The sequence below is a fragment of the Amycolatopsis sp. NPDC051903 genome (assembly GCF_044452505.1).
In the GTDB taxonomy this organism is placed as follows: Bacteria; Actinomycetota; Actinomycetes; order Mycobacteriales; family Pseudonocardiaceae; genus Amycolatopsis.
In genome coordinates this window covers 167,931-217,712 of sequence record NZ_JBITBT010000014.1, presented here as the reverse complement: position 1 = coordinate 217,712, position 49,782 = coordinate 167,931, and the positions used below count along the sequence as shown (strand labels likewise).

Sequence of the window (49,782 nt, the reverse complement as noted above, 5' to 3'; positions counted from 1 at the left end):
CGCGTCACGCCACGACGTCTATACCATCACCAGCACGAACACCCGAAAATCCCAGCACGGCAAGAACACCAAGTCGAGCAACCCACGACCCCGCCAAACAGGTTAAAACTCAAGCTAGGTGCTGTCCGGTAAGTCAGCGGAGCCAGATCGTTCCGGGCTGATGAACCTGATCCGCCGGCTCTGCATCGCCTCGCGGGTCGAGGGATGCGAGTAGGCCTTGTCCGCGATCACCGTCTCCGGCCGGCACCGTCGTTGGCGACACGGATGCCGTCCAGCAGCGGCAGCACCCACGGGGCGCCGGTGCGGAGTTTCGACAGGATCGCGTTGATGCCGTGACGGTGATCCCGCCACTGCCGGCCACCGCCCTGCCGCGGCGGCAACGGCTCAATCGCCGCCCACGCCTTGTCCGTCAGCTCACCGCGACCAACCACCGCGCATGGCTACCAGAAACCCAGGTCAACCACTTACCGGACACGCGCTAGGCGCCCGCCAGGGCCAGCACCGCGCGAGCGCGCTCGACCATCGCGACGTCGAGGAACGTCCCGTCGGTCAGGGCGATCGCGCCGACGCCGGCGGCGGTGGCGTCGGCGACGCGGGCGAGGACCTCGCTCGCGCGCGCCACCTCCTCCGGGCTCGGCAGGAACGCCGCGCGGATCGTCGCGAGCTGGGCGGGGTGGATCGCCGTGCGGCCGCGGAAGCCGAGCGCCCGCCCGGCCCGGCACGACGCTGCGAGCCCGTCCAGGTCGCGGACGTTGGGGTACGCCGACATCGCGGGCGGCACCAGCCGCGCGGCCCGCGCCGCGACGATCACGCGGCTGCGGGCCCACGTCAGGCCGGCCTCGTCGTCGATGCCCAGGTCGGAGCGCAGGTCGGCCTCACCGAGGCCGATCGACGCGACCTGCGGTGACGCGGTCGCGATCTCCAGCGCCCGTTCGACGCCGAGCGCCGACTCGATCAGCGGGTGCAGGTCGCGCCCGGGTACCGCGGCGGCCAGCGCCAGGACCTCCGCGGGCGACTCGACCTTCGGCACCCGGACCCCCACCGGCAACGGCAGCCCTGCGAGCGCCGCGACGTCCGCCGCGTGCCACGGCGTGCTCGGGTGGTTGATCCGCACCTGCACCGCGCGGTCCCCGGCCTCCTCGCCCAGCAGCCGCACGACGTTCGCGCGCGCCGCGTCCTTGTGCGCGGGCGCGACGGCGTCTTCGAGGTCGACGAGCACGACGTCGGCCTCCGACGCGAGGGCCTTCCCGACGCGCTCGGGCCGGTCGGCCGGCACGTAGAGCAGCGTCAGCGCCGGCGTTTTCATACGGCCCCCTCCTCGCGCAGCGAGGCGATCCGCTCGGCGGAAAACCCGAGTTCCTTCAACACACCGTCGGTGTCGGCGCCGTGCGCGCGGCCGGTGAAGCCGATGACGCCGGCGTTGTCCGACAGCCGGAACAGCGGGCCCTGCATGAGCATCGGGCCCAGCTCGGGGTCGTCGATCTCGTGGATCGTGCCCAGCGCCCGGAACTGCGGGTCCTCGACGATGTCGGCGGCGTCGTAGATCGACGCCACCGCCGCCTGCGCTTCCTCGAACGCGGCGACGACTTCCTCGCGCGTGCGCTGCGCGATCCAGCCGCCCACGGCTTCGTCGAGCTCGTCCGCGTGCTGCGCGCGATCGGCGCCCCGGGCGAACCACGGCTGCTCGACCAGGTCCGGGCGCCCGACGAGCCGCACCACGCGTTCGGCCACCGACTGGGCCGAAGTCGACACGGCGACCCACTGCCCGTCGGCGGTGCGGTAGGTGTTGCGCGGCGCGTTGTTGATGGACCGGTTCCCCGTGCGCGGCTGGACGGTGCGCAGCTGGTCCCACCGCGTGATCTGCGGTCCGAGCATCGCGAGGATCGGCTCGATGATCGCCGTGTCCACGACCTGGCCGCGCCCGCTCGTCACCCGCGCGGACAGCGCGACCATGATCGCGTACGCGGTGGCCAGCGACGCGATGCCGTCGGCGAGCCCGAACGGTGGCAGCGTCGGCGGGCCGTCCGGTTCCCCGGTCGTGGCCGCGAACCCGCTCATCGCCTCGGCGAGCGTGCCGAAGCCGGGCCGCGACCGGTACGGGCCGAACTGGCCGAAGCCGGTGACGCGCGCGAGCACGAGCCGCGGGTTGCGCGCGGAGAGCTCGGCGTAGCCCAGCCCCCATCGTTCCAGCGTGCCGGGGCGGAAGTTCTCGATCACCACGTCGGCCTGCTCGGCCAGCGCGAGGAACACCTCACGCCCGCCTTCGCTGCCGAGGTCGGCGGTGACGGTGCGCTTGTTGCGCCCCAGAGTTTTCCACCACAGGTTCACGCCGTCCTTCGCGACACCGTGGCCGCGCGAGGGATCGGGCCGGCGCGGGTGCTCGACCTTGATCACGTCGGCGCCCATGTCGCCCAGGTGCATCGCGGCCATCGGGCCCGCGAACAGCGTCGACGCGTCCACCACGCGCAGACCGGCCAGCGCGCCGTCGGCGGCGTCCCGGGTCGTCGTCACGCCCGCACCTCCCCGTCCCACGCGCACCGGAACCCGACCGTCGCGCCGCGCGCGAGACCGAGACCGGGCAGCAGGAGTTTCACGCTGACGTCGGGCGCGTGGCGGCCGCCTTCGACGTACCACTCGGAGCCCTCGGCCCGGTAATCGCTGCCGCCCTTGAGCAGCACGAACCGCGTGCGTCCGTCGGAGTGCTCGCTCTCGGTCCAGTTCCACACGGCGGGTTCGCCGCGGCGCACTCCGCCGGTCTCCCCCGCGAGCTGCCATTCGTCCTCGGTGGGCAGCCGGCCGCCGCGCCACGCGCAGTACGCGCGGGCGTCGTCGAGATCCACATACGTCACCGGCTCGCCGGGCCGGGCCGGGCCACCGCCGGTCCAGTGCGCGAGGAACCGGTGCGGCTGCGCGGGCCGGTACCCCGTGGCGGCGAGGAACTCCGCGAACTGCGCGTTGGTCACCTCGGTGGCGGCGACCGACACGGCGCCGGCCAGCGAACCGGAACGCTGGAGCGTGCGCGCGTCGTGCAGCCGCGGCGGCAACGGCTTCCACTCGTCCACGTACGGCGCGCCCTGGTACATGCCGGTCTCGCGGGCGCGGTAGCGGACGGTCAGCACGTACGGTCCGGCGGGGACCACGACGGCGCCCGCCTCGGGCACCCCCGATGTCCGTTGTGGACGGACGCGTTCGGCTAGGCGGTGCGGGAACCGGGCCTCGGGGTCGTGCGGCGCGGCGCGCAGCGCCTCGCGCAGTTCCGGCAGCCACGCGGGTTCCGGTGTGCCGTCGGCGAGGTGCAGCACGGCGCCGATCCCGCGACCGGGCACGCCGCCCAGCAAGTCGAGCACCTTGCCGGGCCCGGCGGGCAGCACGTCGCCGGTGAAGTCCTGCGTGCCCCGGTTGACGAGCGTCCACAGAGTCACGCCGTCGCGCTGCCAGCTGGCCGCGTACACCCCGGCGGCGTCGGCTTCGGGTGTCAGCTCGGCCAGCGGCGTCCACTCGCCGCCCAGCAGCAGGTCGCCGGCGGCGCGCTGGACGGTCACCACGCGCCGCACGGTCGCGGCGTCGCGGCGGGACCAGCCGACCCACACGCCGAACACGACCTCCCACACCATCACGCCGGCGCCGTTGAGCCACGCCGACTGCAGTTCTTCGGAGTGGTCGCGGTGCCAGCGGCGCACGTGGTGCTGCATGTGCCGCCGTTCGTACCAGTGCGCGCGCAGCACGCCGGGCACGGCCGAATCGGCGAAGAACTGCGCCCACGACGCCGTGTGGTCGGCGATCCGCTCGACCGGCAGCTTCGACTCGCCTTCCAGCACCAGGCCGGGCCGGGCGGCTTCGAGCCGTTCGACGAAACCCGGTTCGGCCTTCTTGAGGGTGTCGAGGAAAACGCCGTCCGCCTCGAAGTCCGCGACGAGCGCCGCGAGCTCCGTCAGGTCGTCCTCGCCGCGGCGGGTGCCGACGTCCCACGGGTTGTAGTCCACGAACACGTGCAGTCCGGCGTCGTGCAACGCGGTGATGAGCTCCCGCAGGCCGGGGACGTCGCGGTAGAAGTCCCACTGGTTGCGGTCGTCGAGCCCGATCACCGGGTAGGCGTGCCACAGCACGACCGCGTCCAGGCCACCGAAGCGTTCGCGCGCGTCGGCGAGGAAGCGTCCGGGGGTGAACTCGCCATCCGCGAAGGAGTACAGCAGCTCGTCCCACAGCCAGACCTGCGCGACGGTGTGGCAGCGCGCGGCCCACGCGGCGCCGGGCCGGTCGTAGGCCTCGCCGGTGTAGCCGTGGCGGCGGCGCGAGTCCTCGCGCCACTCGCGCAGGCGGGCGCGCCACGCGGGCCGGTCGGCGGGATCGTCCGGCGCGGCGAAGATCTTGGCTTCGTCCAGCGCTTCGAGCTGCTCGGCGGTGAGCGGCCCGAGGGGAACGTCGGCGGGCCGGTCGATCGGACGCGGCACGAGGGGGTCGAACGGGGCGGTCATCACACCTTTTCTCCGGCCGCGAGAGCCGCGACCTCTTCGGCGGTGGGAACGGCGGCCTGCGCGCCGGGCCGCGTGACGGCGAGCGCGCCGGCCACGCAGGCCAGCCGGGCGGCGGCGGCCAGCGGCCGGCCCTGGGCGAGCCCGGCGGCGAGCACGCCGCAGAACGTGTCGCCGGCGCCGGTGGTGTCCACTGTGGTCACCCGGATCCCGGGCACCCGCACCGGTTCCCGGCCGCGTTCGGCGACGAGACAGCCGTCGCCGCCCAGCGTGACCACGACGGCCGGCACCCGCTTCAGCAGTTCTTCGGCGCTACCACCGAGGTCCGCGGCTTCGTGCTCGTTGACCACGAGCACGTCGAGCGCCGCCCAGACGTCGTCCGGCAGCACCCGCGAGGGCGCGGCGTTGAGCACCAGCAGCGCGCCGGGGTTGCGGGCGGCCGCGGCGGCGCGCACCACGTCGAGGGGGATCTCCAGCTGCGCCAGCACCACGTCGGCCGCCGCGATCCGCGCGGCTTCCGCCTCGCCGATGCGCACGTGCTCGTTCGCGCCCGGCGCCACGACGATCGCGTTCTCGCCGTCGGGGGACACGGTCACGAACGCCGTGCCGGTCGGCGTTTTCGTGCGGGCAACGAGGTCGGTCCGCACACCCGTGCCGCCGAGCGACAGCAGGATCAGGTCCGCGGCCTCGTCCTCCCCGAGGGCGCCGATGAACGTCGTGTGCGCTCCCCCGGCCAGCGCGGCTCCCACAGCCTGGTTCGCGCCCTTGCCGCCGGGACTGCGCCGCAGTCGCCCGCCGAGGATCGTCTCCCCGGCCCGCGGCGGCCGCGGCACGTCGACGACCAGGTCGGCGTTGGCCGACCCGACCACGACCACGGTTCCGGTCACGACACGCGCTCCGGCGCGGCGAGCGCGATCGTGCGCGCCGCGAGGTCGGCGATCTTCTGCTCGCCGCCGGGCAGCGACGTCGCGATCCGGCCCTCCAGCGGAGCCACCCACTGCTCGCCGATGCCCTCGACCCCGCGCAGGGCACCGACGACCCCGCCGACGGTCGCGGCCGCGGAGTCGGTGTCCCAGCCCGCCGTGACGGCGATCGAGACGCTCGGCCCGAACTCGCCGCCGCCCTTGGCCAGGGCGTAGGCGATCACCGCGGCGTTGCCGAGCACGTGGACCCAGTGCAGGTCGCCGTAGGCCGCGTGGAGCCGGTCGAGTCCGGCGCGCACGTCGCCTTCACGAGCCGCCGCCCGGCCGAGGCGCACGGCTTCGGCGAGCCGGCTGCCCGGCGGGAGCACCGTGGCCGCCGCGTCGAGCACCTCGTCGACGGTGGCGCACACCATCGCGGCCGAAGCCAGCGCGGCGGCCCACATCGCGCCGTAGCCGCCGTTGCGCGTGTGGCTCAGCCGCGCGTCGGTCCACGCGAGCCGCGCCGCGCCGCGCACTTCACCCGGCGACACCCAGCCGAACACGTCGGTGCGGATCAGCGCGCCGATCCACTCGCGGAACGGGTTGAGGTACGTGGCGGTCTCGGGCACCGGCCGCGCGTCGAGGATGTTGCGGTAGGCCGCCCGCTCGGCCGTGAACACGCGCCCGGCCGGGAGGTTGTCGAGCCACAGCTGCGCGACGTCGTCGGTGGTGAACCCGCGGCCGTGCGTCTCCAGCAGGGTCAGCGCCAGCATCGGGTAGTTGAGGTCGTCGTCCTCGGGCATCCCGTGGATGTTCTCCTCGAGCGAGGTCTTCGCCGAGCGCCGGTTCCACGGCCAGCGCGCCGCGACGTCGGCGGGCAGCCCGACCGCCGTGAACCACCGCTCGAGCGGCCAGCGGCCGGTCGCGCGCAGGATCTCCTCGATGCCCTCGCGCGGGATCTTCTCCACGGGCTTGCCGAGCAGGCAGCCCGCGGCCCGGCCCGTCCACGCGCCGAGCACCCGACCGTCACGCAGTCCTCTCGGCAGTTCCGGGGCGGCCGGGAGCAGGGCTTCGATCGCGGCCCACTCGTCCGGCTCGGCCGGCGACAGTGCGGCCGGCAGTTGCGCCAGCTCGGCGAGCAGCGTGCGCGCGAGCTCCCGCAGGGCGGGCGGCGCCGGGACCGGCCCGGCGCCGCTCACGGCGGGGACGGGATCGCCGCCCGCCGCCACCCAGCGTTCGCGCACCACCGAAACGTCCTTGCCCTCCGCGGCGGCCTGGACGAACTCGTGCGCCAGCAGGTCCTCGGGCTGGGCCCAGGTGAGCCTCACGAGCCCTCCACCGTGCTCACTGTGCCCGCGGTGCCCGTACTGTCCACAAGAGACATCGGAGCGGCGTCCAGCCCGTCGAGCGATTTGAGCCGGGCCTGCGCCCGCTCGCGGTCGGCCCGCACGATGTCGGCCGCGGCCGCCGCCAGCAGGTGCCCGGTCTCGGCGACGTCCATGCGGCTGGCCTCGCTGATCGGGTCGAGCCACTCGGCCGGCACCACGGCCGCGCCGCCCAGGCCCGCGCAGATCGCCCCGGCCATGGCGGCGATCGAGTCCGCGTCGCGGCCGTAGTTCACGGCCGCGAGCACGGCGCCGCGGAAGTCGCCGCGGTGCGCGAGCACGAACGCCAGCGCCGCCGGCAGCTCCTCGATCGACTTGGTCCGCGACGGGCGCCGCGCGTCGAGCGACATCTGCCGGTACTCCGGGCCGACCGAATCGAACGGCTCCACCACTTCCCGGACCTTCCAGGCCAGCGCGCGTTCCTCCGCGTCGCTGGCCGGCGCCGCCGCGGTGCCGCCGAACGCGTCGACCACGGTCCGGATCGCCGCCGCGGTGCCGTCGTGCGCGAGCTCAAGCGCCGCCGCTGTGACGTCGTCGAGCGTCGCGCCCGGGGCGACCGCGGCCGCGACCATCGCGGCCAGCACCCCGGCGGCCTCCCGGCCGTAGCTGGACTGGTGCGCACCGGTGAGGTCGATCGCCTCGGCGTAGGCACCACGGGGATCACCCGGGTTCACCACACCGACCGGCGCGACGTACATCGCCGCACCGCAGTTGACGACGTTGCCGACCCCGGCCTCCCGCGGGTCGACGTGCCCGTAGTGCAGCCGCGCCACGATCCACTTCTCCGCGAGGAACACGCGCTGCAGCAGCAGCGCCGTCGACTCCAGCTCCGGCACCCACCGCGGTTCGCCGATCATCAGCGGCACGAGGTCCTCGGCCACCGCGAACGCGTCGAGGTGCTCCCGGCGCTTCGCGTACACCTCGACGATCGCCCGCGTCATGAGGGTGTCGTCGGTGATGTGCCCGTCGCCCTTGTGGTACGGCGCGATGGGCCGCGCGTCACGCCAGTTCGGGTACCAGGGTCCGACGATGCCGGTCACGCGGCCGCCGTGGCGCTCCTCGATCTGCTCGGGGGTCCACCCTTCGACGGCTCCGCCGAGGGCGTCGCCCACGGCCGCGCCGGTGATCACCGCGACGGCCCGGTCTTCCAGCCAGGTCAAGAGAATCCGCTCCAGTCCCAGTTCGTTGTGTGAGGGGTCAGTTGGTGGTGACGCTCTTCCAGCCGTTCTGCAGCTGGGTGGCGAGGCCGCCGGCGTCGGTCTTCTGGGCCAGGAACTGCTGGTACGCCGGCGTGGCGACGGTGTCCTTCCACTGCGGGTACTTGCTGGCGAACAGGTACGGCGCGGACGTGATGTACTGCCCCGACGCGAGGATCTGGTCCCAGCCGGTCTTGCCGGCGAGCTTCGCCGACAGCACCTGGCGAGCCGAGTTCGTGGGCGGGATCAGCGCGTCGGCCTCGTTCATCGCGGCCAGGTTCTCGGTGCTGGTGAAGTAGTCGATGAACTCGGCGGACTCCTTGACGTGCTGGGAATCCTTGTTCACCGACAGCGTCTGCGGGCTCGCGGCCTGCGCCGGACCGGCCGGGCCCGCCAGCGGGGGCAGCACGACCCAGTCGAAGCCCTTCGGCGCGTCCTTGGCGATGTTCGCGGCCTGGTAGGAACCCTGCACGGTCATCGCGATCTGACCGGCGTAGAACGGCGCGAGCGCCTTCGAACCCGACTGCGTGAGCGTCACCGGCAGCACCGAGTGGTCCTGGTACGCCATCTGGTCGACGAGCTTCGGCAGCGCCATCTCGCCCTCGCCCACCGTCAGGTTCGCCTGGTCACCGGTGCCCTGGAAGTACTTGCCGCCGAAGCCGGGAGCCAGCGCGACGAACGCGGCCGTCGGGCTCGACAGGCCCCAGCCGAGGCCGTACTTGCCGCCCTTCGTGGTGGCCTTGGCGATCTGGCGCAGCTGGTCCCAGGTCATCGTCTTGCCGGTGGGCACGGCGACGCCGGCCTGCTTCAGCAGGGTCTTGTTCGCGAAGACCACGTAGGACTGCACCTCGGTCGGGAACGCGACGACCTTGCCGCCGAACGTCACCGAGTCCAGCACGCCCTTCTGGAAGTCGGCGCGCTTCTCCGGAGTGAGGTACGGCGTGAGGTCGGCGAGGTAGTCGTCGGCCGCGAACGGCTCGATGCCCGCCGCCTCGTAGTGGACGATGTCCGGCGCGGTGCCGGCGTTGAACTGGGTGATCAGCTTGTCGTAGACGCTGTCCCAGCCCGCCTGCACGATCTTGACCTGGACGTCCTTGTGCGAGGAGTTCCAGGCGCCCACGATCTTCTGCGTCTCGGCGATCGCCGCGGGCTGGTCGGACAGGGACTGGAAGGTGAGGGTGACGGGACCGCTCGCGTCCCCAGTGCCGCTGCCGCACGCGGCGAGCAGCAGACCGGAGACCATCAAGCTGGCGGCGACCAGCGCGCGTCGTGTCTTCATCGACCGACCTTTCGGGGTTTTCTTCGGGGGTATGGGGGTTTCAGCGGGCCGGCGGTGCGGGGTCATCCCTTCACCGCTCCGGCCATGAGCCCGCTGGTGAGCTTCTTCCGCAGGATGCTGAAGAAGACGATGCTGGGGATCGCGGCGAGCACGGCCCCGGCGGCGAGCGGCCCGAGGGCCGTCTTGCCCTCGCCGCCCACGAACATGTTCAAGGTGATGGGCAGGGTGTAGTTCTCCGGCGACTGCAGCAGCACCAGCGCGAAGAAGAACTCGTTCCACGACGAGACGAAGCTGAACATCGCCGTCGCCACCACACCGGGCGCCAGCAACGGGAAGACGATGGTGCGCAGCACGGTGAACCGGCCGGCGCCGTCCATCGCCCCCGCTTCCTCGAGTTCCGTGGGGATCGCGGCCACGTAACCCTGCAGCATCCACAACGCGAACGGCAGCATGTACGTGGTGTGCACGAGCGTGAGCCCGACGAGGTTGTCGGCCAGCCCGAGCGTCCGCAGGATCAGGAACAGCGGCAGGATGATCAGCACCACCGGGAAGACCTGGCTCACCAGGATCCAGCCGACCCCCGCGATGCGGACCTTGCCCTTCAGCCGCGCCAGCACGTAGGACGCGGGCACGGAGATCACGATCGACAGCACCGTGGACGCGAGCGCGACCAGCAGGCTGTTCCACGCCGAGTGCAGAAGTCCTTGGCGCGTCAGGGCTTCGGTGTAGTTCTCCCAGTGCCACTCGTGCGGCAGCAGGCTCACCGTGAGCGAGTTGAGCTCCCCCGAGGACTTCACCGACGCCGAGATCAGCCACAGCAACGGGAAGCCGAGGAACAGGATGTACAGCGCCAGCGCCACGTACTGGGCCGGACGAACGAGCAAGCGCACGGCTCAGCGCCCCTTTCCCGCGCCGGCGGCGCCGTCTTCCGAGCGGAACTGCGACCGCAGGTACACGGCGAGGATCAGCACGACCACCACCACGACGACGAGCCCCATCGCCGCCGCGTAGCCGATCTCGCGGTTCTTGAAGGCCTCCAGGTAGATGAACAGCACCGGGACCATCGTCTTGCCACCCGGTCCGCCCGCGGTGAGCACGTAGACCAGCGAGAAGGAGTTGAAGTTCCAGATGAAGTTCAGCGAGGTGATCGACGTGACGATCGGGCGCAGCGCGGGCCACGTCACGGCCGTGAACCGCCGCCACGCGCCGGCCCCGTCCACTTCGGCCGCTTCGATCAGCTCGCCGGGGATCTGCTGCAGCCCGGCCAGCAGCGTCACCGTGGTCTGCGGCATCCCGACCCACACGCCGACGACGATCACCGCCGGCAGCGCGGTCGAGAAGTCACCGAGCCAGTTGGTGTCACTCGGCAGCCCCACCGCGCCGAGGAACGCGTTGAGCGGGCCGCCGTTGGCGGAGTAGATCATCTGCCACATGATCGCCACGACCACCGGTGGCATCGCCCACGGCACGAGCGCGAGCACGCGCGTCAGGCCTTGCAGGCGCAGTCCCGAATTCAGCAGCAGCGCCAGGCCCATCGCGGCGGCGAGCTGGAGCAGCGTGACGCCGACCGTCCAGATCAGACCGATGCGCAGCGAATCCCAGAACAGCGCGTTGCCGCCGAGGCGGGCGAAGTTGTCGACGCCGGCGAAGCTGTAGTCGGGGTGGCGCACCAGGCGCGCGTGGGTGAACGCGAGCACGATGCCGATCACGAGCGGCGCCACGCTGAGCACGAGGATCGGGATCAGCGAAGGCAGCACCAGGGCGATCGCCTCGCGCCGGCGCGTGCGCGCCAGCGCCGAGGCGCGCTTGCGCGGACTCGGAGCCGGGGCCGGCGCGCCTGTGCGGTCCCGTTCGGTCAGGGACGGGGTCGTCATCGCGCACCTCGCTCGGTTTTCGGCGCCGCCGGTTCGGGGCGCGGCGGCTCGGCCGGGCCGGCGGGCCGCGGCCGGCGCGGGCGGGTCGGGGACAGCCGCACGGTCATCGCGCACCTCCCGCGGGCACGCTCGTCGATTCGCGGATCACCAGTTCCGGGCCCACGGAGATCTGCTGCGCGGCCTGGCCCGGGTCGTCGGCGAGCTGCAGCATGATGCGCGCGGCGGCGCGGCCGCGTTCAGTCGTGCCCAGGGACACGCTGGTGAGGCTCGGCTGGAAAACCCGGCCGATCTCGGTGTCGTCCATGCCGGTCACGGCGACGTCCTCCGGTACCGACAGGCCCAGCTCCCGCACCGCGCGGATGGCGCCGATGGCGAGCAGGTCGTTGGCCGCGACCAGGGCGTCGAGCCGGTCTTCCGGCGATCGCGCGAGCAGCCGCCGGGCGGCTTCGAGACCGGCGCTCACGGTGAAGTCGGCGGCGACCTCGCGCTCGATGCGCTCCGCCGCGATCTCCCCCGCCACCGCGTCGAACCCGCGCTGGCGCGAGGCGCCCGGCGTCGTGTCGACGGGCCCGTTGAGGAACCCGATGCGCCGGCGGCCGATGGCGTGCAGGTGGCGCACCGCCTCGCCGATCCCGCCGGCGGAGTCGGTGGACACGGAGCTGATGCCGCGGTCGTCCATCGCGCGCCCGATCACCACGACGGGCACGGGCGCCTGCTGGATCTCGGTGATCAGCGCGTCGTCGGTGCGCAGGGGGCTCACGATCATGCCGTCCACGAAGCCGCTGCCGAGGCTGCGCACCAACTCGACCGTCGACGTGGACGTGTCGCCCGTCGACATCACGACCACGCGGTAGCCGTGCGGCTCCAGGACCTCGTGGATCGCCCGCATCATCTCGACGTAGACCGGGTTGCCGATGTCCGCCACCGCGAACGCGACCTGGAACGTCTTCTTCATCCGCAGCGACCGGCCGATCGCGTCGGGGCTGTACCCGAGCTCCTCCGCGGCGGCCCGGACGCGCTCGACCATCGCCTTGCTCGCGCCCGCCCCGTGCAGTGCACGGGAGGTCGAGGCCAGTGACACCCCGGCGCGCTCGGCCACCTGCATGAGCGTGGCCCGTGTTGACGTCATCGTCGCTCGTACCTCGGTTGTGGTCCCGCCACCGCTTGGAAACGTTTCCAAGTGGTGGCGATCGGGCGTTGGAAACGTTTCCAACGGGATTGATTCGATACTGCACCCCGACGGGGCGCCGTGTCAACCAGCGGTACACCACACCGCGGCGGGCAGGGTCTGGGCACTGCACTGCCCCGGGACGAAAGAAGGGGGCGGGGACCGCGGTCCCCGCCCCCTTCCGGAGGTCTTCGCCGAGCTCAGGCTCCCGATCGAGCTCAGACCAGGTCGTACCGGTCCAGCATCATGACCTTGTCCCACGCGGCGACGAAGTCGTGCACGAACTTCTCCTTGGCGTCGTCCGAGGCGTAGACCTCGGCGACGGCGCGCAGCTCCGAGTTGGACCCGAAGACGAGGTCCGCGCGGCTGCCGGTCCACTTGACCGCGCCGGTGGCGCGGTCGCGGGCCTCGAAGGACTCGGCGTACTCGTCAGACCCGTCGGCCGGCTTCCACTCGATGTCCATGTCGAGCAGGTTGACGAAGAAGTCGTTCGTCAGGGTGCCCGGGGCGTCGGTGAGCACGCCCTGCTTCGACTGCTGGTAGGTGGCGCCCAGCACGCGCAGGCCGCCGACCAGCACGGTCATCTCCGGCGCGGACAGGTTCAGCAGGTTCGCACGGTCGATGAGCAGGTACTCGCTCGGGAGGCGGTTGCCCTTGCCGCGGTAGTTGCGGAAGCCGTCGGCCTTCGGCTCGAGCGGCACGAACGACTCGACGTCGGTCTGGGCCTCCGTGGCGTCGGTGCGGCCCGGGGTGAACGGCACCGTCACCGTGACCCCCGCGTCCTTCGCGGCCTTCTCGACACCCGCCACACCGGCGAGCACGATCAGGTCGGCCAGCGAGATCTTCTTGCCGCCGGACTGGGCGCTGTTGAAGGCCTCCTGCACACCCTCGAGCGTGCCCAGCACCTGCGCGAGCTCGTCGGGGTTGTTGACCTCCCAGCCGCGCTGCGGCTCGAGGCGCAGGCGGGCACCGTTGGCGCCACCGCGCTTGTCACCGCTGCGGAACGTCGAGGCCGACGCCCACGCGGTGGAGACCAGCTGGCCCACGGTCAGGCCCGACTCGAGGACCTTCGCCTTGAGGTCCGCGACGTCGGAGGCGTCGACCAGTTCGTGGTCCACGGCCGGCACGCGGTCCTGCCAGATGAGCGCCTCGTCCGGCACCAGCGCGCCGAGGTAGCGCTGGTGCGGGCCCATGTCGCGGTGGGTCAGCTTGTACCAGGCGCGCGCGAACGCGTCGGCGAACTCCTGCGGGTTCTCGTAGAAGCGGCGCGAGATCGGCTCGTAGACCGGGTCGAAGCGCAGCGCGAGGTCCGTGGTCAGCATGCCCGGCGCGCGGTTGAGCTCACCCGACTCGGGGTCCGGCACGGTGTTCGCGGCCGCGTTGTTCTTCGGCTTCCACTGGTTGGCACCACCGGGGCCGGTTTCCAGCTCCCAGTCGTAGGTGAACAGGTTGTGGAAGAACCAGTTGCTCCACTTGACCGGGGTCGGGGTCCAGGTGATCTCGATGCCGCTGGTGATCGCGTCGCGGCCCTTGCCCGAGCCGAAGCTGTTCTTCCAGCCCAGGCCCTGCTCCTCGAGCGAAGCGCCCTCGGGCTCGGCACCGACGTACACGTCGGCGTCGGCGGCACCGTGGGTCTTGCCGAAGGTGTGGCCACCGGCGATCAGCGCGACGGTCTCCTCGTCGTTCATCGCCATGCGGCGGAACGTCTCGCGGATGTCGCGGCCCGCGGCCAGCGGGTCCGGGTTGCCGTTCGGGCCCTCGGGGTTGACGTAGATCAGGCCCATCTGCACGGCGGCCAGCGGCTCTTCGAGCTGGCGGTCACCGGTGTAGCGCTCGTCGCCGAGCCACGTGCGCTCGGGGCCCCAGTACACGTCCTGGTCGGGCTCGTACACGTCGACGCGGCCACCGGCGAAGCCGAAGGTCTTGAAGCCCATGGTCTCCAGGGCGCGGTTGCCCGTGAAGATCATGAGGTCGGCCCACGAGATCTTCTTGCCGTACTTCTTCTTCACCGGCCACAGCAGGCGGCGCGCCTTGTCCAGGTTGCCGTTGTCCGGCCAGCTGTTCAGCGGCGCGAAGCGCTGCATGCCCGCGCCCGCTCCCCCGCGGCCGTCGTCGATGCGGTAGGTACCGGCGCTGTGCCACGCCATGCGGATCATGAAGCCGCCGTAGTGACCGAAGTCGGCGGGCCACCAGTCCTGCGAGGTGGTCAGGACCGCGTCGACGTCGCGCGCCAGCTCGCCGAGGTCGACGGTCTGGAACTCCTTGGCGTAGTCGAAGTCCTCGTCCATGGGGTTGGCCACGGCCGAGTGCTTCCGGAGGATCGAGAGGTTGAGCTGGTTCGGCCACCAGTCACGGTTGCTGCCGCCCTCGGTCGGGTGCGCGAAGCGGCCCGTGTGGACGGGGCACCCGCCCGCGCTCTCCACGTTCATCTCGCCGACTTCGGCGTTGGGGGTGTCAGACACGGGAATCCTTCCGGGAATCGGTGTGGGTAGCGGTGGTGCAGTCGGGGCACAGGCCCCAGTAGATGACCTCGGCCTCGTCGATGACGAACCCGTGGTCGTCGGACGCGGTCAGGCAGGGCGCGGCGCCGACGGCGCAATCGACGTCGGCGATGGCCCCGCACGAGCGGCAGACGACGTGGTGGTGGTTGTCCCCCACCCGCGCCTCGTACCGCGCGACCGAACCCTCGGGTTCGATGCGCCGCACCAGCCCCGCGGAGGTCAGTGCGTTGAGGACGTCGTACACGGCCTGGTGGGACACCTCGCCGAGATCTGCTCGCACGACCCCGATGAGCGAAGCGGTGTCGGCGTGCGGGTGGTCGTGCACCGCGGACAGCACAGCCACCCGAGGACGCGTCACCCGCAGAGCCGCTCCGCGCAGCACGCGCTCGAAGTCCGCAGTCGTTGGCACGCGTGGCAGTGTGCCGCAGATTCTGGAACGAATCAAGAATCACTCACTGTTGTGAACCATCCGGGTCACCCGCCTGAACCGTGACACGCTGCGGGCCCGGAGTAAACTTACAGTCACGGAAATTTCGGCAGAACCCCGGGTGAGCAACGGGGTTTCGGCCGTTCGCGGCCACTCTGGACGATCAAGTCCCGAAAGGTGCGCGGCGCGTGGTCCGTGCCGGTCTGGACGACGGAGCGTCGTCGTCACCCGGTCTTTTCCCTGGTCCGCACCTGCGGCGGGAACGTCGCGAGCCCGGCCTCGAGCAGCCGCGCGGCGCGCAGCACGTCGGTGGTCACCGCGCCCCGGATCCGCGCCGGGGTGCGGCCGGCGTCGACGTGGCGGGCGAGGCTGCGGAACTGCACCTGCCACAACCCGAGCAGCGCGGTCGCGGCGATCTGCGGCTCGGGATCGGCCGCGTCCCGGCCCGAGCGCTCGGCGAGCACCAGCGTGGCCTGGTCCACGAGCTCGTCGACCAGGTCCCGCTGGTACGCGGCCAGCGCCGGCGTCGAACGGATCAGCGCACCGTAGCGGCGGAAGGCGGCGCCGGCGGCGCGGCGGTCGCGTTCGTGGTCGAGCCAGGCCGTGAACGCGGCGAGCTCGCCGGCGAGGATCCGCAGCACCGCCTCGACCGGGGCGCGCGCCGGGTCGCCGAGTTCCGCGCGCAGGGCGGCCAGCGTCGCGTCGGGGCGGTCGAGGATGAGGGATTCCTTGGTCGGGAAGTAGTTGAAGACGGTTTTCTCCGAGACACCGCACGCTCGCGCGACGTCGGCGACGCGCACGGCGTCGAAGCCGCGGGCGAGGAACAGCTCGGTGGCGGTGTTCGTCAGCAGGCGGCGCGTCTCGCGTTTCTTGCGCTCGCGCAGGCCCGCCGCGGGCGCCTCGTCCCGCGGGGCCCGCAACGCCGCCCAGTCGACCGTCCGCCCGCCCACGGACCCGAGGATAACGGCGGAACCGGCGGAAAAACCGGTCAGCGGCGGGCGACGCTGCCCCGCACCGCCCACGCCCGGGCCGTCAGGGTGATCGAGCCGTCGGCCGCGATCGGCAGCCGCGCGTGCAGCAGGTCGCGCAGCGCGCGCAGGTGGTCTTCCGGCAGGCGGGCGGCGTAGCCGGGCGCGGGACCTTGCCCGCCGAGGAACGGGGACCAGTAGTCGTCGAAACCGGCGAACGCCGTGGGCACCTGGATCGCCCGCACCACCACCCCCGTCAGCCCGGCGTCCGTCCACAAGTGACTCAGCGGATCGGGACGGCAGAGCGGGAAGCGGCGACCTTCGTCGAGTTCGGCCACCGCCGGGTCGAGCACCGCGGCGGCGTCCCAGAACCAGCGCATCAGCTCCATGCCGTCGGCGTAGTCCCACACGTACGCGGCCACCACCGCCCCCGGCTTCGCCGCGCGCCGCCACTCGGCCACGGCCCGCGCGGGCTCCGGCACGAAGTTGAGCGCCAGCCCGCTCACGACGGCGTCGAACCGGCGGTCGGCCACCGGCAGCGCCCGCGCGTCGGCGACCGCGAACGTCGCCCGCGGGTCGGCCACGCGCCGGCGGGCGTACGCGACGAACGGGGCCGCCGCGTCGACGCCCACGACCGCGGCGGGTTCGTCCACGGCCAGCACCGCCGCGGTCAGCGCGCCGGTGCCGCACCCGACGTCGAGCCAGCGCGCGCCCGGCGGCACCACCGTCGAGTCCACGAACGCGGCCGCGACCCGCCGGCTCCACCGGCCGACGTACCGCTCGTAGGCGGCTCCGGCCGACCACTCGTCCATCACCCGACGGTACGCCGGCCGGCAACCCTCCACAGTGGACCGGACCCGGCCGGGTGACTTTACATTCGGTTACCTCTTGTCAAGTTCGATGTACATCGCTTACCGTTTTGTCAATCACGCCGACAGCGTCGTTGACGGAGGAGGACGAGATGAGCCAAGTCGCCGGCACCGTGCCCGCCGGGTCGACCGAGTCGTGGACGGATCGCAAGCGGTACCTGTGGCTGATCGGGCTCGTGGTGCCCTCGCTCGCGTTCCTGGCGATCGGCCTGCACGCCGCCACGGGCTGGGGTGTGTGGTTCTGGCTCGGGCCGATCGTGATCCTCGTGGTCGTGCCGCTGATCGACCTGGTCGCCGGGCTCGATCGCAGCAACCCGCCCGACGACGTCCTCGAACGGCTCGAGAACGACCGCTACTACCGCTGGATCACCTACCTGTTCCTGCCGATCCAGTACGTCGGCTTCCTCGCCGCGTGCTGGCTGATCAGCCGGGGCGAGCTGAGCGTCGCGGACAAGATCGGGCTTGCCGTGTCGATCGGGTGCATCGGCGGCATCGGCATCAACACCGCCCACGAACTGGGCCACAAGAAGGAGAGCCACGAGCGCTGGCTGTCGAAGATCGCGCTGGCGCAGAGCTTCTACGGCCACTTCTACATCGAGCACAACCGCGGCCACCACGTGCGCGTCGCGACGCCGGAGGACCCCGCGTCCAGCCGCGTCGGCGAGAGCTTCTACCGGTTCTGGCCGCGCACGGTCGGCGGTTCGCTGGCCTCGGCGTGGCGGCTGGAGCGCAAGCGCTACGCCCGCCGCGGCAAGCACCCCTTCCGCCTCGGCAACGACGTGCTCAACGCCTGGCTGATGTCCGCGGTGCTGTGGGCCGCGATGCTGGCGTGGCTGGGCGTCGGCATCCTGCCGTACCTGCTGATCCAGGCCGTGGTCGGCTTCTCGCTGCTGGAGATCGTGAACTACCTGGAGCACTACGGGATGCTGCGGCAGCGGGTCGGGCCGCCCGAGCGGCGCCGCTACGAGCGCGTGGACCCGAGCCACAGCTGGAACTCCAACAACATCGCCACCAACGTGCTGCTGTACCACCTGCAGCGCCACAGCGACCACCACGCCAACCCGACGCGGCGCTACCAGACGCTGCGCGACTTCGCCGAATCGCCGGTGCTGCCCACCGGGTACGCCGGGATGATCGTGCTCGCGCTGATTCCTCCGGTGTGGCGGCGCGTGATGGATCCGCGCGTGCTGGCCCACTTCGACGGCGACCTCTCGCGCGCCAACCTCCAGCCGCGCAAGCGCGCGAAGGTCCTGGCGCGGTCCGGAACCCGCGTCACCGCCACCCACGAGGTCGTCGCCGACCCGCACGGCGATGCCCGCGAAGGCGGCAGGTGCCCGGGGTGCGGCTACGTCTACGACGAGCAGCGCGGCGACCCGCGCGAGGGATTCCCGGCGGGCACGCCGTGGTCGGCGATCCCGGATTCGTGGTGCTGCCCGGACTGCGGTGTGCGCGAGAAGGTCGACTTCGTGGCTCCCGGAAAGGTCGGCGCGTGATGCGGATCGAAGCGGATCGGGCGTTGTGCGACGGGCTCGGCATGTGCGAGGCGATGGCTCCGGACTTCTTCGAGGTGGGCGACGACGGCACCGTCGTGGTGCTCGACGAGTCGCCGGGCGAGGAGCACCGGGCCGGCCTCACGGCCGCGGCCGACGCGTGCCCGGTGCTGGCGCTGAAGGTGCGGGACTGACGATGACGCTGGTGGTGGCCGGCGCGTCGCTCGCAGGCCTGCGCGCGGTCGAATCGGCGCGGCGGACCGGGTACCGCGGCCGGATCGTGCTGATCGGCGCGGAAGAACACCTGCCCTACGACCGCCCGCCGCTGTCGAAGGCGTTCCTCGACGTGGCGGGGCCCGCCCGGGTCGAGCCGTTCCGCAGCGAGGCGTCGCTGCGGGACGAACTCGGTGTCGAGCTGCGGCTCGGGACGCCGGCGCGCGGGCTGGACACCGGCGCGCGGGAAGTGCTGCTCGACGACCGGCCGGTCCCCTACGACGGACTGGTCATCGCGACCGGCGCGACGGCTCGGCCGTTCCCCGGCCCCGTGCCCGGCGTGCACACGCTGCGCACGGCCGAGGACGCGATGGCCGTGCGGGCCGCGCTCGACCGGGGCGCGCGGGCCGTGGTGATCGGGGCCGGGTTCATCGGGGCGGAGGTCGCGTCGGCGACGCGCAAGCGCGGGCTGCCCGTGACGATCGTCGAGGCGCTGGACGTGCCGCTCGCGCGGTCCGTGGGCGCTTCGGCCGGGGCGGCGCTCGCCGGTCTGCACCGGGAGGCGGGCACGGAACTGCGGCTCGGCGCCACGGTGACCGGGTTCGAGACGCGCGGTGGGACGGTGAGCGGGGTCGTGGTGGCGGGCGAGGTGCTGCCGGCCGACCTCGTCGTGGCGGGCATCGGTGCGGCGCCGGCCACGGGCTGGCTGCGGGACAGCGGCGTGCGCCTGCACGAGCGCGACGGCGGCGTGGTGTGCGACGCGACGCTCGCCGCCGGACCGCCCGGGGTGTACGCGGCGGGCGACGTGGCGCACGTCGTCAACCCGCTCTTCGACGACGGGCCGATGCGGGCCGAGCACTGGACGAACGCCGCCGAGCAGGGAGCGGCAGCGGCGCGCCACGCGCTCGAGCCCGCATCGGCCCGTCCCCTTCCGTCGGTGCCGTACTTCTGGTCGGACTGGTACGGGCACCGGATCCAGTTCGTCGGCTCACCGCGCGCGGACGAGGTCGTGGTGGCCGTGCCGGCCGAGGCCGGGCTGACCGCGCTGTACCGGCGCGGGGACCGGCTCACGGGTGCGCTCACCGTCGACCGGCCGAAGGAGATCATGAAGTACCGCAGGCGGATCGCCGTCGCGGCGCCGTGGGGCGAGGCGGTGGAGTTCGCCGGGACCACACGGAGGGCCGCCTAGAATGCCGATCATGAGCGGGGCACTCCGGGCCGCACCGCCCGGGGGCGGCCAGCACCGGCAGCCGATCGTCGCCGCGGCCATCGAGCTCACCGCGCGCGACGGCTGGGCGGCGGTGACGATGGCGCGGCTGGCCGAGGCCGCGGGCGTGAGCCGGCAGACCGTGTACAACGAGATCGGGTCCAAGGCGGCGCTCGCCGAGGTGATGATCTCCCACGAGCTGGGCCGGTTCCTCGCCGTGGTGCGCACCGCGTTCGACCGGCACCCCGGCGACCTCGTCGAAGCGATCTACGAGGCGATCCGCGCCGTGCTCGACCTGGCCGAGGACAACATCCTGCTGCGCGCCATCGCGTCGGCCACGCACGGTACGGACACCGAGCTGCTGCCGCTGCTGACCACACGCGCGGGCTCGTTGCTCACCGAGGCGAAGGCGATGCTGGGCGAGCGCGTGCGCTCGTACGAGCCGCCGCTGGACGACGAGCAGATCGCCGTGATGATCGACCTCGTGGTGCGCACCGTGCTGAGCCACGTGATGCAGCCGTCGGACACGCCCGAACGCACCGCGGACGCCCTCGCGTGGGTCGCCGGGCGGGTGCTGGGCACGTCGGCGGCCCGCCCGATGCGCCACCGCACCCGCTGACCCTCCTGGGCGGTCTTCGTGGATCCGCGCCATGATGGAGGGCGTGGAATCGACCCGGGTGGACCGCTGGCTGTGGGCCGTGCGGCTGGCGAAAACGCGTTCCGACGCCGCGGCGGCGTGCCGCGGCGGCCACGTGCGCGTGAACGACCGCCCGGCGAAACCCGCCACCACCGTCGTCCCCGGCGACCGCGTCCGCGCCCGCATCGGCACCAACACCCGCGTCGTCGAAGTCGTGCGGGTGATCGAAAAGCGCGTCGGCGCGCCGGAGGCCGCCAAGTGCCTCATCGACCACACGCCGAAGCCGCCGCCCGAAGCGGTGGTCCCGGTCGCCCACCGCGAACGCGGCGCCGGCCGCCCCACGAAACGGGACCGCCGGGTGCTCGACGAGTTCCGGTCCCGCTGGGGCTGAACTCAGCCTCGCCGGAGCACGGACACGACGTACGACGCCGCCTCGGCGATCAGCGGGTAGCGGGGCGCGTCGGCGTACGACTGGCGGTCGGAAAGGACCGCGAGGACGAGGGGCGCCGCGCCGGGCGGACGCAGGACGGCGACGTCGTTGACGCGGCCGTAGTCGCCGTGGCCGGTTTTGCCGATCACCCGCCAGGTCGCGGGGACACCGGCTGTGATGGCCTGCCCGCCGGTGGTGCTGCGGCTCAGCCAGTCCTCGACGAGCGCGCGGCGATCGGCCGGCAAGGCGTCGCCGAGCACGACCCGCTGGTGATCGGCGGCCAGTGCGCGCGGGGTCGTGGTGTCGCGCGGATCGCCGGGACGGGCGCGGTTGAGCTCCGGCTCGTACTGGTCCATGCGGCTCACGTCGTCGCCGAGGGTGCGCAGGTAGGCGGTGAGCCCGGCCGGGCCGCCGGCTTCGCGCATGAGCAGGTTGCCCGCGGTGCCGTCGCTGTAGCGGATGGCCGCGTCGCACAGCCCGCGGACGGTCATGCTCGTGCGGTGTTCGGTGATGGGCGAGAAGGAATTGACGTCGGCTTTCGTGTACGTGATCGTGCTGTCCAAGTAGGACAGTGGCCGGTCGCGCACGACAGCGGCCACGGCGAACGTCTTGAACGTCGAGCAGAACGCGAACCGCTCATCCGCCCGGTACTCCAGCACGGCGCCGCTGCCGGTCTCCAGAGCGTGAACCCCGAGGCGGGCGCCGTACTTGCGCTCGAGAGCTTCGAGCGGCGCCGTACTCGGCGGCGCGGCGGCGCTCCTGGTCGTGCCCGACGGCGCCGCCGGCCGCACCGTGACCGGCGGCTCGTTCGCACACCCGGCCAACGGCAGCGCCACAACCCCGGCGAGCAAAACCCGGCGGCTGACTCGCGGGTTCACAGCTGATCCCCTCCCTGTTCGACTTCGGCCAGGCAACTACCCGGACGGCACCGGTCGCCGGCGACCCCGGTGCGGGCTGGCCCGCTCACGACTCGACGTCGGCCAGACAACCGCTCAACCGCGGTGACCACAGCCGAATCTCCACTACCACCCGCTCACGAATTCGGCGTCGCACCCAGGCAACCCTTCAAGCGCAGCAACCACAGGCACCGGCCACTGAATCCCCGTGCGGGTCAGTCCACTCACGATCCAGCCTCGCCAGACAACCGCCCAACCGCGACGACCACAGCCGCCGAATCTCCAGTACCACGGGATCCGCTCACGAATCCGCGTCGCACCCAGGCAACCCCTCTAGCACAGCAACCACAGGCACCGGCCACTGAATCCTCGTGCGGATCGGTCCACTCACGATCCAGCCTCGCCAAACAACCGCCCAACCACGGCGAGCGCAGCCGCCGAATCTCCACTATCACCCGCTCACGAATCCGCGTCGCACCCAGGCAACCCCTCTAGCACAGCAACCACAGGAACCAGCCACTGAATCCGCGTGCGAGTCCGGTCCACTCACGATCCAGCCTCGCCAAACAACCGCCCAACCACGGCGACCTCAGCCGCCGAATCTCCACTACCACCCGCTCACGAATCCGCGTCGCACCCAGGCAACCCCTCAAGCGCAGCAACCACAGGAACCAGCCACTGAATCCCCGTGCGGATCGGTCCACTCACGATCCAGCCTCGCCAGACAACCGCCCAACCACGGCGAGCGCAGCCGCCGAATCTCCAGTACCACCCGATCCGCTCACGACTCGGCGTCGGCGAGGCAGCTGCCCGGATGCGGCAGCCGCGGCGGGCGGCCTTCGGGGTGGTGCTCGAAGTGCCACCACTCGTTGTCGTAGACGCGGTAGAGCCGGTGCCGGCCTCCGTGGGCCTCCAGCCACCGCGCCCCCTCGCGCGGGCGCACGTCGACCGCCCGGCCGCGCACGTGCCACGACTCCCCCGGCGGCAACGTCCGGCGCCGCGCCGCGGCGGCCGAGCCCGCGCGCCGGACCTCGGCGGCGAAGAGCCGTTCCTGCTCGCCGGCGTCGCGGTGCCCGGAGGTGAGCCCGAGCAGCACGCCGTCCCGCCACAGCGCCGTCGCGCGCGCGGCAGCGAACGCGGCCCGCGTCCCGGCGCTGAGCCCGGTGAGGTCCTCTGCGGGGAACCGGATCGCGAGCGCCCACTGGCACGCGAGGTGCTGCCCGCGCCCCGGCCGCACGACCACCGCCACCGGCCACAGCGCGAACGCCAGCAGCCGCGTCACCACCCGGTACCCCCGATCCCGCCGCCGCACCCGCTCCCCCGGCGGCGAACGCCGGCGAGCACCGCGGCCGCGCCAGGACCCCCGTTCCTGCGAACGACGCCCGCGTAGCCCGAGCGCGAATCCCCACCAGTACGCGACAAAACGCAGGCGGCCGGGCCAAGGCAGCCGGCGGTGCGCCCGCAGGCCGCGCCCCGGCGATCCGGCGCAGCACAAGCGCCGGTCCCGCTGCGGCGCGCGGAATCCCAGCAGTCCGCCCGGCCGAACCGGTTCGGCCGGGCGCGCCCGCGCGCCAGACCAAGCTCCTCCCCCGGAAAACCGTTTCATCCCAAGGCCTTCACCGCGGCGGTCGTGGCGCGGGCGATCAGCTTGTCGTCCGTGGGGGCGTCCGGGGCGGGGTGGTCGGAGAGCACCACGAGGACGATCGGGGCGCGGCCGGGGGGCCAGGTGATGGCGATGTCGTCGCGGGTGCCGTGGTCGGCGGTGCCGGTTTTGTCGGCGACCTGCCAGCCCGCGGGGACGCCGGCGCGGATGGTGGCCGCGCCGGTGGTGTTGGCACGCATGGTGTCGGTGAGGAAGGTGCGGGCGTCCGGCGGCAGCACCGAACCGAGGGTCACCGCGCGCAGGTCGCGCGCCCACGTGCGCGGCGTGGTCGTGTCGCGCACGTCGCCGGGGGCGGTTTCGTTGAGGGTGGTTTCGGTGCGGTCGACGTGGGTGACCGGGTCGCCGATCGAGCGGAGCCACGAGCCCAGCGCCGCGGGGCCGCCGAGTTCGCGGAAGAGCAGGTTGGCGCCGGTGTTGTCGCTGTAGCGCAGCGCGGCATCCATGACCGCGCGCAGCGCCATGCCGTCCCCGACGTGCTGCGAGGTGATCGGCGAGCCGGCGACGACGTCGGCCTGCGGGTACTTCACCACGCGGTCGATGCCACCCACACCGAGCTTCTTCAGCACCGCCGCGGAGCTGAACACCTTGTGCGTCGAGGCGTAGGCGAAGCGCTCGTCCGCGCGGTAAGCGACCTCGCGGCCCGAACCGGTGTCCAGGGCGTAGACGCCGAGGCGGGCGCCGAACGTCCGCTCCAGGTCCGCGAAGTCGTGACTCGAAACAGCCGCCGACGACGGGGGCGGAGGCGGCGCGAGCTGCGGAGACGCCGGTGCGGCGCACCCCGCCAGCAGCGCCAGGGCCACCAGCGGCACAGTCTTGCGAAGCAACGAGATCCCCCTTCGGAAGTGATCGACATCCGCAGTCTCGCGAAACCGGCTCATGCTGTCGAAGACAGAAGTGGGCACTTCCATGCCGAACGGGCATACAGTGTGCTCGTGGACCTGATCGGCAGCTGCCGCGCGTTCGTCGGCGTGAGCGAGACCGGGAGCTTCACCGCGGGGGCCGCGGTGGCGGGCATCCCGCAGCCCGTGGCGAGCCGCCGGATCGCGGCGCTCGAGCGCCACCTCGGCGAGCGCCTGTTCGACCGCGCGACGCGCCGGGCGCAGCTCACGCCGTTCGGCCGCGACGTGCTGCCGTCCGCGCGGCGGCTGGTGCGCCTGGCCGACGCGATGGAACACGACGCCAAGCGCGCCAAGCTCCGGCCCCTGCGCCTCGCCGTGCCGGACACCTGCACCACCCGTGACCTGGCCGAGCTCGACGCCGAGGCCCGCACGCTCGGCGTTTTCCTCGAGTTCCGGCCCGCGCCGCCCGGGGAACGCGCGGAGCTCGTGCGCACGCACGAGGTCCGGGCCGCCGTCGTCGCCGTACCCACCGGCGATGCCGTGTGGACGGTCCCGCTCGGGGTCGCGGGCACGGAACGCCGGCCGCTCCCGCCCGTCGTGCACCTCGAGACGCTGCGGGCCGGGCGCGGCGCGAAGGCCGACCGCCGTCGCGTGTGGATCCAGCCCGAGGACGACGTGCCCGCCATCCGCGACCGGGTGTTCCGCGTGCGCGACGCCGTCGGCCTGCAGCCCGCGCAGGTCGCCGTCGCCGATTCGCTCACGGCCGCCGCGGCCACCGTCTACTCTTCGGCCGACGTGCTGGTGTGCTCCGCCGCGCAAGCGGCCGAGCTGGGGCTCGGCTGGCGCCCCATCGGGGAGCTCGACCTGGCCCGCGGCTTCGACGTCGCGGCCGCGCTCGGCGAAGACGCCCAGCACCTGCGCACACGGCTGCGGGCCGGCCTCGCCCGCTGCCTCGGCGCGACCGACGAGGAGGACGGGTGAGCACCGAAGCACTGTTGCGCACGCTGCGCACCGAACTCGACGACGGCGGGCTGCGCGGCTCGTTCCTGGTGCGCGACCTGCGCACCAGGCGCGAGCTCGGCATCGACCCCGACCTGGAGTTCCCGAGCGCATCGCTGGTCAAGGTCCCGCTCGCCGCCGCGACGCTCGAACGCGTCCGGCTCGGCGAACTCGACGGCGCCACCCCGATCGACGTCCGGCCGGGCCGGGTCACCACCCCCGGCCCCACCGGTCTGACCCGCTTCCGCCACCCCGCGCGCGTCGCGATCGACGACCTGCTCTACCTGATCATGGCGATCAGCGACGGCACGGCGGCCGACGCGCTGTTCGAGCTCACGCCGCCGGCCGAGGTCACGCGGATGCTGCGCGAGTGGGGCGTCGACGGCGTCACCGTCCGCCACCCGATGGGCGAGCTGGCCGACACCCCCGCCGAACGCTTCGGGCCCGGCGAGATCCACCTCGCCCACTCGCTCGCCATCCGCGCCGGCACCGCCGGCCGCGGGCACCCGGTGTCCCAATTGGACATCACCCACGCCAGCTCCGGGTCGGCCCGCGCGTACGCCGGCCTGCTCGAGGCGTTGTGGCGACCGTCCAAGGTGGACGAATCAGTGGCCGCGCGCGTCCGGGAGCTGATGGCCCAGAACCTGATGCGGCAACGGCTTTCACCCGACTTCTGGTCCGACGCGACGAAGTGGTCGTCGAAGACCGGGACCCTGCTGAACCTCCGGCACGAGGTCGGGGTCGCCGAGCACGCCGACGGTCAGGTGTTCGCCGTCGCCGCGCTCACCGAATCACGGGTCCCGGCGGCGATCCAGCCCGAGGCGGAGATCCTCATGGCCCGCGTCGCCCGCACGCTGCGCGACCACCTGCGGACGCACTGACCTCAGGCCATCCGCTCGAACCACCGGTCCACGATCGCGCCGGCCACCGCCGGGTCGTCGCGCAGGATGCTGGTGAGCGCGAGCCCGCGCAGCAGCACGAGCAGCGATTCATACCCGATCCGATCGTCCGAAAAGGACTCGAACGTCTCCCGCAGTTCGCGGCCCAGCTCGCGTTCCGCCGGCAGCAAGGCCGCGCGCAGAGCGGGATCGGTGCGCGCGCCCAGCCACAGTTCGAGGCCCGCGAGGAACAACGGCCCGGACATCGCCTCGCGCAGCGCCGTCACGAGGTGGCGCTGCGATCCGGCGCCCGCCCCGGCCGCGCGCACCCGGACCAGCTGCTGCTCGGCGATGTGGTGGATCGCGGCGACGAACAAGTCCTCTTTGGACCCGAAGTGGTGCAGCAGCGCACCGCGCGACACCCCGGCCCGCTCCTGCACGCGCTGCGTGGTGGTGCCCGCGTAACCGAACTCCACGAGGCAGCCGACGGTCGCGTCCAGGAGGTTCTGGCGGGTCCGCGCTCGTTGTTCGCTGCGGGTGGCGGGCATCGGCGTAGTCTACCCGGCTCGTTGACAGTCCAGACGGACTGTGGAACTCTCCCGGCATGCTCGCTGTGGAGTTGGTGCGCCGGGGTGCCCAGCGCTTCGCGGACCGCACGGCCGTGGTCGTCGGCGACCGGGAGTTCAGCTACGCCGAGGTCGACGAGCGCGCCAGCCGCCTCGCCAACGCGCTGCTCTCCGCCGGTGTAGGCCGCGGCACGCGAGTGGGGCTGCTGGTCGACAACGGCGAATGGTCCGTCCCGCTGGACTTCGCCTGTCTCAAGGCCGGCGCGACCCGGGTGCCGCTCAACGCGCGCCTCGCCGTCGCCGAGCAGTCGCGGATGCTCACCGAGTCCGGCGTGACGCTGCTCGTCTACAGCGCGCCGCTCGCCGAACGGGCGGTGGCGCTGGCCGAGGCGCTCGACGGGCTGCGGCTGGCCGGCCTCGGCGATCGCCAGCGCGCGCAGGACCTCGACCTCGTGGCGGAGCTCGACCGCGTTCCGGCGGCGGATCCCCGGATCGCGGTGGTGCCAGAGGACGTCGTGCTCGCGCTCTACACCTCGGGCACCACCGGCACGCTCAAGGCCGCGCAGCACACGCAGGCGAGCTTCGCCGCCATCACGGCCAACATCCTCGCCAACTTCCTCTCCCCCGGCCGCGATTCGGCGATGCTGCACGCCGCGTCGCTGATCCACGCGAGCGGCACGTTCGTGCTGCCGTACTGGATCCGCGGCGGACGAGCCGTCGTCCTGCCCGGCTTCGACCCCGGCTCCTACGCGGATTCGCTCACGCGGCACCGGATCACGGAGATCAACCTCGTGCCGACCATGCTCGGCCTGCTGCTGGCCGGCTCCACTCTGGACACCGCCGAGCTGTCCGCTCTGGACACCATCGCCTACGGCGCGAGCCCGATGCCCCGGCCGTTGCTGAGCGAAGCGCTGGAGCGGCTCGGCCCGAAGTTCGTGCAGTACTACGGGCAGACCGAGGCGCCGCTGTGCCAGACCGTGCTCGGCAAGGACGACCACGCCGGCGACCTGCTCGGTTCGTGTGGGCACCCGGCCGTCGACGCGGAGGTCGTGCTCACCGATCCGGACGGAAACCCCGTGCCCCAGGGGGAGATCGGCGAGATCCGCGTGCGCGCGCCGTTCACGATGAGCGGTTACCTCGACGCGCCGGAGCTCACCGCGGAGACGCTCGTCGACGGCTGGATCCGCACGCGCGACCTGGCCCGCGCCGATGAGCGCGGCTATCTGTACCTGGTCGACCGCGCGAGCGACATGATCGTGACCGGCGGCTACAACGTCTACCCGCGGGAAGTCGAAGACGCGCTGGCGGCGCACCCGGCGGTCGCCGAGTCGGCCGTGGTGGGCGCACCGGACGCGACCTGGGTCGAGGCCGTGACGGCGTTCGTCGCGCTGCGGCCCGGCGCGGTGGTGTCCGAAGAGGACTTGCGCACGCACGTGCGGAGTCTGCTCGCGGGGTACAAAGTGCCCAAGAGCGTGCACGTCGTCGACGCGATCCCGAAATCGGCCGTCGGCAAGATCCTGCGCCGCGCGCTGCGGGAACCGTTGTGGGAGGAAGACCGATGAGCGAAACCGTCCTGGTCGAGCGCCGGGGCACGGTCACGATCGTCACGATCAACCGGCCCGAGCGCCGCAACGCCGTGGACCGCGCGACGGCCGAGGCGCTGGCCGCCGCGTTCCGCGCGTTCGACGCCGACGAGGACGCCGCGGTCGCCGTGCTGCAGGGCGCCGAGGGCACGTTCTGCGCGGGCGCCGATCTCAAGGCCGTCAGCGAGGGCGCGGGCAACCGCGTCGAGCCCACGGGCGACGGGCCGATGGGGCCCACGCGCCTGCGCCTGGCCAAACCGGTCATCGCCGCGGTCAGCGGCCACGCCGTGGCGGGCGGCCTGGAACTCGCGCTGTGGTGCGACCTGCGCGTCGCCGACGACACGGCGGTCTTCGGCGTGTTCTGCCGGCGCTGGGGCGTCCCCCTCATCGACGGCGGCACCGTGCGGCTGCCGCGCCTGATCGGGCAGAGCCACGCGATGGACCTGATCCTCACCGGCCGCCCGGTCGAGGCCGACGAGGCGCTGCGCATGGGCCTGGCCAACCGCGTCGTCCCGGCTGGGCAAGCGCTGGAGGCCGCGGTGGAACTCGGGAAGTCGCTCGCGGCGTTCCCACAGACCTGCCTGCGCGAAGACCGCGCGTCCGTCCTCGAACAACACGGCGAGACCGAAGAACCCGCCCTGGCCAACGAATTCGCGCACGGCCGCGTCTCCCTCGCCACCGACACGGCGGCCGGCGCCACCCGCTTCGCCCGCGGCGCGGGCCGCCACGGTTCGTTCGAGCGCTGACCGCAGCACGGCCGGACGGGTTTCGCAACTGCTTCGCCGAACGCCGGCATCGCTCTTGGAGTGCTCGCTGTGGTGCGCATCGGCTCGGACACTGAGCACCTCGGCTTGACGCTCGTCGAGTCGAGGTGGCGGACGCCGGCGGCTTCCGTGACCGCCCGTGGCGTCATTGCGGCCAGGTTGGTTCAGCCCCACTACGCCGACGACGGGTTCGGAGACTTGGCAGACTACTTCACAGCGCTGGCACAAGCGTGGCGCGGCTGGGAGGGTGCGCGCGTGGCAGTCGCTGGAGCGTGAGCTCGGAATCACCGCCGTGCACACGGGCAGCCACGTCCGGCTTCGAGTCGACCTGCGGCACGTCTCGTTCGACAACGGTGCCGAATGGACAGTCCGGGTCGAGCTCACCCTCGACGCCGGCCAGGCGGCGTCCGGCGTTCGAGCCGAAGTCGCCGGCCGCCACGGGTCGTTCGAGCGTTGAGCGGGTGGGGCGCTGCCGGAGCGGCGCCCCACCCGGGCCGATCACGCTGCGACGTAGCCCGCGTCCAGTTCTTGGTGCAGTGTGACGCGGTCGATCGCCTTTTCCCACTTGCCCACGACGAGCGTGGCCACGCAGTTGCCGGCGATGTTGGTGAACACGAAGGCGGCCGACAGGACACTGTGGACACCCAGCACGAGCGCGATGCTGCTGACCGGGATCGTGTGCGTGGCCGCCAGGGTCAGTGCCAGCACCGCGATCGCCGAGCCGGAGACGCCCGCGCCGCCCTTCGAGGTGAGGAGCAGCACGACCAGGAGGCCCAGCTGGGCCTGCCAGCTCAGGTCGGTGCCGGTGGCCTGCGCGAGGAACACACTGACCGCGGCGAAGTACAGGCACGTGCCGTCGTGGTTGAAGCTGTACGCGGTGGGCAGCACGAGCCCGACCACGGGCTCGTCGACGCCCAGCTTCTCGAGCTTCGCCGTGAGCTGAGGGAAGACGCTCTCCGACGAGCTCGTGCCGAGCACCAGCACCAGCTCCGCGCGGAAGTAGCGCAGCACCTTCCACAGGCTGACCCCGGCGTAGCGCGAGACCGGCCACAGCACCAGCACGAAGAACAGCACCACGATCAGGTAGAACACGCCCACGAGCTTGCCCAATGGGAGCAAAGTGGACAGTCCGTACTTCGACACCGTGAAGGCGATGGCGCCGAACGCCGCGAACGGCGCGAGGCGCATGACCTTCTTGATGATCCAGAACAGCGACTGCTGCACGGTGCCGACGATGTTCAGCACCGGCTGCGCCTTCTCGCCCAGCGCGGCGAGCCCGCACGCGAACAGGACCGAGAACACCAGCACCTGCAGGATCTCGCCCTTGGCGAACGCGTCGACGGCCGAGGTCGGCACGAGGCTCACGAGGAAGTCGTCGAAGCCCTCCGACTTCGCCGGCGCCGCGGAAGCCGGGGCGTGCAGCGACGACGGGTCGATGTTCATGCCGACGCCGGGCTTGAGGACGTTGACCACCACGAGGCCGATCACCAGCGCGACCGTGGTGATCACTTCGAAGTACACGATGGACTTCACCGCGATGCGCCCGACCTTGCCGAGGTCGCGCACGCTCGCGATGCCGTGGGTGACCGTGCAGAAGATGATCAGGCCGACGACCATCTGGATCAGGTGGATGAAGATGTCGCCGAGGAAGTCGACGTGGTGGCCGACCGAGGGCGCGAGCGCGCCCACGAGCACGCCGGCGACGACGCCGGCGACGACCTGGAAGGTCAGGTCGGTGTAGAACGGCTTGCGCTTGCGGGTCTGCCCGGGGGCGTCCGCCGAAGTGGTTTCACTCATCGTCTTCCGGTTTCTCCGTTGAATCTCCGGGGCCGGCACACGCCGGGTGGTGCTAGGCGTCGCCGAGGATGGTCTTGGCGGGCGCGAAGACCTCCTCGGCGTCGAGGCGGCGCGGGAGCAGACCCTGTTCGAGGCAAGCGTCGACGATCAGCTCGACGGGACCCCGCAGGCGGTCGAAGCCGAACAGCGTCGGGCGCGGTTCACCCTCGGACCGCTCGACGGTGGCGTCGGCTCGGCGCAGCAGTTCGTAGGCCTCGCGGACGGCGGCGGGGTTGTCCCGGGCGACGGTCGCGCCGGCGACCACCATGTGGTTGATCGGCATGAAACCGTGCTCGCGCGACCACTGCTCGTCGCGGGCGCGCGCGTTGGGGATCACCCGCACGAACTCGTCGCCTTCGGGCAGGTCGTTGCCGAGGATGGTGGCGTCGATGCGGCCTTCGCGCAGCAGGTCGGGCAGGCTCGCGTCGCCGACGCCGTGCTCGACGAAGTCCGGATCCTCGTACTCGGCGACGTGGGCGCCGTCGCGCGTGAGCCAGCGGATGTCGCGCGACGCGAGGCCGAAGTCCCCGGTGAGGTGGGCGCGCACCCACATGCCCGTGGTCTGGGTGAAGGCGCGGACACCGACGGTTTTGCCCTTGAGCTCCTCGGGCTTCACCGGGCGCGAAGCGTGGGCGATGAGGCAGCCGCGCTGGAACCGCGACGCGACGACCGCGGGCAGCAGCACGACCGGACGGCCGTACGCGATCGCCTGCAGGGCCGTGACGATCGCCAGCTCGCTCAGGTCGTAGGCCTCGTCGCGGACCATGGGTGCGAACGCCTTGTGCACGGGTTTGGCGGCGCGGAAGTCGAGCGTGACCGCGTCGCTGGTGACCTCGCCGTTCTTGAGCGGCTGGGTGTGCGGGTAGTCGGCGAGGACGGTCCGCAGGACGGTGGGTTCAGGCACGGTTCGCTCCCGGGTAGAACGCGGCCGCGGTCCCGCCGAAGATCTGCTGCACGTCGGCCTCCGGCAGCACGGAAACGGTTTCGCGGGCTTCGGCGAGGAGGTCGGGCAGCCGGCCCTCGGCGGCGGGGAAGTTCGACCCCCACACGAGGCGGTTCGCGCCGTAGGCCGCGACCAGGTCCGTGAGGAAGTCCTTGACGGTGGACGCGCCCTGTTCCGCCGCGGCCAGCGCGCGGTGGGTGAGCTTGAGGTGCACGCCGGGGTAGGTGGCGAGGTCGAACAGGTCCTTGGCCAGGCGGTAGGGGCGGCCGTCGGACAGGTCGGGACGCGCGCAGTGGTCGAGCAGCACGCGGACCTTCGGAAAGCGGTCGAGCAGCTCGCGCAGCTTGGGCAGGCCCTGGATCGTCATCTGCAGGCACACCGGGATGTCGTGCTTCTCGGCGTGGGCCCAGGCCGGGAACGAGTCCTCGTGGCCGAGCCAGTCGGCCTGGCCGGGCATGGTCGTGCCGGTGGTGAAGAGGCGGAAGCCGGCGAAGCCCAGGCCCTGCCAGTGCTCGATCCGCTCGACGGCGTCGGCGGCCATCGCGTCGATCGAGTAGACGCCGGTGAAGCGGTCGGGGTGACGCCGCAGCGCCTCGGCGACGTAGCGGTTGTCGTGCCCGTAGACAGTGGACGCCTGCACGACCACGGCCCTCGCGATGCCGGCGTCGTCGAGGGCCCGCACCAGGCCGTCGATGTCCACGGGATGGGCCTTCGACCACTCGGACCGCTTCCCGCCGATCGGGTCGACCGGGTACTGCTCCGCGTCCGGGGAGATGACGTGGGTGTGCGTGTCGATGATGTCCATCAAACCTCCTGTGGGCCGGGGGACGGCGCAGCACCGGGTCCTCGGCGACCCGGCCCCGGAACCCGCGCGCTCCGGCAGACCGGGACCATACACGATTGTTAACAATCTCGTACGAGATTGTTGGGACGATTTCGTCGCCATGACGGTGCGCAGCGGTTCGGAGACGGAGAGCGAGCTGGTCAGGGCCGGTGCGGGTGGAGGGGGGCGAGGCCATGGTGACAAATCAGTCTCGGGCACTCGCGGCGAGGAGGATGCCGGGAAGATCGGCTTTGCCGGGGTCGTGGCCGAACTCGACGGCGGAGATCGCTGCCGGCGCCCGGTGGCTTGCGGAGGTCGGCGTCCCGGCAAGCATTACGCGACGGCCTCCGCCGGCACAGCTCGCCGCAGCCGATGTGCCCGGTTCACCCGTATCGGCTCGCACCCGGCCAGGGCTGCGCCAGCAGGCGGCCGCTGCGCAGTGCGATCAGTCGCGAGGCCGCGGTCGGCTCCGCACGGGCAACCGGTGCACACCAGGCAAGAGGCGCGCGTCCGAGAACAACTCGCGCCCGCGCGACTCCGGGCGCGCACGACGCCGGGCCCGTCGCCGGACGGCGATGGCACGCACCCGGCGACGGCGCGGCAGCCGGTGCGCGCGGCGATCGGTCGGCCGAAGCTGCAGCACGGTGATTCGCGCAGGACGCGCGGCCGTCGTGGCTGGCGCGCACCGCGAGCGGCAGTACGCGGGCAGTCGTAACTACCCCCACGTTGGCGGACGCGCGATACCGCAGCAGCACTCCAAAGCCGCCCACGCCAAGGAACCGCACTGGACTGGACCACCCCAGACAGCACGAAGCCCCAGGCTCCGGAAGATCCGGAACCCGGGGCTTCGCCGCAGTGGGACGGGGGTCAGCCGAACATGCCGACCTGGTAGTCGCCCGCCGGCTGCTGGGTGATGACGTTCAGGCGGTTGAACGTGTTGATCAGGGCGATCAGCGCGACGAGCCCGGCGAGGGCCTCCTCGTCGTAGTGCTTCGCGGCGGACTGCCAGGCCTCGTCGGTGACGCCGCCCGCGGCGTCGGCGATGCGGGTGCCCTGCTCGGTCAGTTCGAGGGCCGCGCGCTCCGCGTCGGTGAAGACCGTGGCTTCGCGCCAGGCCGCGACGAGGTTGAGGCGCGTCGGCTCTTCCCCGCCGGCGATCGCGTCCTTGTAGTGCATGTCGGTGCAGTAGCCGCAGCCGTTGATCTGGCTGGCGCGCAATTTCACGAGCTCCTGCGTCGCGGCGGGCACGCCGGAGCCGTGCACGGCCTTGTCCGCCGAGACGATGTACTTCAGGAACTTGCCGGCGACCGCGTTCTCGAACAGGTTCAGCCGTGCTTCCATGGTGTGCTCCTCAGCCGTCTCTCGAAGCTTCCGTTATCGGGTTACGCAGCATTGACGAGCCGGCGCCGGAACTTGTGACAGCGGCGAATGTGACCTGCGTCTCAGCCCAGCTCGGCCTCCGGACGGACCTCCAGCGACGTACCCGCCTGGTGCAGTTCGAGCACGACGAGCTCGTTGCGCCCGCGCCGCCACAACGGCGCCGGCGCGTACAGCGTCCGCTGCGGACCGCGGCTCCAGTAGCGGCCGAGGTTGAACCCGTTGAGCCAGACGATCCCCTTCTCCCAGCCGGGCAGCGCGACGAACCCGTCGGCCGGCTCGCCGATCGTCACCGCCGCCCGGTGGAAGGCCGGACCGGCGGGTGCGGCGCCCGCGCGGAAGTGCACTGTGGACAGATCGTCGAGCGGCAGCGGCCGGATCTCCCAGCCGAAGAGCTTCTGCTGGGTGTTCATGGCGACCCAGCCGTCGATGCCCTTGCGGTCGGCGAGGTACGGGCCGTAGTTCACGCGGCCGTTGGTGTCGACGAGGATGTCGAGCTGGTTCTCCGCTTCTTCGAACGTCACGTTCACCGTGGTGTCGGGCGTGTTCCGGTCGAGCACCCCGACCTGCACTCCCCCGGCGAAGACCAGCGCGCGGTCGGCGAGCCCGTGGATGCTCACCGTCCCGCTGTGCGGCCCCTGCACCTTCGTGCGGTAGTGGATGAGCCCCGTTGCCTGGCCGACCTTCTCCATCGGCAGCGGCTGCGCCGAGTGCACCACTTTCGACAACGCCGGCAGCGAATCGAGGAGTGCCGCCGCCGCGTCCGGCTGCACCGTCTGCGCCGCCAGCCGCGGCGACCGGCCGGGCAGCGGGTCCGACGGCAGCTTCGTGTACTTGCCGATCACCGCCCGCAGCGCGGTGAACTTCTCGCCGAGGTCACCCGCTTCGCCGACGGGTGAGTCGTAGTCGTAGCTCGTGACCGTCGGCTGGTACGTCGTGCCGGACGTGTTGGCGCCGCTGGTGAAGCCGAAGTTCGTGCCACCGCAGGCCATGTACAGGTTCACCGACGCGCCCGTGGCCAGCAGCGTGTCGATGTAGCCCGCCATCTGCTGCGGGTCGCGCGTGTTGTGCTGCTCGCCCCAGTGGTCGAACCAGCCGTCCCAGAACTCGGCCATCATCACCGGCTTGCCGGGCTGGAACTTCTTGATCGCCTCGAGGCTGGGCACCGGGTTCCCGTCGCCGGTGCCGACTTCGAGCGTGCCCGGCAGCGAACCGAAGCGCATGAAGAAGTCCGACGCGCCGTCGGCCGTGAACAGCAGGCTCGTCAAGCCGCGCGAACGCAGGCTGTCCCGCAGGTGCGCCAGGTACGACGTGTCGTTGCCGTAGCTGCCGTACTCGTTCTCGATCTGCACGGCGATCACCGGACCGCCGCGGTGTGCCTCGAGTTCGGCCAGCCGCGGCACGAGGTGGTCGTACCACGCGTCGACGGCCTTGAGGTACTTCGGCTCGGCGCAGCGCAGCTCGAGGTCGCGGTCGGCCAGCAGCCACGCCGGCAGCCCGCCGAACTCCCACTCCGCGCAGATGTACGGGCTGGGCCGCACGATCACCTGGAGCCCGACGTCGCCCGCGGTGCGGATGAACTTCGGCAGGTCGCGCCAGCCGCTGAAATCCGGGGGGCCGGGCCGGGGCTGGTGGAAGTTCCACGCCACGTACGTCTCGACCGTGTTCAAGCCGAGCGCCCGCAGCCGCAGCAGCCGGTCGCGCCACTGATCGGGATGGATGCGGAAGTAGTGGATCGCGCCCGAGATGATCTGGAAAGGCTTGCCGTCCAACAGGAACTGCTCGCCCGACACCGTCAGCCCGCGGCGGCCCGCCGCCCCGGCCGGCGCGGCGAACACGGTGCTCGCCGCGGCCAGCCCGGCGGCCGCGCCACCGAGGAAGCTCCGCCTGCTCACTGGGTTCACGAAGGTTCTCCGATCAGGGTCAGCCGAGCGTCGCGGCCCGGGCCTGGGTGATCACCGCGTCGAGGACGCCGTCGCCGACGAGCGCCTGGCGCACGCCCCACCGGTTGGTGTTCCCGGTCTTCACGGCCTGCGCCTTCGCCACGAGCGCGTCGGCGGACGCGGTGAGCCGCTGGGCCGCCTGGTCGCCGCCGCGGGTCGCGGCGGCGAGGGCGTCGAGCTGGTCGACGAGCGCGCCGCCCCAATACGCCGTCGCGTCGAGCCACGGCGACGCCTCGTCGACGAACGCACTCTCCACGCGGCCGCCCCGGATCACCTCCGCAGCATCGCGGATCTGCACGGCATACGCGCGCAGGTCGGCCACCGAACGGCGGTGGTCACCGGCGTTCCACCGCTGCCAGAACGCCTTCGTCTTGGCCGCCAGCACCGGCGCCTGCGGCTGCCACGGCGTCGGGCCGAACGTCGGCGCGAGGTGCTCGAGGTCGGCGAAGACCGCCAGCGCCGCGCTCGCCCGCGCGTCGCCACCGGCCAGCCGTGCCAGCGCCTGCGGCCACGACCGCTCCGGCGAGTACCCGGCGTCGTTCCACGCGAAGTCGGTCGCGCCGAACTCGGCGACCTCGCTGGCCGCCTCCTGGTTCATCGGGTTCGCGACGATCCCGTTGAGGTACTGCGAAAGCCCGGCCTCGCGCTGCGCGTACGGCGCGAGCAGCAGCCGCCCGGCCGACTGCTCGTAGTCGTTCACCGGGTAGTTGTCCCACAGGAACACCTTGCGTCCGTACACAGTGGACACCTGGTGCGCTTCGTCGGTCGTGACGCTCGGCGGGACCACGGCAGTACCCGTCCACTGCACGACGACCGACGGGTCGAGGTGCTCGCGCAGCTCCGTCTTGTACGGGGAATCCTCGAGGTCGCTGTACTCCGTCGGCACCGTCTGCAGCGGCTGGGCACCGTCGTGGGTCTTGATGAAGTCGGTCGTGATCGTGTTCAGCAGCGACACCTGCGCCGTGCCCGCGGCCGCCTGGCCGGGCGCGCCGAACGCGGTCTGGTCGGCGGCGCAGTTCCACTTGGTGTAGGAGATGTCGTCGAACGGGATCGAGAACGACCGCACGCCGAGGTCGTACACCGACTGCAGTTTTGCCTTCACCGCGGCGATGTCGTCGGGCGAGGAGAAGCAGATCGACACGCCGGGCGAGAGCGCGTAGGTGAAGTCGACGTGGTGCGCGGTCGCCGACTGCACGAGCTGACCGAGCGTGGCGAGCTCGTCGGCGGGGTACGGGTCGCGCCACTGCGCGCGCAGGTACGCGTCGTCCTTGGCGCTGTAGACGTAGGTGTTGGCCTTGACCTCACCCAGGAACGCGATCTGCCGCAGCCGGTCGGCCGTGCTCCACGGCGGACCGTAGAAGCCTTCGATGGAGCCGCGCAGGCTCATGTTCGGCCAGTCGCGCACGGCGACGCCGCTGATCGCCCAGCCGTGGCCGGACCGGACGAACAGCTGCCGCAGCGTCTGCGCGCCGTAGTACTGGCCCGCGCCGTCGCGGCCGCCGAGCACGACCGCGCCGCCGGCGGTGCTCAGCGCGTAGCCCTCGGCCTGGTCGGGCACCGACACCGCGTGAGCGACGTCCGCACGGTCGGCACCGCCGAGCCGGACCACCAGCGCGTGGCCGTGGCGGGGTTCGTGGCCGGGCGCGACGACCGTCACCTTGCGCACGCCGTGGTCGCGCAGCAGGGACGTGACGAGGTCTTCGGCCGCGGCGTCGGTACCGGCGTCGGCGACGAGCACGACCTCGTCGGGTACCGGGACGTCGGCCGAATCGCGGCCGAGCGCTTGCGGGGTCGGCGTGACGACCGGCAGCGCGTGCTGCTCGGGCGCGGCCGCGGCGGGCTGCGTCGCGGTGGCGAGCGCCGCGATCGAGGCCCCGGCCGCCAGGACGGCGGCGAGGCGGCGGGTACGGGAGCGTGCGGTCATGCGGAAGTCCCTCGGTTCGGGTCGGGCCGGGTCAGGCGGCGGGCGGGACGGTGCGGTAGAGCGCGAAGGTCGACAGGTACGGCGTGGCGCGGGCCTGCGTGATCACCACGCGCAGGTGGCTCGTGGTCACGGGCGCGGACAGCGTCAGCAGCCGGGTGTAGCCGATGGTGGTGACGGTGCCGAGCGTCTGCCACGCACCGTTCACCTCGGCCTGCACGGTCGCGCCCTCGACGTGCTGGCCGCGGCTGATGTCCTCGCCGAGCCGGAGCTGGTCGAACGTCGCGGGCTTCGCGAGCGGCACGTCGAGCGTGCCGGCCAGTGCGCCGTGCGGCGGGGTCCACGACGTGGCGAGCGAACCGTCCGTGACGGCGGCGACAGCCTTGTCGCCGGGCCGCGGCCGCGCGAGGTTGACCTGCGTGGCGGCGACGGACCTCCCGAACGCCGCCAGCGCCGCGACGTCGGCGGGGGCGAGTTCGCCGTCGGGACCGGGCGGGACGTTGAGCAGCAGCGACGAGTTGCGGCCGACCGTGCGGCGGTAGAGGTCCACGAGCTGCGCGGCGGTCTTGGGCTGTTCATCGGGGTGGAAGAACCAGCCGGGGCGGATCGAGACGTCGGACTCCGCCGGGGCCCACTGCAGGTACCGCACGGACGGATCGGCCAGGACCTGGCGCGAACCGAGGTCGGTGGCCGTCGCGCCGCCGATGAACAGCTCCTCGTTGTGCGCGGTGTTCGGGTCGCCCGACATCGGCAGCGGGCTCCACTCCGTGGTGCGCGCCTGGCCGGACTCGTTGCCGACCCAGCGCACGCCGGCCGGACCGGCGAAGGTCACGGTGTTCGGCGACAGCGCGTGGATCATCGAGAACCAGGTGGTGAAGTCGTAGTTCTCGCTGATCCCGTTGTCACGCCAGGGGTTGGCGCCGTCGAGCCACAGCTCGTCGATCGGGCCGTACTGGGTGAACAGCTCGTAGAGCTGGTTGAGGTAGTAGGTGTTGTAGTCGTCCTCCGTCACGCTGAAGCGCGGCAGCTTGCCGGCGGCGAGGGCGGCGGCGCGGTCGTCGTGCGGCACGAGCGTCGGGATGGTGCGCGGCTTGACGGCGCTGCCGGTGCCGTAGCGGCCCTGCCCTTGCGGCGCGTTGGCGCGATCGTCGTAGGTGGCTTGTTCTTCGATGCTCAGCGGCTGGCCCGCGGCGACCTTCGCTTCGATGCGTTTCACCTCACTGGCGAAGAAGCTCGCGGGCAGTTCGGCGCCGTCGGCGGGTGAGAGGTAGACGCCGACCTTGAGGCCGGCCTTGCGGGCGGAATCGACGTAGTCGCGCAGGATGTCGCCGCGCGGGTTGGCGCAGCCCGCGTCGCGGGCCTGCCAGAAGGCCGACGGGTCCTGCGTACGGGTGTCCTGCGCGGCCTGGCGGGCGGAGTCGGCGTCCGTGCAGCCGGCGCTGACCCACCACGGGCTCGCGACGACGGAGTGGTTGGTGTAGCGGGTCGGGTAGAGCACGAACCCGTCGTGGTGCTTGGCGGTGAGCATCACCTGCGTGACGCCCGCGGCCTTGAGCGAGCGCATCCACTGGTCGGTGTCCACGGCGGACGGCGCGAACGTCGATTCCTTCTCCGCGCCGGAACCCCATTCGCGGTCGGTGAAGGTGTTCATGCCGAAGTGCGTGAACGCGGTGACGGGCCGCTGCTGCCACGCGAGCTGGCCGGGCCGCGGCACGACGGCGGCGGCCTTGGCGAGCACGCGGTCCATGCCGTCGCAGGGTTCGACGGTCGTGATGGTGGCGGTCTTGATCGGTCCCGTGCAGCCGTGGTCCGGCTGGACGGCTTGCGTGACTGGGGTTGCTGGGCTTGCCTGGGCGGCGGTCGCGGGCACGGCCGAGCCGGCGGCGACGGTGAACAGTGCGGCCAGAACAAGGCTCCGGCGCGGCGAGATCGGCACGTGCTCCTCCTGACGAGTCCGCGCGGCCGCGTGCCCCGGTGGCGGCCGGCGACGAGCTGGTGGATCGCCCAGCACATTAGGTGCGAAATCCATCGGATGTCTAGACCTACTCGGGGGAGGTGTGTGCAGCTGTCCGATCGTTGTCCGACCCGGTTAATCGGTGTGCGCGCCTGGTTGATGGCGTTAACTGAGCACGAAAGGCGGATCTTGGCTCGCGTTCGGCCGAGGTCAGTCCTCCGATGGGTCCCGGGCGACTACCCTCCCGGGAGTGCTGACGGTCCTGGGGTGGGTCACGCTCGTGGTGTGGCTGGGCCTCGCGTTCTGCCACGGTTTCTTCTGGCGCACGGACCAGCGCCTGCCGCCCCTGTCGCGGCCGGCGCAGTGGCCCTCGGTCGCGATCGTGGTGCCGGCGCGCGACGAGGCGGCCGTGCTCCCGTCGACGCTGCCGACGCTGCTCGCGCAACGGTATCCGGGTTCCGCGCGCGTGATCCTCGTCGACGACGCGAGCACCGACGGCACGGGCGAGCTCGCGCGGCGGCTGGGAGCTTCGTCGCCGCTGCCGCTGACAGTGGTCACGCCCGATCCGCTGCCGGACGGCTGGACGGGCAAGCTCTGGGCGGCCGCGCGCGGCGTCACCGAGGCGGGCGCGGTGGACTTCGTGCTGCTGACCGACGCGGACATCGCGCACGGGCCGCGTTCGCTCGAGACGCTGGTTTCGGCCGCCGGGCCGTACGACCTGGTGTCGCAGATGGCCGTGCTGCGGACGGCGACGCCGTGGGAACGCCTGATCGTGCCGGCGTTCGTGTACTTCTTCGCGATGCTCTACCCGTTCCGGCGCGTGAACTCACCCCGCTCCCGCGTCGCCGCGGCCGCCGGGGGTTGCGTGCTCGTGCGGCGATCCGCGCTGGAGCGCGCGGGCGGCCTCGCGGCCATCCGCGGCGCCGTCATCGACGACGTCGCACTGGCCCGCGCGGTGGCCGCCGCCGGCGGCCGCACCTGGCTCGGCTTCGCGACGAACGTCCACAGTGTACGGCCGTACCCCCGGCTGGCCGACCTGTGGCACATGGTCGCCCGCACGGCGTACACGCAGCTACGGCACTCGCCGGTGGTGCTGCTGGGCACCGTGGTGGGGCTGGCGGTGGTGTTCCTCGCTCCCCCAGCGCTGACCTTCGCCGGGCCGTCGTGGCCGGCAGCGGGCGCGTGGGCGCTGATGGCGGCGACGTTCGTGCCCATCGCCCGGTACTACCGGCAGTGGCCGGTGCTGGGCGTCCTGCTGCCGGTGACCGCGCTGCTGTACACGCTGATGACGCTGGACTCCGCGCGACGGCACTTCGCCGGCCGGGGCGCGGGGTGGAAGGGCCGCCACTACTCGGCGTCGGCCTGACGCCGGCGGCCGAGGGAATCGCCGAGGGTCCAGATCGACGCGCCGAGCAACACGACGTCCTTCAGCAGGAACTGCCCGACCGGCGACAACGCGGGGAACCCGCCCGCAGCGGGGTCGCCGATGCCGGGTGTGGTGAAGAAGAAGCTGATCGTGCTGAGGAACAGCAGGATCGCGACCACGCTGCCCGCGGCCGAGATCCGCGGGAGCCACGGGCCGGCGGCGACGAGCACGGCTGCGGCCACCTCGACGACGCCGAACACCGCGGCGAGCGGCTGCGGGGCGAGCACGTGATCGGTCCAGCCCAGGAACGGGCTGTGCGAGACGTACTGCTGGATGCGGACGGCTTCGGACGTGGTGAACTTCAGCGCGCCGATCCACGCGACGACCACCACGAGCCCGTACCGCACGACGGCGCCCCCGATGGCGGTCGCCCGCCGCGCGATCGCAGATTCCACTGGTTCTCTTTCCCTTCGTCGGCGGACTCCGGGCGACGGTAATCAAGATCAGCTCACCGGAACCGGATCGGCGGCTTACGAATCGCTGACGGGCGCCCGGTTGACAGGCGAGCCCGCACGCGGTCACTATGAACATATGTTCATGAACAGACGTTCATAACCGGGGAGGTTGTCATGACCGGTATCGTCAACACCGCGCAGCCGGACGCGTGGAACGGCTACGAGGGCGAGCACTGGGCGGCGCACGCCGACCGCTACGACGCGGTGAACAGCGGGTTCAACGAGTTCCTGCTGGCGCAGGTGGGTCGAGAGGACCGGGTCGTCGACCTCGGGTGCGGGACCGGGCAGCTGACGCGGCTGGCCGCCGGCCGCGCGAGGCACGCGCTCGGCGTCGACCTGTCGGAACCGATGCTGGCGACGGCGCGGGCGCGGGCCGCGGAGGTCCCGAACGTCAGGTTCGAGCGCGGCGACGTGCAGGTGCACGAGTTCGGCGAGGGGGCGTTCGACGTGGCGCTGAGCCGGTTCGGGGTGATGTTCTTCGCGGATCCCGTGGCGGCGTTCGCGCGGGTGCGCGAGGCGTTGCGACCGGGCGGGCGGCTTGCGTTCGTGAGCCTGACGGAGCTGGCGGGGACCGATCTCGGCGTGGTGTTCGGGGCGTTGGCGGCGCACCTGCCGCAGCCGGAGGGGAGCGGGCCGACGTCGCTGGCGGATCCCGCGCACGTCCGGGCGCTGCTCACGGAGGCCGGGTTCCGGGACGTCGCGTGCACTCGGGTGGAGGCGGTGCAGGTGTGGGGGCGGCACGTCGCGGACGCGGCGGAGTTCATCGAGGCGTGGGGGCCGGTGCGGCACCACCTTCAGCTGGCTTCGCCGGAGGCCGCGGCGCGGGCGCGGGCGGCGCTGGCCGCGGCGTTGCCGCCGTTCGCCGGACCGGACGGCGTGCGGTTGCGGGGCGCGGCGTGGCTGGTGACCGCCGCGCGGTGAATACGATGTCCGCGATGTCACCCCGGACGGCGGCGGCCCTGCGCGACGGAGACCGGAGCCTGCGCGAGCACCTCATCGCGACGGCGGGCGCCCTCATGGCCGAGCAGGGCGCGGCGAAGCTGACCGTGCGTTCGATCGCGCGCCGGGCGGGCGTCGCGGACGGCGTGCTGTACAACCACTTCGCGGACAAGGAGGAGTTGCTGGCCCACGCGCTGCGCGCCCACGTCCGCGCCGTCGAAACCGACCTGGGCGACCTGCCGGCGCCCGGCTCGGGCACGATCGAGGCCGGCCTGCGCGCGCACCTGGAGTACGGGCTGGCCTTGCACCGCGCCATCCTGCCGACGTTCGCGGGCCTGATCACGCACCCCGCGGTCCTCTCCCGGTTCGCCGAACTCGCCACCCCGGGCACCGACTGGCGCGACCGGCTCCTCACCTACCTCCACGCCGAGCGCGACCTGGGCCGCCTCGCCCCGCACACCCACGTGGACGCCACCGCGGCCCTGCTCGTCGGCGTCTGCCACGAGACGGTGCTGTCCGCGTTGGTGCCCCGCACCGGCTCCCCCGCGGAGCCACCGGTGGACGCCATCGTGGCGACGGTGCTGGAGGGCATCGGCACCGGCTCTGGCCGCTGAGCCAGAGGGCGACGACATTCGCCGCGGCCGCGCCCTGAACGCGCGCAACGGCCACAGTGCCCGGCGGCACCGGCTCCGCCTGAGCACAGCGCGACGGCGCCATCGCAACCAAGCGTGGCAACGGCCGCGATGCCCGGCGGTACCGGTGTTTCCGAGCGACGCCGGGTGGTGCGGGGCAACGGCCGGTCGCGAAGCCGGACTGCCTGGGCGGGCGCCCCCGGGGTCAGGCGGTCGCGCTGAGCCACGGGCCTGGTTCGCGGCGGCGACCACAGGGCTCGCCGGCGCACCGGCCGCGCGATCTGCGCGTCGGTGAGACCTTCGGCCGGCGCTTCGACCCGTCATCCACGCGAAGGCCGTCCCGCGCACCGAGTTCGCGGCGGCGTGGACCGCGCACGCGCGCGAGCGGATCGTCCGCACGCCCTGATCAGTCCTCTGTCGACCACCGCCGCTCTCCGAGCGCCCGATCCAGCGTGAGCGCCGCGTCGATGAGCGCCAGGTGCGTGAACGCCTGCGGGAAGTTCCCGATCTGCTCGCCGGTGAGCGCGATCTCCTCGGAGTACAGCCCGACGTGGTTGGCGTAGGTGAGCATCTTCTCGAACGCCTGCCGCGCCTGGTCGACGCGGCCCGCGCGGGCCAGGGCGTCGACGTAGGTGAAGGTGCACAAGGAGAACGTGCCTTCCGAGCCGCGCAGGCCGTCGGGTGAGGCGGCGGGGTCGTAGCGGTAGACCAGGCTGTCGGTGACGAGCTCGGCGTCCATCGCGTCGAGCGTGGCGAGCCACTGCGGGTCGCGGGGCCCGATGAAGCCGACCATGGGCATCCGCAGCAGCGACGAGTCGAGCACGTCGGTGTTGTAGTGCTGCACGAACGCCTGCCGCGTGGAGTTCCAGCCGCGGGAGAGCACCTGGGTGTAGATGCCGTCGCGGGCGGCGCGCCAGCGTTCGAGGTTCGCCGGGCGGCCGTGTTCTTCGGCCAGCCGGATACCGCGGTCGAGCGCGACCCAGCACATCAGCCGCCCGTAGGTGAAGGGCTGGCGGCCGCCGCGGGTTTCCCAGATGCCCTCCTCGGGCTGGTCCCAGTGCGCGGCGACCCAGTCGAGCACGCCGGTCAGCGCGCTCCAGCCGCGCTGGGGCACGGTGAGCCCGGCCCGGTCGGCGACGAACAGGCTGTCGAGCGCCTCGCCGTAGATGTCGAGCTGCAACTGCTCGGCGGCGCCGTTGCCGACGCGGACCGGGCGCGAGCCGCGGTAGCCCGACCAGTGCTCGAGCACGTCTTCCTTGAGGTCGGCCGACCCGTCGATGCGGTACATGATGTTGAGCGGGCCGCCGTTGCCGACGGCGTGCTCGCGGATCCGCGCGCCCAGCCACGTGCCGAACTTCTCGGCTTCCTCGACGAAACCCAGGCCCAGCAAGGCGTAGACGGAGAACGACGCGTCCCGCACCCACGTGTAGCGGTAGTCCCAGTTGCGCTCCCCGCCGACCTGCTCGGGCAGCCCCATCGTCGGCGCGGCGACGAGCCCGCCCGTCGGCGCGTAGGTCATCAGCTTGAGCGTGATCGCGGAGCGCTCCACGATCTCGCGCCACCGGCCGCGGTAGGTCGAGCGCGCGAGCCAGGAACGCCAGTGCGCCACGGTGTCCTGGAACAACTGCTCGGCCTCGCCGACGCGGATCTCCCGCGGCGGCCCGTCGGCGCCGGATTCGAGCACCAGCCCGCGCACCTGGCCGGCGGTCAGCTTCACCGTGCCGCGCACGTCGCCGTCGTGCACCCGGACGTGCGCGAGGCGCTCGTCACCGGGTTCGCGCACGGTGTGCAGCGTGAGCGACAGCGCGTCCGTGCCGAACACCACGCCTTCACCCGTCACGTCCACGCGGTGCGGCACCCGCCCGTAGCCGAACCGCGGCGCCAGCACGAGCTCGAAGGTCATCGATCCGCGCACGCACCGCAGCAGCCGCACGAGCCGGTGGTTGTCCGTCGCCCGCTCCCCCAGCGGCGGCATGAAGTCCACGACCTCCCCGACCCCACCGGGCGTGAAGAACCGTGTGATGAGCGCCGCCGTGTCGGGGTAGTACATCTGCTTCGCCTCGTACGGCGTCCCCGAGGGGCGCAGCTGGAACCGGCCGCCGCGCTCGTCGTCCAGCAGCGCGGCGAACACGCTCGGCGAATCGAACCGCGGGCAGCAGAACCAGTCGACGGAGCCGTCCGTCGTGATCAGCGCCGCCGTCTGCAGGTCGCCCACCATCCCGTGGTCGGCGATCGCGGTCTCGGTCATGTCCCCGCCTCCCTCACCCGGCCCCCACCGGACCGGCGCGCAGCCAGCCTCCGGCGCGACGGGGCGTGGCGGGTCATCCGAAGGAGGTGATGGTTGACGCACAAGGGAAACCCGGCACGTGGCGCACCTTCGGCTCGCCGAGCGGTGGGCGGGCACCGTGCCGGCGTGGTCACGGGGCACCGCGCTGGTCGGCTCCGTCCTCGCCGGCGCGGCCGTCCCGGGCCACGGACCGTTCGCCGTCGCCGTGGTCCTGCTCTCCCGCCGGGCGCTCGCCGGCGTCGTCACCGCGCTGCTGATCCCGCGGCAGGAGGTGCACTGACTCGGCTCCCGGCCGTTGGCGGCTGTGCTGCACGGCCACCACGATGACGCGCAGCGCGACGCCGATCACGAGCAGGTCGCCCAGCATCTGCACGGTGACGAGCACCCGGGCCGTCTGCGTGACCGCGACGATGTCGCCGAAGCCGACGGTGGCGAACACGGTGACCACGAAGTAGAGCGCGTCGGTGCGCGTCAGCGGCGCGTCGAAGCTTTGGGGCACGTTGTGCTGCAGCACGTAGTAGGCGTTGGCGAACACCAGCAGGAACAGCGGCACGATCAGCGCCAGCGCCTGGACCCCCTGCAGGGCCGGGTACTTCGCGCGCAGGATGGCGCGGATCTCCCCCACCACCAGTCCGACGACCAGTCCCACGCCCGCGACGAGCCCGACGACCGTCCACCCGTCGACCGGCCGGTCGACCGGGAGCAGGTAGTAGACGGCGACGAGCGTGGCCACCGTCAGCACGGGCCGCACGACGAGCAGGGCGACGGAGCCCCGCGCGCCGCGCCCGCTGTTCACCGGCTGGAGTCGGCCTTGACGGCACCCGTCTTGATGGCCTGGAGCAAGGCGGCATGGTCCTTCTCGTTCTGGTCGGCGTAGTCGCGGGCGAACTCCGCGATCGCGTGGTCGAACGACTCGCCCGAGCCGAGGTAGGAGCCGATCGCGACGCTGTCGCCCGTGCGGGCGTGAGCGCGCGCGAGGGTCCACGCGCACAGCAGGCCGTAGGTCGCCATGTCGCGCGGGTCCAGCGTGTCGACGCGCGCCGAGCCCTTCCAGTCGCGCAGCTGCCGCACGTAGAAGTCGCGCTGCTTGCGGTCCACGATCCCCGCGGCCCTGATCCAGCCGAGGAAGATGTCGCTCACGGTCTGCATCAGCCGCTGCCCCACGACGACGCGGCGCCCGGAGTTGTCGTACTCGCTGGGGCCGGCGAACTCCTCCAGCACCGACGGGCCGGCTTCCTTGGCCTGCAGGAACAGCGGGTCGCGATCGTCGTTGCCCAGCAACAGGACCATCCAGCACCGCGTGCCGACGCTGCCCACGCCGACGACCTTGTGGGCGACGTCCACGAGCCGGTAGCGGTCCAGCAGCGTGCGGCGCTCCGGCTCCAGGGTGGCGCGGTAGGCCGTCAGCAGCGCGCCGAGGCCCTCCCGTGCCTGAGCGACGTCCTCCGGGCGCTTCGCCAGCTCCTCCATCGGCAGCACGATCGGCGGGTCCGGGGCGATCCGCACTTCGCCGTCGCGGACGAGGGTGAAGCGGCGCAGCGCGCCGAGGTTGTCCTTGGTGTGGGCCGAAGCCACGTTCTTCTGCATCTCCTTGCGCCGGTGCCCGCGCAGCCGGCCGGCGTACATCTGGTTCACGAGGTCGATGTCGGCGTGCGCGTACCACACCTCGAGCGCGGTCTGCCCGCCGAACTCCCGCATCGCGGTCCGGTACTGGGCCACGGAATCGGTGACGACGCGGCGGCACTCGCGCTCGTCGAACCCGTTCTGCCGGCTCGCGACCTCGAGGCTCGCCGCGAGCCGCTTGACGTCCCACTCCCACGGGCCGGGCAGCGTTTCGTCGAAGTCGTTGATGTCGAAGACGAGCTTGCGCTCGGGTGAGGCGAACACGCCGAAGTTCACCAGGTGCGCGTCGCCGCACACCTGCACCCGCAGCCCCGACACGGGAGTGCCCGACAGATCGCTCGCCATCGGCAGAGCGGCGCCGCGGAAGAAGGTGAACGGCGAGATCGACATGCGCCCGTAGCGGATCGGCAGCAGGTCGGGCACGCGCGTGGCGTCCTGCCGGGCCAGCAGGTCGATCGGAGAGGGCGCCTTCGGGTCGCGGGTGAACCCGGCGTGGCTCGAGCGCGGCGTAGCGGCGCGGGCGGCCTTTCCCTTCGCCGCCCGCTCCTCCCGGCTCTCCCTGCGGATCTCGGTCGCCGTGCGTTCGCTGGTGACAGCCATCGAGGGAGCATCCCTCTCCGGCGGCGTGGCTTTCCTCCCCCGCACGGGGTGAGACGAGGCATCATCCGGACGGGGTGACGACACCCCGCTGCGCCGCGCCCAAGGTCGGCAGCGGGAACGCCCGGCGAAAGGCGGTGGCCCATGAGCAGGCCGTCCGGTGAAGCCACCCGTCCGTCGATCACGCGACGCCTGTGCGCCCTGGGTGCCCTGCTCGCGCTCGCCGCCGCGTTCGTCGTCGCGATCACCGCGCTCGTGCGCGACCCGGTCGAGCTGGTGATCGCGGTCGTGCTCCTCGTCATCGCGATCGTGGCCGCCTGGGCCGCGCTGGTGCGCCGGCGGGCCGCCCGGATCGCGCTGACGGTCGTCGCGGTGGTGGCACTCGGCGCGATCGCGGCACTGCCGGACCTGCGCACGTTCGTGGTGCTGCCGGTGGTGCTCGTGCTCGGCTTGCTCGGGGCCGCCGCCGCCCGGCTCGCGCTGGGCAAGGACCTCGCGACACCGGTCGCGGCCGGGCGGGTCGGCCCCGCGCGCCGCGGCGTGCTGCTGATGAACCCGCGCTCGGGCGGCGGGAAAGTCGCGCAGTTCGACCTCGAGAAGGTGGCCCGCTCGCGGGGCATCACGCCGGTCGTCCTGCGCCGCGGCGACGACCTGCGGGCCCTCGCCGAGGAGGCGGCGGCGCACGCGGACGTGATCGGGATGGCCGGCGGCGACGGCTCGCAGGCGCTGGTGGCCGACGTCGCGCGACGCCACGGCCTGCCGTACGTGTGCGTGCCGGCCGGCACCCGCAACCACTTCGCCCTCGACCTCGGGCTCGACCGCGAGAACGTCGTCGCGGCACTGGACGCGTACGGCGAAGCGCTCGAACGCCGCGTCGACCTCGCCCTGATCGGGGAGCGGGTGTTCGTGAACAACGCGTCGCTCGGCGTGTACGCGACGGTGGTGCAGTCGCCGGGTTACCGCGACGCCAAGGTCTCCACCGTCGCCGGCCAGCTGCCCCAGCTGCTGGGCCCCGACAGCGAGCACTTCGACCTGAAGTACCGCACCCCCGACGGCGACGACCGCCCGCCCGCCGACATCGTGCTCGTGTCCAACGGCCCCTACCGCCTCGACCGGCTCACCGGCTTCGGCACGCGCGAGCGGCTCGACAACGGCGCGCTCGGCATCGTCACCGTGAGCGTCGACCGCGCCCGCGACCTGCCGGCGCTCATCACCGCCGAGCTCACCGGGCAGATCGCGCGCTACCCCGGGTACCGGTCGTGGGAGACCGCGGAGTTCGTGGTGAGCTCGGGACAGTCCCTTGTGGACATCGGCGTCGACGGGGAGGCGCTGAAGCTCGAGCCGCCCCTGCGGTTCCGGTCGCTGCCCGGCGCGCTGCGGGTCCGCGTGCCGGTCGACGCCCCCGGCTCCGCACCCGCCGCGCTCGCGCCGAAGGGCATGGGCGACGCCGTCCGCGCGCTGTTCCGCGTGCTCGCCGGACGGCCCGCGGCCTGAGGTCGCACAGCGGCCTCATCCACACCGGGCGAAGCGCCCGCGCACCCGGGCACCGAAGATGTCCGGCCACGAGAAGGGAGCGCACGATGACCGTGCAGTCGCCGCCGGGCCCGGTCACCCGCGAATCGGACTGGGCCAGCTTGATCGTGTTCGGCGCCGTGATGATGTTCCTCGTCGGGGCCTTCTCCGTGGTCGAGGGCCTCACCGCGCTGTTCGACGACCAGTACTACGTCACCTCCCCACACGGCGCGCTCCTGTTCGATCTCACCGGCTGGGGCTGGATCCACTTCATCATGGGGATCATCGCCGTGCTGACCGGGCTCGGG

Annotated in this window: 45 protein-coding genes (1 of these 45 cut by a window edge); 15 read left to right on the top strand and 30 right to left on the bottom strand. The window is 72.4% G+C overall.

Features of this window, described 5'->3' with window-relative positions:
- Nucleotides 1-227: 227 nt before the first annotated feature.
- The 15 genes from ACIA77_RS27645 to ACIA77_RS27575 all read right to left on the bottom strand — a co-directional run bounded on the left by ACIA77_RS27645 (nucleotide 228) and on the right by ACIA77_RS27575 (nucleotide 16,984).
- Complete coding sequence (locus ACIA77_RS27645; RefSeq protein WP_395888896.1) at nucleotides 228-431, bottom strand: transposase; 204 nt, start codon at nucleotides 429-431, stop codon at nucleotides 228-230.
- A 47-nt stretch (nucleotides 432-478) separates the two neighbouring features.
- Nucleotides 479-1,306 carry an HpcH/HpaI aldolase/citrate lyase family protein gene (locus ACIA77_RS27640; protein WP_395888895.1) on the bottom strand — a complete coding sequence of 276 codons (828 nt, stop codon included), beginning with the start codon at nucleotides 1,304-1,306 and terminating at the stop codon, nucleotides 479-481.
- Nucleotides 1,303-2,511 (bottom strand): CaiB/BaiF CoA transferase family protein, encoded by a 1,209-nt coding sequence (locus tag ACIA77_RS27635; RefSeq protein ID WP_395888894.1) that lies wholly within the window; start codon nucleotides 2,509-2,511, stop codon nucleotides 1,303-1,305. Before ACIA77_RS27635 ends, ACIA77_RS27640 begins: the two co-directional genes overlap by 4 nt.
- Nucleotides 2,508-4,475: an SUMF1/EgtB/PvdO family nonheme iron enzyme gene (locus tag ACIA77_RS27630; protein WP_395888893.1), complete on the bottom strand. Its 1,968-nt coding sequence runs from the start codon at nucleotides 4,473-4,475 to the stop codon at nucleotides 2,508-2,510. The genes ACIA77_RS27635 and ACIA77_RS27630 overlap by 4 nt, the downstream gene beginning before the upstream one ends.
- Nucleotides 4,475-5,359, bottom strand: a complete 885-nt coding sequence (locus ACIA77_RS27625) for a ribokinase (RefSeq protein ID WP_395888892.1) — start codon at nucleotides 5,357-5,359, stop codon at nucleotides 4,475-4,477. Before ACIA77_RS27625 ends, ACIA77_RS27630 begins: the two co-directional genes overlap by 1 nt.
- Nucleotides 5,356-6,702 carry an ADP-ribosylglycohydrolase family protein gene (locus tag ACIA77_RS27620; RefSeq protein ID WP_395888891.1) on the bottom strand — a complete coding sequence of 449 codons (1,347 nt, stop codon included), beginning with the start codon at nucleotides 6,700-6,702 and terminating at the stop codon, nucleotides 5,356-5,358. Before ACIA77_RS27620 ends, ACIA77_RS27625 begins: the two co-directional genes overlap by 4 nt.
- Complete coding sequence (locus tag ACIA77_RS27615) at nucleotides 6,699-7,919, bottom strand: ADP-ribosylglycohydrolase family protein (RefSeq protein WP_395888890.1); 1,221 nt, start codon at nucleotides 7,917-7,919, stop codon at nucleotides 6,699-6,701. The genes ACIA77_RS27620 and ACIA77_RS27615 overlap by 4 nt, the downstream gene beginning before the upstream one ends.
- A gap of 37 nt (nucleotides 7,920-7,956) precedes the next feature.
- The gene (locus tag ACIA77_RS27610) at nucleotides 7,957-9,234 is read right to left on the bottom strand and encodes an ABC transporter substrate-binding protein (RefSeq protein ID WP_395888889.1); all 1,278 of its coding nucleotides are present in this window, start codon (nucleotides 9,232-9,234) and stop codon (nucleotides 7,957-7,959) included.
- A gap of 62 nt (nucleotides 9,235-9,296) precedes the next feature.
- Nucleotides 9,297-10,124: a carbohydrate ABC transporter permease gene (locus ACIA77_RS27605; RefSeq protein WP_395888888.1), complete on the bottom strand. Its 828-nt coding sequence runs from the start codon at nucleotides 10,122-10,124 to the stop codon at nucleotides 9,297-9,299.
- A gap of 3 nt (nucleotides 10,125-10,127) precedes the next feature.
- Nucleotides 10,128-11,108, bottom strand: coding sequence for a carbohydrate ABC transporter permease (locus tag ACIA77_RS27600; protein ID WP_395888887.1), 981 nt, complete (start codon nucleotides 11,106-11,108; stop codon nucleotides 10,128-10,130).
- A gap of 103 nt (nucleotides 11,109-11,211) precedes the next feature.
- Nucleotides 11,212-12,237: a LacI family DNA-binding transcriptional regulator gene (locus ACIA77_RS27595; protein WP_395888886.1), complete on the bottom strand. Its 1,026-nt coding sequence runs from the start codon at nucleotides 12,235-12,237 to the stop codon at nucleotides 11,212-11,214.
- 257 nt (nucleotides 12,238-12,494) lie between these two features.
- Nucleotides 12,495-14,738 (bottom strand): catalase/peroxidase HPI, encoded by a 2,244-nt coding sequence (gene katG / locus ACIA77_RS27590; RefSeq protein ID WP_395888885.1) that lies wholly within the window; start codon nucleotides 14,736-14,738, stop codon nucleotides 12,495-12,497.
- Nucleotides 14,731-15,186, bottom strand: a complete 456-nt coding sequence (locus ACIA77_RS27585) for a Fur family transcriptional regulator (RefSeq protein ID WP_395888884.1) — start codon at nucleotides 15,184-15,186, stop codon at nucleotides 14,731-14,733. The genes katG and ACIA77_RS27585 overlap by 8 nt, the downstream gene beginning before the upstream one ends.
- A gap of 242 nt (nucleotides 15,187-15,428) precedes the next feature.
- Complete coding sequence (locus ACIA77_RS27580) at nucleotides 15,429-16,154, bottom strand: TetR family transcriptional regulator (RefSeq protein ID WP_395888883.1); 726 nt, start codon at nucleotides 16,152-16,154, stop codon at nucleotides 15,429-15,431.
- 38 nt (nucleotides 16,155-16,192) lie between these two features.
- Nucleotides 16,193-16,984 carry a class I SAM-dependent methyltransferase gene (locus ACIA77_RS27575; protein WP_395888882.1) on the bottom strand — a complete coding sequence of 264 codons (792 nt, stop codon included), beginning with the start codon at nucleotides 16,982-16,984 and terminating at the stop codon, nucleotides 16,193-16,195.
- 149 nt (nucleotides 16,985-17,133) lie between these two features.
- On the opposite strand from ACIA77_RS27575, the gene ACIA77_RS27570 reads away from it, so the two are divergent.
- Genes ACIA77_RS27570 through ACIA77_RS27550 form a run of 5 tightly spaced genes read left to right on the top strand, consistent with a single transcriptional unit; the run spans nucleotide 17,134 to nucleotide 20,979 of the window.
- Nucleotides 17,134-18,534, top strand: a complete 1,401-nt coding sequence (locus ACIA77_RS27570; RefSeq protein ID WP_395888881.1) for a fatty acid desaturase — start codon at nucleotides 17,134-17,136, stop codon at nucleotides 18,532-18,534.
- Complete coding sequence (locus ACIA77_RS27565) at nucleotides 18,534-18,725, top strand: ferredoxin (RefSeq protein ID WP_395888880.1); 192 nt, start codon at nucleotides 18,534-18,536, stop codon at nucleotides 18,723-18,725. Before ACIA77_RS27570 ends, ACIA77_RS27565 begins: the two co-directional genes overlap by 1 nt.
- A gap of 2 nt (nucleotides 18,726-18,727) precedes the next feature.
- Nucleotides 18,728-19,933, top strand: coding sequence for an NAD(P)/FAD-dependent oxidoreductase (locus ACIA77_RS27560; RefSeq protein ID WP_395888879.1), 1,206 nt, complete (start codon nucleotides 18,728-18,730; stop codon nucleotides 19,931-19,933).
- A 1-nt stretch (nucleotide 19,934) separates the two neighbouring features.
- The gene (locus tag ACIA77_RS27555) at nucleotides 19,935-20,570 is read left to right on the top strand and encodes a TetR family transcriptional regulator (RefSeq protein WP_395888878.1); all 636 of its coding nucleotides are present in this window, start codon (nucleotides 19,935-19,937) and stop codon (nucleotides 20,568-20,570) included.
- 43 nt (nucleotides 20,571-20,613) lie between these two features.
- Nucleotides 20,614-20,979: an RNA-binding S4 domain-containing protein gene (locus tag ACIA77_RS27550; protein ID WP_395888877.1), complete on the top strand. Its 366-nt coding sequence runs from the start codon at nucleotides 20,614-20,616 to the stop codon at nucleotides 20,977-20,979.
- Nucleotides 20,980-20,981: 2 nt separating this feature from the next.
- Here the strand turns inward: ACIA77_RS27550 and bla (ACIA77_RS27545) are convergent, their stop codons facing one another.
- The 3 genes from bla (ACIA77_RS27545) to bla (ACIA77_RS27535) form a co-directional block, all read right to left on the bottom strand.
- Nucleotides 20,982-21,896 carry a class A beta-lactamase gene (gene bla / locus ACIA77_RS27545; RefSeq protein WP_395888876.1) on the bottom strand — a complete coding sequence of 305 codons (915 nt, stop codon included), beginning with the start codon at nucleotides 21,894-21,896 and terminating at the stop codon, nucleotides 20,982-20,984.
- Nucleotides 21,897-22,695: 799 nt separating this feature from the next.
- Nucleotides 22,696-23,199, bottom strand: coding sequence for a D-alanyl-D-alanine carboxypeptidase family protein (locus ACIA77_RS27540; protein WP_395888900.1), 504 nt, complete (start codon nucleotides 23,197-23,199; stop codon nucleotides 22,696-22,698).
- 317 nt (nucleotides 23,200-23,516) lie between these two features.
- A complete protein-coding gene (bla, locus tag ACIA77_RS27535) occupies nucleotides 23,517-24,455 on the bottom strand; it encodes a class A beta-lactamase (protein ID WP_395888875.1) in 939 nt (312 codons plus the stop codon).
- Between the two features lie 48 nt (nucleotides 24,456-24,503).
- Here bla (ACIA77_RS27535) and ACIA77_RS27530 point away from each other — a divergent pair, with 48 nt between their 5' ends.
- Both ACIA77_RS27530 and ACIA77_RS27525 read left to right on the top strand, forming a co-directional pair.
- On the top strand, nucleotides 24,504-25,397 hold the full coding sequence (locus ACIA77_RS27530; RefSeq protein ID WP_395888874.1) for a LysR family transcriptional regulator: 894 nt from the start codon (nucleotides 24,504-24,506) through the stop codon (nucleotides 25,395-25,397).
- Complete coding sequence (locus ACIA77_RS27525) at nucleotides 25,394-26,296, top strand: serine hydrolase (RefSeq protein ID WP_395888873.1); 903 nt, start codon at nucleotides 25,394-25,396, stop codon at nucleotides 26,294-26,296. Before ACIA77_RS27530 ends, ACIA77_RS27525 begins: the two co-directional genes overlap by 4 nt.
- Nucleotides 26,297-26,298: 2 nt before the next feature.
- Here the strand turns inward: ACIA77_RS27525 and ACIA77_RS27520 are convergent, their stop codons facing one another.
- The gene (locus ACIA77_RS27520) at nucleotides 26,299-26,841 is read right to left on the bottom strand and encodes a TetR/AcrR family transcriptional regulator (protein WP_395888872.1); all 543 of its coding nucleotides are present in this window, start codon (nucleotides 26,839-26,841) and stop codon (nucleotides 26,299-26,301) included.
- A gap of 56 nt (nucleotides 26,842-26,897) precedes the next feature.
- Here ACIA77_RS27520 and ACIA77_RS27515 point away from each other — a divergent pair, with 56 nt between their 5' ends.
- From ACIA77_RS27515 to ACIA77_RS27505, 3 genes are all read left to right on the top strand, one after another.
- Nucleotides 26,898-28,421 (top strand): AMP-binding protein, encoded by a 1,524-nt coding sequence (locus tag ACIA77_RS27515; RefSeq protein ID WP_395888871.1) that lies wholly within the window; start codon nucleotides 26,898-26,900, stop codon nucleotides 28,419-28,421.
- Nucleotides 28,418-29,188, top strand: a complete 771-nt coding sequence (locus ACIA77_RS27510) for a crotonase/enoyl-CoA hydratase family protein (protein WP_395888870.1) — start codon at nucleotides 28,418-28,420, stop codon at nucleotides 29,186-29,188. The genes ACIA77_RS27515 and ACIA77_RS27510 overlap by 4 nt, the downstream gene beginning before the upstream one ends.
- Before the next feature lie 265 nt (nucleotides 29,189-29,453).
- Nucleotides 29,454-29,663 (top strand): DUF6228 family protein, encoded by a 210-nt coding sequence (locus tag ACIA77_RS27505; RefSeq protein WP_395888869.1) that lies wholly within the window; start codon nucleotides 29,454-29,456, stop codon nucleotides 29,661-29,663.
- 41 nt (nucleotides 29,664-29,704) lie between these two features.
- Here the strand turns inward: ACIA77_RS27505 and ACIA77_RS27500 are convergent, their stop codons facing one another.
- The 7 genes from ACIA77_RS27500 to ACIA77_RS27470 all read right to left on the bottom strand — a co-directional run bounded on the left by ACIA77_RS27500 (nucleotide 29,705) and on the right by ACIA77_RS27470 (nucleotide 39,985).
- A complete protein-coding gene (locus ACIA77_RS27500; protein WP_395888868.1) occupies nucleotides 29,705-31,003 on the bottom strand; it encodes a cation:dicarboxylate symporter family transporter in 1,299 nt (432 codons plus the stop codon).
- Between the two features lie 52 nt (nucleotides 31,004-31,055).
- Nucleotides 31,056-31,946: a hypothetical protein gene (locus ACIA77_RS27495; RefSeq protein ID WP_395888867.1), complete on the bottom strand. Its 891-nt coding sequence runs from the start codon at nucleotides 31,944-31,946 to the stop codon at nucleotides 31,056-31,058.
- On the bottom strand, nucleotides 31,939-32,790 hold the full coding sequence (locus ACIA77_RS27490) for an amidohydrolase family protein (RefSeq protein WP_395888866.1): 852 nt from the start codon (nucleotides 32,788-32,790) through the stop codon (nucleotides 31,939-31,941). The genes ACIA77_RS27495 and ACIA77_RS27490 overlap by 8 nt, the downstream gene beginning before the upstream one ends.
- 885 nt (nucleotides 32,791-33,675) lie before the next feature.
- Nucleotides 33,676-34,149: a carboxymuconolactone decarboxylase family protein gene (locus ACIA77_RS27485; protein WP_395888865.1), complete on the bottom strand. Its 474-nt coding sequence runs from the start codon at nucleotides 34,147-34,149 to the stop codon at nucleotides 33,676-33,678.
- Between the two features lie 101 nt (nucleotides 34,150-34,250).
- The gene (locus ACIA77_RS27480) at nucleotides 34,251-36,080 is read right to left on the bottom strand and encodes a beta-galactosidase family protein (RefSeq protein WP_395888864.1); all 1,830 of its coding nucleotides are present in this window, start codon (nucleotides 36,078-36,080) and stop codon (nucleotides 34,251-34,253) included.
- A 28-nt stretch (nucleotides 36,081-36,108) separates the two neighbouring features.
- A complete protein-coding gene (locus ACIA77_RS27475) occupies nucleotides 36,109-38,052 on the bottom strand; it encodes a beta-N-acetylglucosaminidase domain-containing protein (RefSeq protein WP_395888863.1) in 1,944 nt (647 codons plus the stop codon).
- Between the two features lie 31 nt (nucleotides 38,053-38,083).
- Nucleotides 38,084-39,985, bottom strand: a complete 1,902-nt coding sequence (locus ACIA77_RS27470; protein ID WP_395888862.1) for an alpha-L-fucosidase — start codon at nucleotides 39,983-39,985, stop codon at nucleotides 38,084-38,086.
- Between the two features lie 268 nt (nucleotides 39,986-40,253).
- Here ACIA77_RS27470 and ACIA77_RS27465 point away from each other — a divergent pair, with 268 nt between their 5' ends.
- Nucleotides 40,254-41,369, top strand: coding sequence for a glycosyltransferase (locus tag ACIA77_RS27465; protein ID WP_395888861.1), 1,116 nt, complete (start codon nucleotides 40,254-40,256; stop codon nucleotides 41,367-41,369).
- Here the strand turns inward: ACIA77_RS27465 and ACIA77_RS27460 are convergent.
- The gene (locus tag ACIA77_RS27460) at nucleotides 41,351-41,824 is read right to left on the bottom strand and encodes a DUF417 family protein (RefSeq protein WP_395888860.1); all 474 of its coding nucleotides are present in this window, start codon (nucleotides 41,822-41,824) and stop codon (nucleotides 41,351-41,353) included. The two genes, ACIA77_RS27465 and ACIA77_RS27460, sit on opposite strands and share 19 nt — an antisense overlap.
- 174 nt (nucleotides 41,825-41,998) lie before the next feature.
- On the opposite strand from ACIA77_RS27460, the gene ACIA77_RS27455 reads away from it, so the two are divergent.
- Together ACIA77_RS27455 and ACIA77_RS27450 are read left to right on the top strand one after the other, a co-directional pair.
- Nucleotides 41,999-42,805 (top strand): class I SAM-dependent methyltransferase, encoded by an 807-nt coding sequence (locus ACIA77_RS27455; RefSeq protein WP_395888859.1) that lies wholly within the window; start codon nucleotides 41,999-42,001, stop codon nucleotides 42,803-42,805.
- A 14-nt stretch (nucleotides 42,806-42,819) separates the two neighbouring features.
- On the top strand, nucleotides 42,820-43,437 hold the full coding sequence (locus ACIA77_RS27450) for a TetR/AcrR family transcriptional regulator (protein ID WP_395888858.1): 618 nt from the start codon (nucleotides 42,820-42,822) through the stop codon (nucleotides 43,435-43,437).
- Nucleotides 43,438-43,861: 424 nt separating this feature from the next.
- Here the strand turns inward: ACIA77_RS27450 and ACIA77_RS27445 are convergent, their stop codons facing one another.
- The 3 genes from ACIA77_RS27445 to ACIA77_RS27435 form a co-directional block, all read right to left on the bottom strand.
- Nucleotides 43,862-45,703, bottom strand: a complete 1,842-nt coding sequence (locus tag ACIA77_RS27445) for a glycoside hydrolase family 15 protein (protein ID WP_395888857.1) — start codon at nucleotides 45,701-45,703, stop codon at nucleotides 43,862-43,864.
- A gap of 169 nt (nucleotides 45,704-45,872) precedes the next feature.
- Nucleotides 45,873-46,538, bottom strand: coding sequence for a potassium channel family protein (locus tag ACIA77_RS27440; protein WP_395888856.1), 666 nt, complete (start codon nucleotides 46,536-46,538; stop codon nucleotides 45,873-45,875).
- Entirely contained in the window at nucleotides 46,535-47,965 is a 1,431-nt protein-coding gene (locus tag ACIA77_RS27435; protein WP_395888855.1) for a DUF2252 domain-containing protein, read from the bottom strand. The genes ACIA77_RS27440 and ACIA77_RS27435 overlap by 4 nt, the downstream gene beginning before the upstream one ends.
- Before the next feature lie 141 nt (nucleotides 47,966-48,106).
- Between ACIA77_RS27435 and ACIA77_RS27430 the strand changes: the two genes are divergently transcribed.
- Both ACIA77_RS27430 and ACIA77_RS27425 read left to right on the top strand, forming a co-directional pair.
- On the top strand, nucleotides 48,107-49,456 hold the full coding sequence (locus ACIA77_RS27430) for a diacylglycerol/lipid kinase family protein (protein ID WP_395888854.1): 1,350 nt from the start codon (nucleotides 48,107-48,109) through the stop codon (nucleotides 49,454-49,456).
- Between the two features lie 86 nt (nucleotides 49,457-49,542).
- A protein-coding gene (locus ACIA77_RS27425; protein WP_395888853.1) for a hypothetical protein crosses the window boundary here: on the top strand, nucleotides 49,543-49,782 show its 5' portion. It continues 183 nt past the right edge of the window; the window shows 240 of its 423 coding nt (coding positions 1-240); the start codon lies at nucleotides 49,543-49,545; the stop codon falls past the right edge of the window.

Bases quoted from the DNA above. Each gene is read 5' to 3' on its own strand.
- ACIA77_RS27595 (WP_395888886.1), bottom strand. From the start codon at position 12,237: ATGACGTCAACACGGGCCACGCTCATGCAGGTGGCCGAGCGCGCCGGG.
- ACIA77_RS27555 (WP_395888878.1), top strand. From the start codon at position 19,935: ATGCCGATCATGAGCGGGGCACTCCGGGCCGCACCGCCCGGGGGCGGC.
- ACIA77_RS27640 (WP_395888895.1), bottom strand. From the start codon at position 1,306: ATGAAAACGCCGGCGCTGACGCTGCTCTACGTGCCGGCCGACCGGCCC.
- ACIA77_RS27560 (WP_395888879.1), top strand. From the start codon at position 18,728: ATGACGCTGGTGGTGGCCGGCGCGTCGCTCGCAGGCCTGCGCGCGGTC.
- ACIA77_RS27600 (WP_395888887.1), bottom strand. From the start codon at position 11,108: ATGACGACCCCGTCCCTGACCGAACGGGACCGCACAGGCGCGCCGGCC.
- ACIA77_RS27575 (WP_395888882.1), bottom strand. From the start codon at position 16,984: ATGGACGAGTGGTCGGCCGGAGCCGCCTACGAGCGGTACGTCGGCCGG.
- ACIA77_RS27565 (WP_395888880.1), top strand. From the start codon at position 18,534: ATGCGGATCGAAGCGGATCGGGCGTTGTGCGACGGGCTCGGCATGTGC.
- ACIA77_RS27520 (WP_395888872.1), bottom strand. From the start codon at position 26,841: ATGCCCGCCACCCGCAGCGAACAACGAGCGCGGACCCGCCAGAACCTC.
- ACIA77_RS27515 (WP_395888871.1), top strand. From the start codon at position 26,898: ATGCTCGCTGTGGAGTTGGTGCGCCGGGGTGCCCAGCGCTTCGCGGAC.
- bla (WP_395888875.1), bottom strand. From the start codon at position 24,455: ATGAGCCGGTTTCGCGAGACTGCGGATGTCGATCACTTCCGAAGGGGG.
- ACIA77_RS27435 (WP_395888855.1), bottom strand. From the start codon at position 47,965: ATGGCTGTCACCAGCGAACGCACGGCGACCGAGATCCGCAGGGAGAGC.
- ACIA77_RS27490 (WP_395888866.1), bottom strand. From the start codon at position 32,790: ATGGACATCATCGACACGCACACCCACGTCATCTCCCCGGACGCGGAG.
- ACIA77_RS27430 (WP_395888854.1), top strand. From the start codon at position 48,107: ATGAGCAGGCCGTCCGGTGAAGCCACCCGTCCGTCGATCACGCGACGC.
- ACIA77_RS27455 (WP_395888859.1), top strand. From the start codon at position 41,999: ATGACCGGTATCGTCAACACCGCGCAGCCGGACGCGTGGAACGGCTAC.
- ACIA77_RS27500 (WP_395888868.1), bottom strand. From the start codon at position 31,003: ATGAGTGAAACCACTTCGGCGGACGCCCCCGGGCAGACCCGCAAGCGC.
- ACIA77_RS27630 (WP_395888893.1), bottom strand. From the start codon at position 4,475: ATGACCGCCCCGTTCGACCCCCTCGTGCCGCGTCCGATCGACCGGCCC.
- ACIA77_RS27485 (WP_395888865.1), bottom strand. From the start codon at position 34,149: ATGGAAGCACGGCTGAACCTGTTCGAGAACGCGGTCGCCGGCAAGTTC.
- ACIA77_RS27445 (WP_395888857.1), bottom strand. From the start codon at position 45,703: ATGACCGAGACCGCGATCGCCGACCACGGGATGGTGGGCGACCTGCAG.
- ACIA77_RS27450 (WP_395888858.1), top strand. From the start codon at position 42,820: ATGTCACCCCGGACGGCGGCGGCCCTGCGCGACGGAGACCGGAGCCTG.
- ACIA77_RS27475 (WP_395888863.1), bottom strand. From the start codon at position 38,052: ATGACCGCACGCTCCCGTACCCGCCGCCTCGCCGCCGTCCTGGCGGCC.
- ACIA77_RS27610 (WP_395888889.1), bottom strand. From the start codon at position 9,234: ATGAAGACACGACGCGCGCTGGTCGCCGCCAGCTTGATGGTCTCCGGT.
- ACIA77_RS27570 (WP_395888881.1), top strand. From the start codon at position 17,134: ATGAGCCAAGTCGCCGGCACCGTGCCCGCCGGGTCGACCGAGTCGTGG.
- ACIA77_RS27510 (WP_395888870.1), top strand. From the start codon at position 28,418: ATGAGCGAAACCGTCCTGGTCGAGCGCCGGGGCACGGTCACGATCGTC.